We start from the raw sequence: 57,671 nt of genomic DNA on the forward strand, positions 1-57,671 counted from the left end.
CGGTTCCCCCGTCTCGAAGCCATGCGCAGTTCCGGTGCATCCCTCTCCGCCGCCCGAGGCCACCCCTGTCAAGGTGCGGCACATCGTCGGCGTGGAGCGGTTCCGGCCCGGCGGCCCCGTCCCCGCTCCCTGATCTTCCTGACCGGCGCACCTGTTGTGCCGATCGTCGCCGCCGGCAACGGCTTCACCTGAGCGCCTGAGTCGGCCGCGCTTGAGCCGGACGCTGTAGTGCGCAGCCATCACATGGGGAACGAAAGCAGGCGCACCGCTCCGGTCGGCCAGCTCGCTCCGTCGTGCAGTGGGACCCACATGGTCCGCAGCGGCATGAGCACGGGTCCCTCGTGTTGCTCGACATGGACGTCCTGGTCCAGCGCTCGCCAGTCGAGCCGCTCGTAGAGGGGGACGAGTGGTTGTCGGCAGAAAAGGAGCCCATGCTGCGGCCCCAGCGTACGTGCATGGTCCAGTGCCGCTGTGATGACCAGCCGGGCGAGACCTTGACCCCGTAGGTCAGGCGCGACGGCCACTCCGCCGACGCCCACCACCTCGGTGCCGATACCGCCGATCGACATGGGCAGTCTGCGCAGGCCGGTGTGCGCCACGAGGCGGTCGCCCAGCCTGATGCCGAAATGCTCCTCCTTGGGCAGCCAGGTCAGGCCGGTGTGGGCGACGCCGAAGGGATCGGCCCCGTTGCCGAGGATTTCGCTCTGCTCGGTCTTCGTGTACCGCGTGAGCCGCACCGTGGTGGGTGGCGTGGGCGACGGATGATCAGCCATCCCAACATGATCCGCTGCTCGCCAGGCTCGGTGCCAGTCCTTCGAGGGCCGTGTGCAGGACCTCCCCGAACGCAGCCCACAGCGCGTCGGCCTCGGCGGTGGGTACTACCTGAGGGGGATGTTCCAGTTCCAGGGTGAAGCCCCCGCCCGGCTCGTCGGTCACGCCGAGCCACAGGTCGTACTTGGCGGTGTCGTTGCCGTGGATGCGTACGGAGCGCACCGGTGGCGTGCAGATCGCCGCGTCCTGCATGGCCAGGACGCACGAGAACAGCGGGGTGTGGTGGGCGGAGCGCTCCGGCCGCAGCAGGGCGAGGAGTTGGGGCAGGGGGGTCTTGGCCCGGCCGCGTACGAAGGTGACGGCGGGCGCCACGTCCTCGGTCGCGAACCTCGCGAAGGACCGCGCCGCGCCCGGACGCAGCGCGAGCGGCAGCGTGTTGACGAAGAAGCCGCACAGGCCGAGCGCCCCGAAGGTGTGCCGCGCCAGGAAGGGGCTGCCCAGGACGACGGTCGGGTCGCCGGTGTGCGCGTGGAGCGCGGTGGCGTGGACGGCGGTGAAGAACTCATAGGCGGTCAGGCCGAGTGCGCGGTGGGCGGCCCGGATCGCGGCGCAGGTGGCGGGGTCCGGTTCCCAGCGGATGCGCCGGGCGGCGCGGTCGCCTCCCGGCTCGCCGGCCGCCGGTGCCGCCAAGGTCACGGACGTCGCCGAAGCCGTGTCGGCCAGGAACTCGGCGAGTTCGGCCGCCTGACGGGCCGTCGCAGCGGAGCGTTCCGCTTGGGCCTGGGTGGTGTGTTCGCCGATGAGGTGGGCCTCCCGCGCGGAGCGCAGCCGGTCGCCGGACGAGGCGGGCGAGGGGCTCGTGAGGCAGTGAGCGAGGTCGTCGACGAAGGGCTGGAGCGAGAACCCGTCGAACACGATGTGGTGGACCGCCATGATGAGTACGGAACGCCCGTCGGGCCGAGCGTGGGCGAAATGGAGCAGCGGTCCCCGGTCGAGGTCGAAGTGCCGTGCTCCGAGCCGGGCGATGGCTTCCTCGGCCTCCGCGGCGCCGCAGCGGCCGATGTCCTCGAAGGGCAGTTCGTCGGGCGTGAGCGGCTCGTCGATGCGGCCCGTGCCGGTGAGGGGATCGGTGACGGTCATGCGCAGGGCGGGCTGGGCGGTGAGGACGGCGGCCAGGGCGTCCCTGATGCGGTGGGTGCCGGCCTCGGGCTCCAGCTCCATGGCGATGACGATGTTGTAGAGCTGCCGGGGACCGATCTGATGGGTGACCCAAAGCCCCTTCTGGGATGCGGTGAGGGGCAGCGTCGGGGCCGGTGGCCGCCACGCGTCCTCGGACCAGATGCTCATGCCTCGCCGCCCGGGACGGGTTGCGCGTCGAGAAGTTCCGCGAGCCAGTGCCGCAGGTCCCTCAGGGTGCTGTGGCGGCTGATCCGGGCGAAGTCGATCTCCACGTCGGGATCGAGGGGCAGCGCGGCGACGATGCGGACCACCTGACGGGATTCGACCCCGAGGTCGACCAGCGTGCGGCTGTCGTCGGTGACGTCGAGGTCGCGGCCCAGGTGGCGCACGAGGAGGTCGTCGAGAACGGGTGTGGCGTGGGCCATCGGTGACGGTTCCTTTCTCCGTGGGTCTCAGCGGGACGCCGCAGGCACCGGTGCCGGAACCTGTGGCGATGCGAGCAGGTCGAGCAGCCGGAGTCGGTCGGTCTTGCCGTTGGCGTTCAGCGGCATCCGGTCGAGTTCCACGACGGACTCGGGGCACATGTAGGAGGGCAGTGACTCGGCCGCCAGCGCGGTGAGTTCGGGACCGAGGCCGCTGTCTCCGGTGTACGCGGCCAGGAGGCTGCCGCCGCTGCGATCGGCGAGCACGACGACGGCTTCCGTGACTCCGGGGTGGGCGCGCAGCACGGCCTCGATCTCGCCGAGTTCGACGCGGAACCCACGGACCTTGACCTGGTGGTCGAGCCGCCCGAGATGGATCAGGGTGTCTCCTTCCCGGCGGACCCGGTCTCCGGTGCGGTACCAGAGGTCCGGGCCCTGTGCCTGCTCCGGTCCGGCCGCGCGCGCGGTGCCCTCGCCCGGCCGGCCGGGGACTTCGACGAACCGGCTGTGGTTGTCGGCCGGGTCGAGGTAGCCGGCGAAGCGCTGGGGGCCGCGCAGCAGCAGTTCCCCCTCGTCGGCCGGCGCGCCTTCGCCGTCGACGACCAGGTGCTCCAGCCCCGGGTAGACGCCCCCGATGGGAACGGTGCCGTTGCGGGTGTGCGGCCAGGCCTCCCGGTCGGTGGGAAGCTGGTACGCGGCACAGGTGATGGTCACTTCCGTGGGGCCGTAGAGGTTGGTGACGGTGCTGTGCGGGGCGGCCTCCGCCCAGGCTTCCGCCTGTGGGCGGGTGAGCTGCTCGCCCGCGAAGAGGCTGTGCCGCAGGGTGGGCATGGATCCGGGGCGCAGGGCGCGGGTGCGCCGGGCCAGGGTGATCAGCGAGGGCACGGAGAACCAGTGGGTGAGGCCGCACTCCTCGACGTAGCGGACGGGGTTCAGGAGGGCGGTGCGGGGCGGGGGCAGGACGAGCGTCGCTCCGGCGGCCCAGGTGACGAAGAGGTCGTAGACGGAGAGGTCGAAGGTGAGGTCGAAGGTGTTGGACACCCGTGATCCCGGTCCCAGGTCCCGGGCGGGCACGGTGTGGGTGAGGTGCGCGCAGACGTGGGTGTTGCGGATGGGGACGCCCTTGGGCTCACCGGTGGAGCCGGAGGTGAACAACAGGTAGGCGGGTGCGTCGGGCTCGTCGGGGATCGGGGGGAGGTCCGGGGTGACGGACTCGCGCGGCGGGCCGGCCGTCAGACGCAGGGTCGGTGCGGCGCAGGCGGGGCCGTCCGTGCCGGTGACGACGAGGTCCGGGGCCGCGGCGGCGAGGATGCGTGCGGTGCGCCGGGCGGGGTGGGCGGGGTTGAGCGGGACGACGCAGGCTCCCAGTCGCAGGGCGCCCAGGTAGGCGACGTAGGCGTCGAGGCCGGGTGCGGCGTGCAGGGCGACAGTGGCGGGTGGGGTTCCGGTCGTGCGCAGCATGCGCTCCGCGGCGCGTTCGGCCAGGAAGCGCAGTTCCTCGTAGCCGATGGTGCGGTCGCCGCAGTCGACGGCGGCGAGGCTGCCGTGGCGGCGGCTGCTCGCGTCGAACCAGGAGTAGAGCGTCGGAGGTTTCATGGTCTCGTCCTCGGGCCGTATGGCGCTGTGAAGGCACACGTGAGGGGAATCCTGGAGGCATGGTGCTGGGCGCGCCAGCGCACCCCGTGCCACTCGCCGCTGCGCTGCCCGATCCCCACGGGAACGGTCCAGGGAGCTCCGGCCAGACCGGTGCCGAGGGCCTTGACGCACGCCTCCTGCGCGGTCCACAGCCAGGCGAACGCCGTCTCCCGGTCCCGGCCGGGCAGCGCGGACAGCCGGGCGGCGTCCCGGGGGGTGCAGCAGCGGCGCACCATCCGCGGCGACATCGGGCTCGGAACCTCGATGTCGACGCCCACCCCCCGGCCGAAGCCGACGGCGACCGCGGCCCAGCCACCCGAGTGGGAGAGGCTGATCCCGGTGGCGGGCCACTGCGGCAGATGGGGCTGACCGGTGTCGTGGGCCGCGATGACGGGGTTTCGCAGCCCGGGGGTCAGCGTGGCGAGCAGGGCTCGCAGCAGGCTGCGCGCCGCCAGGAACTCGGTGGCCCGGGTGTCGTCCATGGTGCGGGCGGCTGCCCGGTCGGCGGGGTGCGCCGGCAGGCTGCCCAGGACCCGGGCACAGGGGGCGGCCGCGCAGTGCACGCCCGGGGCGACGCTCCGGTGCGAGAACCCGTTCACCACCGGTCGCCCGCCGCTGCCCCCGCCGGCGCGGTGAGGTGACGCAGGACGAGGGCCCGCAGGGTACCCGCGTCCCGGAGGTTGTCGGCGGTGAGTTCGTCGGCGGGCACCTCGATACCGAGGGCGTTCTCGATGTGCTCCAGGATGTCGACCATCCGGAAGGAGTTGAACGCCGGTACGGAACTCAACGGCCGTCCGTCGGCCAGGTCACCGGGCGGCAGGCGCAGCACGGCGGTGAGGGCCTCCCGCACGGCCCGGCCGGCGCGTTCGCCGTGCGCGCCGGGCACCTCCCCGCCCGGACGCGGCGTGCGGACGGCGGCGCCGGGCGGTGCGGACAGCAGCAGGTCCGCGAACTCGTCCAGCAGGCCCGGTGGTTCACCCTTGCCGCGCTCCACGCGGCGTGAGGCGAGGTAGACGCGTTCGGACAACCGCTGCCACCGCTCCGCGTGTTCGCCGGCGTCCGGACCGCCGGTGTGCAGGGCGTGCAGCCGCCAGGCACGGACCTGAAGCCACACCTCCAGGTTGAGACGCTCGTAGGCGGCGGCGCGGTCGGGGTGGTCGCGGTAGGCGCCGGCATAGTGGTGAACGGCCGCGGGGTCGGGCGGTGCGTCGGCGGCGGGCTCGTCCGGGCCCAGCGGGACCGGCTCCAGGACGAACAGTTCGGCACCCGCCTCGGCGAGCAGTCCGGTGAGGCGCGGCAGCGGGACGGACCAGGTGCCGGGGCGCGCGCTGCCCCACGGGGTGTCGTTGTGGTAGGCGTCGAGGACGGCGGCCGACGCGGGACCGCACTCGATCAGGAACGAGTGCTCCATGTGGCGCTGCCGGTGGTACGGCACCCAGGGCAGATGGTAGGCGTCCGCGACGGCGTAATACGGACCGGGGCCGGGCGGCAGGGGATCGCCGGCGCGCGCGGAGTGCCGTTGCCGTACCCGCAGGCCCAGGTGGCGGTGTGCTTCGGCGAGCCGGTCCGCCGCGGTCGCCTCGACGGTGGGCAGCGGGGTCGTCGGCCGGGTCCGGAACCCGGGACGGGTGCCTAGCCGAAGGTGGGTACCGGGACCGTGGTGGTGGTCGGCGAGGAGGGCGAGCCCGGTCTGGAGACAGTCCAGCGCCGCCGCGGAGGCCTCGGGCAGCGGCCCGGTCCGGGGAGCGTCGCCGTGCGGCGGCACCGGCCGGACCCCGTACGGGTCGGGCGTCATGCGCGGCCACCCCCCAGGTCCCCGGCACCGACGGGCTCGGTGGCGCTGTCCTGCCACGCATGCCCCTGCCGGGCGAAACCGACGATCTCGGCCGCCATGTGGTGCAGGCGGGCCTGGAGCGCGGCGTCCACCAGGGTGCCGCCCGCGAACGGGCCGGTCGCCGAGTTGATCGCGACTCCGAGCGGTGTGGGCCAGCCGCGCAGCGCGTGGACGATGTCACGCAGGGCTCCCAGGGTCGCCATGGCCCCCTGCCACCCCTGTCCGACGGTGATGCAGCCGACCGCCCGTCCGGTGAGATAGGGCCGGGGTTCGTCGCGGAGTTCCTCGAGGTAGTCCAGGGCGTTCTTCACCAGGCCGGAGACCGAACCGTGGTAGGCGGGGCTGGCGAGGACGACGCCGTCGGCATCGGCGACTTCGGACAGCAGACGGAAGACCTGGGGCGGCCGGATGTCCGCGGTCGGGTCGAAGAGCGGCACGGCCAGGTCCGCTCCGGCGATCAGGCAGGTGTCGGCGCCCAGCCGCCGTGCCTCGTCCAGCACACAGCGCAGAGCCTGTTCGCCGGTGGATCCGGGCCGGGCCGAGCCGCCGAGGCCGACGATCCTCGGCCGGTGCTGGGGGAACGTCATCGCTTCTCCTCGTGGTCGTGGCTGGGCCGTCCGGAGCGCCGCACGGGCCGGTGGTGGTCCCGTTCGTGCAGCGGGGCCACCTGGACCCGGTCGTCCAGGACGGCGCCGATGGCCTGGACGCCGGCACTCAGGGCACGGACGCTGGTGAAGCAGGGCACGCCCTGAGGGGCGGCGGCAGCGCGTACGGCGATCGTCTCGTCGCGGTCGTCCGCCGGGCCGGGAGCGCTGAGCACCAGATCGAGCTGGCCCGCGCGCAGCAGCCGTACGACGGGGGGTTCGGGGTGTGCGGACCCGGGCAGGGCGGTGACGGGCACGCCCGCGCGGCGCAGCGCGCCGAACGTGTCGCCGCCGGCGAAGAGTTCGAAGCCGTAGGAGGTGAGCCTGCGGGCGGGCAGGATCAGGGACCGCAGGTCGTGGCCGGTGACGGAGAGGTAGGCCCGGCCCTTGGTGGGCAGTGAACCGTACAAGCCGATGAGGTACTTGGCGTAGGCGGCCCCGAACTCGGGCCCCGCCGCCGTCAGAGCGCCGCCGTGCCGGTCGCCGTCGCCGGGGGCCCGCACGAACACCCGCGCGTCGGCGCCCGTGGACGCCCGCGGCCCTTCCGCGTGCAGCAGCCCCTCGGCACGCAGCGTCGCGAGGTCGGCGCCCATCGCGATGCGGGCGCCGGCCTGCGCCAGGGGCACACGGGTGGCCGCCGTGGTGAAGGGCGCGGTGCGCGCGGTGCCGGGGACGACCTCCCTGACGTACAACACGTCACCGGCCGATGCGAAGCGGACACTCAGCGCGCCGCGTACACCCAGTGCCCGGGCGGCCCGCGCCGTCGCCTCGGCCAGCCGGGCGACGCTGCCGGAACCCAGGGAGACCGGGGGCAGCGCGCAGGCGGGGACATCACCGTGGCCGCCGTCGAGATACTCGAACACGCTTGCCAGGACGAGTTCCTGACCGTCGTACAGCGCGTCCACGCCCAGTTCGACGCAGGCCCGCAGAGCCCGCTCGACCAGGACCGGCCGGCCGGGGGAGGACCCGCGCAACAGGCTCGCGAGGGCGGTCGGGTCGGCGACGGTGCGCCGCGTCGCATGGCCGGGCCCGTGCGGGCGGGTCACGGTGACGGGGTAGCCGAGTTCACCGGCGGCGGCCAGGGCCTCGGGCAGGGACGCGGCGGCACGCCGGGCCGTCGTGCGCAGCCCGGCAGCGGTCAGGGCCCGGCCGAGCGCGTCCGCCTCGGTGACCAGGTGGGCGAGAGGGGCGGACAGGTCGGTCAACGGGGCGCCGCCGTCCTGAAGTTCGCGGGCCAGGGCCGCCACGTCGGGGCCGCCGAACTGGCCGAGCACTCCGGCGACGGTACCCGCCCGGCGTTCGGCCTCCACGGCCTCCAGTACGGCTTCGGCGGTCAACGGCTCCAGATAGCCGCGGTCGAAGGCGTCGCGGGCGGCCGACAGCGTCCGGGGGGTGGAGTCGATGAGGACGGGCGCCCAGCCGGCCGCGCGCAGGGCGAGGGCGGCCTGGCGGCAGGAGTGGTCCGCACCCCCGCCGGTCCAGATCCCCGGGCCCAGCACCAGCACCGCATCGCGACCACCGCCGGTGGTGCGGGGCCGTCCGCCGGTGTACACCGAGGTCCGGACCGCGTGGAGCGCCGGATGACCGGGGCGCAGGCCGATCGTGTGGCGTACCCCGCGCACCGTCTGCTCCGGCAGACCGCTCAGGGCGGCGATCCGGCGGTCCCCGAACCCCTGCCGCTTGGCTCGCAACAGGTCGTCCCGGGTGAGCGGGCGGGCGTGGCCGAGGTCCGTGGCGGTGCGGTGCAGGGCGGACAGCTCGTTCAGGAACCAGGGATGGATGCCGGTGGCCCGGGCGATGTCGGCTGGTTCGGCTCCGGAGCACAGGGCCCGCACGACTGCGGCGACGCGATCCGGGGACGGGACGCGCTGCGCGGCCGGCTGGGTGGTCGGGTCGTCGGCCGGCCGGGACCACGGCGGTTCGCCGTCGGCCGGAACCACCTGTTCCAGCGCCTTGTTGAAGGCGTCGCGGAAGGTGGCTCCCCTGGCGGTGACGGCCCCGGTGCCCCGGTCGGGGCGCGGCACGGTCACGGTGACCAGGTCCGGGCGCCGGGCGGGCGGCAGGCCGAGTTCGTCCACGGTCTCGCCGACGGCGAGGCGTGCGATCAGGCCGCCGATCGGCTGTCCGTCGGCCGTGGCCGCTCGCTGCACGGTCCATGGTGCGCCGGGCCGTGGCTCGACCAGGGCCGAGCGCCGTCCGTCGGGGCTGAGCGCGATCCGCAGGGTCAGCGCGGCGGCACCGGCCGTCAGGGCCCGCGCCGCGGCGCGGGCGAGGTCCGCCAGATGGCGGATCTGCCGGGCCGCGGGAGTCTGCGGCGGGGTGACCGTGAACAGGGCGTCCCCGCCCGCCGCGCCGACGCGTTCGGCGGTGCACAGGACGTGGGTGCCGCCGTGCCGGTCGCGCAGCACCTGGAGGTCGTACTCCCGCCATCCTCGTGCGGCGCTGTCCCGGTACGCCTCGGACTCGGCGCCGCACGCGCGCGCCGCCGCGCGCACGGCGCGCAGCCCCTCGGCGCCGCACGCGGCGACGTGGTCGGCGCCGATGAACTCGACGTCGTACTTCTCGCGCACCCCCGCCGAGCACAGGGCCTCCACCGTGTCGCGTGCGGCGGCTCCACCCAGGTCGGCGAGGACCGCGTCCGGCCGCTCGCGGGCGATGACCTGCTCCACGAACCGGGGCGTGAGAGGTTCGGCGTACGTGGTGTGGGCGGCGTCGACGGCGGCGGCGAGCGCCGCTGGATCGGAGCCCAGCAGGACGGTGCGCAGCCCCTGCCGCGTCAGGGTCCGGCAGGCCTCCACCGCCCCGGCCGCGAGGTCCGCCTCGCTCCCCGCGAGGACGAGGACGGACGTGAGGTCAGCGCGCCGGGGCATAGGAGCGGTCCACGTGCGGGGCGATGATCCGGTGGAAGTGCTCTTCGTCCACGTTCCCTCCCGAGAGGACGACACCGACGCGCAGACCGGCGGGGTCCGGACGCCGCGCGCGGACCGCGGCCAGGGCGCAGGCCCCGCTGGGCTCCACGACGAGGCGGCCGTGCCGCCACAGCTCGCCCATGCCCGCGGCGATCTCGTCGTCGTCCACGGTGACGACCGCGTCCAGCAGGCGGCGGTTGACCTCGAAGGTGAACCGGCCCGGCGTCCGGTGGCGCAGTCCGTCGGCCAGGGTGTCCGGGGTGGGCACGGACACCCGATGCCCGGCACGCAGGGACCGCGCGGTGTCGTCGCCGCCGCGCGGTTCGACGCCGATGACCTCGATGGCCGGGTACAGCGTCTTGGCCACGGTGGCGCAGCCCGCCGCGAGCCCGCCGCCGCCGACGGGGACGACGAGCCGGTCCAGGGGGCCGGTCGCGGCGAGCAGTTCGAGGGCGAGCGTGCCGTGACCGGCGGCCACCGCCGGGTCGTCGGAGGACGGCAGGATCTGCATGTCCTCCTCGGCGGCGATGGCGGCGGTGAGGGCGTCACGGTCGTCGTGTACCGGGTCGTAGAGGACGACCCGGGCGCCTTCCCGCCGTATCGCTTCGATCTTCAGGGCCGGCGCATCGGCGGGCAGGACGAGGACGGCGGGTACGGCGAGGGTGCGGGCGAGCGTCGCGACGGCCCGGCCGTGGTTTCCGGAGGAGGCCGCGACGACGCCCTTGCGTATCGCTTCGGGCGGCAGGGTCAGGAGCTTGTTCAGGGCACCGCGGATCTTGAACGCACCGGTGGCCTGGTGGAGTTCGGCCTTCAGGAAGATCTGCGCGCCGAGTTCCGTGTCGAGCTCGGGCAGGGTGAGTACGGGGGTGCGGACCACGCGTCCGCGGATCCGCTCAGCGGCTTGGTACACGTCATTGATCTGCATGGTCGTGTCCCTGAGAGGTGAGACGGCTGGGCGAACCGCTGTCCGCCACGGCTCGGACGGGGGATTCCCACACCGGTTCGGGCCCCCGCAGCAGCAGGCGGGGGAGGGCCCCGGCCACGGCGACCACGGCGGCGACGGCCCACCACGCCCAGGTGTGGCGCAGCAGGGCGGTGCCCAGCAGCACCGGGCCGACCAGGTCCTGGCCCACCCGGCCGAGGTTGTAGAAGGTCAGGTAGCGGCCGCGTGCCTGTGGCGGGGAGAGGGAGAAGGACAGCGGGGTGCTGGCGATGTGCAGGCACTCTCCCGCCGAGTGGACCACGATCGCCAGCAGCAGCAGCGCGGTGGCCCCGAGGGCGCTGGTGACGGTCCCGGAGGCCGAGTACACCAGGCAGGCCACGCCGATCGCCACACCGCCGAGCGCCGACGCGCCCGAGGCCGCCCGGTAGCTGGCGAAGCGGCGGTTCACCGGGACCTGGGCCAGCATGGCGAGGGCTCCGTTGAGGGCGAGGAGGGCGGTCAGCGCCCAGCGGGGCGCCTCGGTGTGCGAGGTGATCCACAGGGGCAGCACCAGCGTCAGGATGGTGTTATGGGTCAGCAGGGCCGCGTTGACGGCCGTGATCAGGAGGTAGGCGGGGCTGCGCAGGGGCGAGCGGACATCGGTCGTGCCGGGGCGCTCGGCGGTGTTCCGGCCGGTTCCGGTGGCCTGTTCGGCGCTCGACCGCATCCGCACGAGCAGGGCCGCGGCGGCGATGAAGGAGGCCGCGTTGGCCAGGACGCACGCCTGGTACAGGGACGGCGAGTCGAGCATGACCGGCGCGGTCGCGGCCATGGAGCCCAGCACGATGGCGGCGTTGCGTACGGAGAACACCGTGCCGAGGATGGTGGCCCGGTCGCGTTCGCCGAACAGGGCGCCCATCAGGCTCTGGTTGATGGCGGGGCTGGCCCGGTCGGCCGTGGAGACCAGGCAGGTGAGCAGGACGAACGCCCAGTACGGCTTGGCCAGCAGATACAGGCTGTAGCCGGCGGCGCGGACGAGGAAGAGCAGCATCAGTGCCCGGTGGGCGCCCAGCCGGTCGGCCAGGCGCCCGATCTGGGGGCTGATGAGCAGGGCACAGACGCTGCCCGCCGAGATACCGGCGCCGACGGAGGTGACGGAGAAGTGCCGTACCAAGGTGAAGAACAGGATGGACGTGGCGCTGTACAGACCCGTTCCGAAGGAGTCGACGCCGGCGGTCAGCAGCAGCAGCCGGGTCTCCCGCCTGCCCAGCATGAGGGTGTCCGCCAGCGTGCGCAGCCGGGAGGCCACGCGGTCGGTGGGCGGTCGGTTCGGCACGGTGTGCTCTCCTTCGCGGCGGGGGTGGGGAGCGGGGACGGGTCAGTGGTGCCGGCCGGCAAGGGTGCACAGCGGGGCGATTCCGGCGAGGATGCTCTCGGCCGGCAGGCCGAAGTCGATGAGGCACGCGACCTCGTCGACGCCAGTGGCGGCGAGCCGCTCGACCATGGCCGCGCAGCTGTCGGGGGAGCCGATCAGGGAGCCCTGGCTCAGATAGCGCTCGTAGGTGACGTCCAGGAGTTCCTCGATCAGGTCGTCCGGGATGTCCTCGTCGGGCAGTGAGAGGCCGCCGCTGATGGTGCCGCCGCCGCCCGCGGCCTGCCGTTCCAGGCCGACGGCGGAGCGCAGGTACTCGCGGAAGGGGGTGCGGGAGCGGGCGATCGCCGTCTCGGCGTCGGCGTCGAGGTGGGTGTGGAGCATCAGCGAGACGATGCCGTCCTCGGCGCGGTGACCGTGCTCGGCGCGGGCCTTGCGGTACACGTCGATCTTTTCCCGGAGCTGGTCCAGGTCCTGGCCGATGAGGTGGGTGAGGACATTGACGCCGAGCGCGCCCGCGTCCCGGAAGGTCTGGAGATTGCCCGACGAGGTCAGCCACACGGGCAGTTCCCGCTGGACGGGTACGGGGTGCAGCCGCACCGTGGTGGGCCGCTGTGCGCCGTTGGGCAGTTCGACCGTGGACCCGGCCCACAACGTCCTCACGGTCTGAAGCTGTTCGAGCATGACGTCGCGCCGGTTGTCGTAGGACGCGGGGCTCAGGACGAAGTCGTTGGTGTTCCAGCCCGCACCGAAGGAGATGGCGGCGCGCCCGCCGGACAGGTTGTCGACCACGGACCAGTCCTCGGCCACCCGGACGGTGTTGTGCAGGGGCGAGATGAGGCTTCCCGCCCGCAGTTGCACCCTGTTCGTCGCCATGGCGAGCGCGGCGCTGGTGAGCGCCGGATTGGGGAAGACACCGCCGAACGTGTCGAAGTGCCGTTCCGGGGTCCACACGGCGTCGAGTCCGCCGTCGTCGGCGAGCCGGGCGGCGTCCAGCATCGTGCGGTAGGTCTCGCGGGCGTCGCCGGTGGCGGAGGCGAAGAACATGATGCCGAAACGCATGGTGACTCCAGTTCCCGAGCCCTGCGACCGCTGGGCCGTTGCCATGTCAGGAGGCCCCCCCTACGGGGGACGTGCGGGCGGTGAACGCGAAGATGTGCCCGTGGGCCGGCAGGCTCTGCGGCAGCGCGCCGCGCTCCAGGGCCGCCGCGCCGGCGGCGATCTGCTCGTCCCCGGCGGCTTCGGGCAGGGGCCAGGCGATGCTCAGCACGTTCCGGCCGCGGCGCAGCAGGGCGGCGGGCACGGTGAGCGAGCTCTTCGTCCAGGTGCCGCCGAGCCCTTGCTCGGCGCAGGGCTTGCCGTTCACGGTGAGGGTGACGGTGGCCTCGCCCGTACGGGGCCGCGGCAGCCGCCAGTCGAGGGTGAGCGCGGTGTCCGCGGGATCGTCGACGACGAGGTGGAACTCGCTGGTCAGATCGCGGGCCAGGAGGTACGCCGCCCCGCTGCCGGTGGCCGCTCCCATGCGTTCGCCGAAGGTGGTGGCCTGCGCGTGGTCGGCCAGGAGGTCCACCGTGTCGCCGGCCTGCTCGGCGATCAGCAGCTTCTCGTACCGGTCCCGCACGTCCACACCCGCCGCGGTCAGGGCCTCCACCATGGCCTCGCGCAGCGTGTGGTCGGCGAGCTTGCCGGTCAGGCGGGTGTCGCCGGCCACGAGATAGCGGGCGAACTGCGGCAGGACGGCGGACCGTTCGTAACTGGCGCACATCCAGTGCGGCGCGGTGCGGGTCTGGTAGTCGAGGTAGTCCTCGATGCGGGGTGCGATGCCGGGGTCGAGCTCCAGCGCCCGGTCCAGGTGGTGGCGCAGCAGTTCGGCGGGCTGGCCGTAGTGGGAGTTGTGCACCGCGGCCAGGAGGTGCGCGGCGGCCGACTGGGCGGGGGCGGGTTCGCTCGCCGCGCGGACCAGGCCGGCCGGGGCGGGTGCCGTGCCGCCCAGCGGGGTGGCGGTGGCCGAGGCGGCAGCGGCGGCGGCCAGGGCGAGCCCCTCGAAGGAGAGGTGGCAGTAGTCGAGATGGAAGCGCCGGCCGGGCAGGGCGCCGTCGGCCGCCTCGCGGAAGAGCCGGGGCAGGTCGACGAGGTGGAAGCCGTGCTCCCGCGCCTTGCGGCGCATCTCGTCCTGTACGACGGCGAGGATGCGGGGGGAGTGGACGGTGAACAGGCCGACAGCGGCGTCCTTGGCCGCCACGAGGGCCTCTTCGCGGGTCGCCTCGTCACCGCACGCGGCGGCGGCGCGGGCGAGCAGGCGGCCGCTGACCGGGCTGGTGCCGCCGTCGAGCCGGGCCAGCTCCCGGGCCAGGCGCAGGGCCTCGTCGTGGTGGCCCGCCTCGAGCGCGTCGAGGGTACGGGTCCGCAGCCGCAGCCAGCGCGCCCCGGCGTCACCGGGCAGGGCGGGACACACCAGGGAGCGCTCGTCCTCCCAGTCGGCGAGGTTGAACTCGGGGACGACCAGGGTCACCGGTGCGCCGTAGCCGGCGGCGGTGGCCGCGAGCAGGTCGAGGAAACGGCCCGAACGCTCGACGACGTACTCCTGGAAGAGCCGTCCGGCGGCCGGGTAGCCGCCCTCGCGCAGGGCCTCGGCGAGCCGCTGCATCTGATCCGGGGTCAGGTCGATGTTGTTCCAGTTGTTGCCCGCGTACACGACCAGGGCGTCGGGCCGCAGGCCGGCCGATTCCAGGAGGATCCGCTCCAGATCGCCGAAGTTCGCGTTGGTGCGGGCCAGGTCCAGCACATCGACGTCGGCGAGCCCCGTGACCGAGCCGAGCATCTCGCCCAGGACACTGGCGAAGCTGAAGGCCGGGTCGTAGAAGTAGCCGCGCGCTGCGGACTCGCCGAGGACCACGGTCCGGCGGTGGCCGGGGGTGAGCGGCAGCCGGTCCAGGTCTGCCCAGTACCGCCACTCGTCGCGCCGGGCGGCGTCGCGGACGTACTCCTGCCCCTCGCGGCGCCACACACCGACGGTGTCCGGGTCCGCGGGGGGCGCCGGCGTGGGTGCGGGCCGGGCGGTGGGGCCGGCCGCGCCGAGTTTCTGGAGCAGTGCCAGGGCCAGGGTGCCGTTCTCGCCCGACAGCAGCTCGCTCAGGCGCCGGGTGTAGACGCGGTTCAGGTCATGAGTGCTCATGGGACTGCCTTCGCCTAGAGGAGGGTGTAGACGGAGTCGCTGACCGCCGACGCGCGCGGCGGGCGGGTTCCTTCGAACCAGGTGCGCCAGGCGGCGGGCAGGTTCTCCCGGTCGATCACGAAGTCCTCGAGCACCAGGCAGTCGATGGCCGAGCGCAGGAAGCACAGCAGCGCGTCCTGCGGGGTGCAGACGATCGGCTCGCCGCGCAGGTTGAACGAGGTGTTCAGGACGATGGGGCAGTCGGTCCGTGCCTCGAACGCCTTGATGAGGCGGTAGAAGCGTCCGTTGTCGGCCGCGGTGACCGTCTGCACCCGGGCGGAGCGGTCCACGTGGGTGATGGCCGGCAGGTCCAGGGGCGAGATCACCTCGCACGTCTCCAGCATGAACGGCGAGGGGTGGTCGAGCCGGAAGTGCTCGGCCGCCTTCTCGGCGAGCACGGCGGGCGCGAAGGGCCGGAAGGCCTCGCGCATCTTGACGGAGGCGTTGATGCGGTCCCGCATGTCGGAGCCGCGTGGGTCGGCGAGGATGGAGCGTCCGCCGAGCGCCCGTGGCCCGAACTCCATCCGGCCGTGGTACCACCCGATGACCTTCCCCGCGGCGAGCCGCTCGGCGACGGCGTCGAGGAGTTCGGGCTCGCGGCCGCGGAAGTCCAGGAAGCCGCGCGGGCCCGCCGCCTCCAGTGTCCGGGCCACCTCGGCGGCGGGAACCGGCGGGCTGAGCAGGGCCGAGCGCATCCGGGCCGGGGAGATCCGGCTGCCGGTGATCCGTTGGTGGGCCACCGCCGCCGCGCCGAGGCTGCCACCGGCGTCGCCCGCGGCCGGCTGCACGAAGACCTCCTTGAACGGCCCCTCTTCGACGACACGGCGCGTGGCCACCACGTTGAGCGCGACGCCGCCGGCCATGCACAGCCGGTCGCTGGGCACCAGGCGCCGGGCGCGGGCGGCGAGGGCGAGCAGGGTCTCCTCGGTGACCAGCTGGAGGCTGCGGGCGAGGTCGCAGTGGATCTGCTCGATCTGCGACTCCGGCTCCCTGGGCGGCACCTGGAGCAGGTCGGTGAGCCGCTCGGTGCCCATGCCGTCGGGGTTGCGGAAGTCGAAGTAGGACAGGTCGAGGGCGAAGGTGCCGTCGTCGGTGACCGTGATCAGCTGCCGTACCCGGTCGGCGAACCGGGGCTCTCCGTAGGGAGCCAGGCCCATCACCTTGTACTCGCCCTCGTTGACCTCGAATCCGAGGTGCCCGGTGATCGTGGAGTACAGCAGGCCGAGGGAGTGCGGGAAGCGGACCTCGTCGACCAGGTCGAGCCGGTCGCCGTCGCCGCGGCCCCACGTGGTGGTGGCCCACTCGCCGACCGCGTCGACGGTCAGGACGGCCGCGTCGGGAAAGCCGGAGTAGTAGTACGCGCTGGCCGCGTGGGAGAGATGGTGCTCGACTGTCTCCAGGCGGCCGTCGAAACCGAGGACCTCCCGGATGTCACGGCGGGGCCGGTCGGCGTCGAACCGGAAGAACGCCTCCGGACGGGTGTCGGGCACCTTCGGCAGCCCCATCCACAGCTGCCGGTCGAGCTTCTTGACCGGGTCCTCGTAGTACGCCACGCAGTCGACGTCCGAGATGGAGAGCCCGGCCTCGTCCAGGCAGTGCCGCAGTGCCCGGTACGGGATGCCGGGGTCCTGCTTGACGCGGGTGTAGCGCTCCTCGTGCGCCGCGTTGACCAGTTCGCCGCCGACGAGCACGGCGACGGCGGAGTCGTGGAAGTGCGCCGAGACGCCGACGACGACCGGGCCGTCCTTCCGGGCCCCCATCACCGGCCCCGCCGCGGCAGGTCGTACTCGTCGAGCAGCAGGTTGAACGTGATCACAGTCATCAACAGGTCTCTTTCGAAGGGGACGTTGATCCGGAATCCGGGCCGGGAGTACTCCTCGATGAGTCGCGCGACGGAGGCCGGGTCGAAGTAGCCGTCCGACTTGATCCGGTCGGGGTCGAGGAGCGACTCGACGAGTTCGTCCTGCTGACGCAGGAGGTACGGGCTTCCCGGGGCGGTGAAGCCGAACTTCTCGCGGTCCACGATCGATGCCGGGATCCAGTCGCGGGCGACCTCCTTGAGCAGGTACTTCTCCTCCAGACCCCGCACTTTGAGGTCGGGCGGCACGGTGGCCAGGAACTCCACGAGCTCGCGGTCGAGGAACGGGTGCCGGCTCTCCACGGAGTTGGCGAAGGCCATCCGGTCGCCGTGGTCGCCCAGGAGGTGGTCGGCGAGCCGCACCTTGAGGTCGATGTAGGAGCGGCGGTGCAGCGGGTGCAGTCCCACCAGGCGTTCCCGGTCGAGCAGCGGGTGGTCCAGGCAGTCGATGTCCGGGAAGTCCTCCAGCAGGCCGTGCGCGTACAGGCCGCGCTTGGTGGCGCGGAAGGCGACGTCGTCCCCCTCGTAGAAGAAGTTCTCGTCCCCCCATACCCGGGCCCGCAGCTCGGCCTCGCGCAACTCGTCCTGTCCGAAGCCGGTCACCCGGCCGCCGCGGACCTGGTCGAAGCGGTAGCCGATGTAGCCGCCGAAGAACTCGTCGGCTCCCTGCCCGGTCAGCACCACCTTGACGCCGTTGTCGTGGACGGTCTCCGACAGCGCCATGGCGGCGGCGTCGAAGGACTCCTTCAGGGGGCACTCGGTGTGCCGGATCACCTGGGGGAGCCGCTCGCTGATCTCGTCGCCGTGGATGAACCGTTCGTGGTGCTCGGTGCGCAGGGCACGACTCATCGTGCGCTGGTGGTCGGCCTCGGACAGCTCCCGCTCGGGGAAGGCCGCGGAGAACGACGGGATGTCGGCGTCCGGCATCAGCCGCCGCATGATGGCACCGACCAGCGACGAGTCGAGTCCGCCGCTCAGGTACAGGCCCACGCCCACGTCGGAGAGCAGGCGTTTCTCGACGGACCTGACGAGAAGTTCCTCCAGGCGTTCGGCGTAGTAGCGCTCGCCATGGCGGTCCGCGGGCTCGTCGGCGCGGGGATAGACGAGGTCCCAGTACCGCTGTTCCCGTGGCTGTTCGCCGACCCGGCACAGCACGGTGGTGCCCGGTGGGACGCTGCGGACGCCCCGGAACATGGTGCGCGGGCTGACCAGGCCGGGCAGGGTGAGGACCTGGTCCAGGCCTACGGGATCCACCTCCCGTTCCACTGCCGGGTGCTGGAGGATGGCCTTGATCTCGGAGGCGAACACGAGGGTGTCGCCGGTGCTGGTGTAGAACAGCGGGGTGACCCCGAAGTGGTCCCGGGCGCCGAGGAAGAGGCGCTCGCGGCGGTCGTAGAGCACGAGGGCGAACTGTCCGTCCAGCTTGCGGACGAAGTCGCTGCCGTACTCCTCGTAGAGGTGGGGGACGACCTCGGTGTCGCACGCGGTCTTGAAGACATGGCCCCGCGCCGTCAGTTGCCGCCTGAGGTCACGGTGGTTGTAGATCTCCCCGGTGGTCATGGCGACCACGTTGCCGTCCTCGCTGTACATCGGCTGCTGGCCGCCGGCCGGGTCGTTGATGGCCAGCCGGGCGAAGCCGAAAGCGACGTGTTCCTCCACATGGGAGCCGAAGAAATCAGGGCCGCGATGACGGATGGCGCTCTGCATGGAACCGAGTTCAGGGGCCTCGGCTTGAATCGCCTTCGCGCTGATGAAACCGCATAGACCGCACATTGGATAAACCGTTCCCCCATGGTCGATGACGTGAGTGCCACACGGCCGTAGCACCCCATGCAGGGGGCATGGTTGGCCCATGAAAACGCACTCGGGGACGCAGGAAACGTAACACTGAATCGGCGGACTGGTGGGGCCGGTCGAGCTCTTCTCCATCGTCTCTCGAGATGCCGATTTTCCCACTGGTTCGCGCTGTCCCAGCACACCGGCGTCCGGCGTTCGCTCGTGGCGCGCTGAAGGGACGCTCGAGAGGGCGGCGGACGACATTGACCGAGTACCGGGCCCAGCCGTTGGATGAGGACTCATGAGCCCGATTCCGCAAGTTCCATCAATGCGTTCCGGGGGATTCCGTCACGAGCGACGCAAGGCGGTCCGTTTCCATGGCTGACCGCTTGTCGGAATCATCTGCGGAACGGTTGGAATTCAGTGCGGGCGAGGAGAATTCGCTGCGTCTGCTGAGTGATCTCGCGACCCGTGCCGCCACCCGCTGGCCGGACCGCACCGCCGTGGTCTCCGCGCACCGCACCGTCACGTTCGCCGAGCTGCGGGACGCCGCGGACGCCGCCGCCGGCGAACTACGGCGGGCCGGGATCGCACGCGGCGAGCGGGTGGTCGTCGCGGTCGAGGACCCGGCGAGCGTCCTCGCGCTGCTGCTCGCGACGGCCGCCACCGGAGCCGTGCACGTCCTGGCGGAACCGGAACTGCCCGGCTACGCCGCGACGCATCTCCTCACCGATGCCGCACCCTCCTGCGTGATCGCCGACGAGTCCTCCTCGCTCGCCGCCGCGGCACGCGCCGAGAAGCTGCCGGTGCGGCAGCTGCGGCCCTTCTCCCTTCCCGGCGGCCCGCCACATCCGCGGGTCCCCCCGGCCGCCCCGATCCCGTCCGACCCCGTGAGCATCCTGTACACGTCGGGGTCCACGGGCCGGCCCAAAGGTGTGGTCAGCACGCACGCCAACGTGCTGTTCTGCGTCCGGGCCATCGCCCGCCGGCTGCGCCTCACGCCCGACGACGTGATCGGCTGTGTGCTTCCGCTGACCTTCGACTACGGCCTCTACCAGCTCTATCTCGGCCTGTATTCGGGTGCCGCGGTCGCTCTCGGCCACGGTGTGGACGCCGGACCGGGCCTCGCGCGTTTCCTGCTGCGCCACGAGGTGACCGTGCTGCCCTCGGTGCCCGGACTCACCTGGTCCTTGTGCAGGCTGGCCGAGCGGCAGTCCCGGCGGCCGCCCCTGCGCATGCTCACCAACACGGGTGCGGCCCTGTCGCCCCAGCTGGCGGCCAGGGTGGGGGCGGCGTTCCCCGGGATCGACGTCGTCGCGATGTACGGGCTCACCGAGTGCAAGCGGGTCTCCATCCTGCTGCCCGAGGAATGGCAGGAGCGGCCCACGTCGGTGGGCCGCCCGCTCGACGACACCGAGGTCCTCGTCCTGTGCCCGCGCACCCAGCGGGTCCTGCCACCGGGCGAGGAGGGCGAACTGGTGGCGCGCGGGCCTCATCTGACCCGTGGTTACTGGCGCGATCCGGAGCTCACCGCGCAGCGGTTCCGGCGGGTCGGACCGGCCCAGGAGACCATGCTCTTCACCGGCGACCGCGGCCGCGTCGACGCCGACGGCTACGTGTACGTGAGCGGGCGCGACGACGACGTGTACAAGGAGAACGGTTTCCGGGTCAGCGCGGCCGAGATCGCCCTGGCGGCGGAGGACGTGCCGGGCGTGGAGAAGGCGCACTGTCTTCCCGGGCGCGAGGACCGTCCCGCGCGGCTCGCCGTGGTGAGCAGCCGCCCCATCGAGGAGATCCGGCGTGAACTGACCGAACGCATCGAGTGGTTCAAGGTCCCCGACGACATCCGGACGCTGGCCGCCCTCCCGCTCAAGCGCAACGGCAAGACCGACACCGCGGCCCTGGAGGCCCTGCTGACCGGGGGCACGGCATGACGGATCCCGGGCCGCTCGCCGAACTCGCGGAACGCTACGGCACGCCCCTGTACGTGTACGAGCTGTCCGAACTGCGTGCGGCACACGCCGCGTTGCGTCAGGCGCTGCCCGAAGAGGCCGGGCTCTACTACTCGCTCAAGGCCAACCCGCACCCCGAGCTGGTACGGGAGCTCACCGCCGCGGGCTGCCGGGCCGAGGTCTGCTCGGAGTCGGAGCTCGACGCGGCGCGGGCGGCCGGCCTGCCCGGTGGCGCCGTGCTGTGCACCGGCCCCGGGAAGACCACGGCCGAGCTGCGGCACGCCCTGGAGCACGGCGTGCGCCGCTTCTCGGTCGAGTCCCCGGTCGACCTGGCCCGCCTGGGCGCGGCCGCCCGCGCCGCGGGCACCCGGGCCGAGGCCCTGTTACGGCTCAACCCGGAAACGTATCCGGCGGGCGCGGGCCTGGCCATGGGCGGGGCCCCCACGCAGTTCGGCAGCGATGTCTCCTGGGTCCGGAGCTCTCCCGGCGCGTTCCGTGCCGAGGGCGTGGACCTGGTGGGGTACCACGTCTACACGGGCAGCAACGTCCAGGAACCCGACCAGCTGGCGCACTGGTTCGCCGCTGCGGCCGACGCCGTGGTCCGGGCGCAGGAATCCCTCCGCATCGACCTGCGCATGGTGGACCTGGGCGGCGGATTCGGCCACCCGTACCTCACGCCCGGCGCCCGTCCCGGCTTCGGCGCGCTCCGGCCGGCGCTGCGGGAACTGGTCAAGGACCGGCTCGACCCGCTCGCGGAGCGGCCCCTGGAGCTCGCCTTCGAGTCCGGCCGTTATCTGGTCGGCGCCGCGGGACGGTTCGTCGTCCGCGTCCAGGACGTGAAGGTCAGCAAGGGCCGCCGCATCGTGGTCGCCGACGGCGGCATCAACGCGCTCGGCGGCATGGCCGGGCTGCGGCGCATCCCGCCGATGGCGGCGGCCGCGGTGACACTCGCCACGGGGTCCGCCGAACCCGTCGACGAAGCCGTCCTGACCGGCCCCCTGTGCACCACCCTCGACGTCCTCAACGCCCGCCTCCCGCTGCCGGACGTGCGTCCCGGCGATCTGCTGAGCATCCCGAACTGCGGGGCGTACGGGATGACCGCGAGCCTGCTCGCCTTCCTCGGCCGCCGCCCGCCGGCCGAGGTCTTCCTCGACGCCGGCCGCGTCCGCGCCGCCACCGCTCTGCGGCTGAGCCACCACGACATCCACCTCAGGAGGCAACCATGAGCGCCGCCCGACAGGCTTTCCGTGACGTCCTGCTGGCCTATCTCACGTGCGAGGCGGAGAGCCTCGACCCCGAGATCCGGCTGCGCACCCTCGGCCTCAACTCGATGCGGGCCGTGGACCTGGTGCTCGATCTGGAGGACCGGTTCGGCTTCGCGTTTCCCGACGACCGTTTCACCGACGAGAACTTCGCCACCGAGGCGAGCCTGTGGTCGGCCGTCGAGCCGCTGCTCGGCGCGGGTGCCCGGTTGTGACGCCCGCTGACCTGGACGCGGTGGAGAAGGAACTCGCCGACCTCGCACGCGAGGTCGACGCCGACGGCGACCCGGAAGGCCGGGTGGTGTCGCTGCTGCGCACGCACCGGCTGCTGGGCCACCAAGTGCCGGAAGAGCTGGGCGGGTGGGGCGGGGACCTGACCGAACTGGTGGCGCTCGCCCACCGGATCGGCGGCGTCTGCCCGGGGGCCGGTGTGCTCTGGGTCATGCACTGCCAGCAGGTCGCCATCCTGCGCGACCACGCCCCGGAGCCGCTGCGCGGCCGGGTCCTGCGGGAGGTCGCCGAGCGGCAGCTGCTGCTGGGGTCGGTGACCACCGAGCCCCGCAAGGGCGGTCATGTGCTCACCGCGCACGCCGCCGCCCGCGCGGACGGTGACACCGTCGCCTTCCGGCGTGCCGCCCCGGTGGTCAGCGGCGGTGCGCACGCCGACGCATTCCTGCTGTCCCTGCGCCGCGCCCCCGACGCCGCCCCGGACGACGTGCTGCTCGTCTACGCCGACCGGAGCCAGTGCGGCGCCACCGTGCTGGGGCCGCTGGACCTGCTGGGGATGCGGGCCGCCGGGAACGTGGCGATGGAGTTCGAGGGCCGGGTGCCGGCCGGTCAGCTCATCGACCCCGCGGGAGGGTTCACCCGCGTCACGATGCGCACCCTGGCCCCGATCGGCCATCTCGGCTGGGCCGCCTGCTGGATCGGTGCCGCCCGCCGGGCGCTGCGCCAGGTGGTCGAGCTGCTGCGGGCCGGAACGCTCACGCGCACCGACTCCGCCTACCACGCGCTGGCCCGGGCACGTGCCCGGATCGACAGTGCCGAGGCGCTCGTCCTCGCCGCGCTCGGCGAGCACCGCCGGCTGACCGCGGGACCGGACCGGGACGGCGCCCGCCTCGACTCGCCCGCCTTCCAGATCCTGGTCAACAACGTCAAGATGACCGTCTCGCAGGAGACGTACGCCGCCGTCGACGCCCTCCTCGGGCTGGCCGGCCTGGCGTGGGGCTACCGGCGCGACGGCGGCACCGACCTGGAGCTGCTCTTCCGGGACCTGCGGGCGGCCCCGCTGATGTACGGCAACGACCGGCTCGCGGGCGCGAGCGGCCGCCTCGCGGTGATGGACCGCACCGCGCGGTCCTTCCCCGGCACCGGCCTGGACTCGCTGCCCCGCGGAGGCGGCGATGACTAGAGCAGCCGGCACGCGCACGGCGGTCCGTGGTGACCTGCTGTCCTGCTACACGGCCGCGGTCGCCGTGCTGATGGAGACCCGCGGCCTCTCCCACCGGGCGGTGCTCGGCGGGCAGTTGTTCCTCGCGGTGCGCCGCGAGGGCACCCGGTGCGAGGTCGTGCACCAGCACACGCCGCTCACCGGCGACGGCGACACGTTCACGCTGCCGCTGGTGCGGCGGGGCGCGGCGGACGCGGAGGAGGCGGGCCGCGCCATCGAGGCGGCCGCCCGCCGGGACGGAGCCGTGATCGTGACCGGCTCCACCGACCGGCTGCCGTGGCTGGCCGGGGCCGCACCGGCACCGCACTGGTTCGCCGTCACCTGCCGCGCCGAGCGGCTGGAGATCGACGATGTGTTCACCTGGAGCGACGACCAGGGTGACTTCGGCCCGTACCTGGCTACGGCCGACGCGCGCGATCTCGGCCCCCTCGCCGCCTGTCCCGCGCCGCCGGAACCGGCGCACCGCGCGAGGGAGCGCCTGGCCCTGGGCACCGGCGATCCCGGGCCGGCCGGGCGGGTGGACCTGCCCTACCAGTGGTTGGAGCCGGCCCCGGCGGCCGGACCTCGCGTGGAAAGCCGAGCGGACGTGACGCTGAGCCGGATGCTGCACCGTACCGCCGTGGCACCGGGTCTCGCCGAGTCCGGATGGCTGACCGCCGGGGCCGCGACGGCCGCGCTCGCGGATCTGCTGGAGGAGGCCGGGCGGAGTCCGGAAGTCCTCGCCGTGCAGAGCGACCTGTGGGTGGCGGCGCGCGGGCGTGCACTGTTCCGCGAGGTGCTGCGCGACGAGGCCACCGCTGTGCTGGGCCCCGCGGCGGCCGGGCTCGGGGACTGGGTGGAGGCGCAGGTACTGCCGCGCTGGACGGGAGTGGTCCGTGCGGTCCGCTACAACGCGCTCCGGGTGCGGCTCGGCCGGCCGCCGCAGCGGGGGATGGCGCGGGAGCTGCGCAGGCTGGGCGTCCTCGAGGATGAGTTGCTGGACCGGCTCAGGGGCTGCCTGGCCGCGGCGGCTCCCGACGGGGGCTATTCGACGAGTGGGAGATGACATCGTGTCGACGAAGAAGCGAGTATGCCTGATCGCGGCCAAGGAGCCGCTGCTGCGGCGCGCCGCCGCGCTGGGCCTGGAGGTCCTGTCGGTGCAGACACCGGAGGAGTTCCGCAAACTGCCGGCCGAGCTCACCGACGGGGTGACTACGCTGGCGCTGGACTACCACGACCGGGATCTGCTGGTCGAGTCCGTGCGGGCGCTGCACGCCGCGCGGCCGCTGGACGGTGTGTTCACCGTTTATGAGGAGGCCCTCCTGCCGGCCGCGCACCTGGTCGACGCGCTCGGCCTGCCCGGTTCGTCGTACGAGACCGTGAAGCTGCTGACGGACAAGTGGGCGATGCGCGAGCACCTGCGCGAGGCCGGGGTCGGCACCGTCGCGGCGGCGCTCGGCCGGGGCGAGGAGGATCTGACGGCATTCGGGGCCGAGCACGGCTATCCGTTCATCGCCAAGCCGGTGGCGGGTTCGGCGAGCCTCGGCGTCTTCCGGGTGGATTCCGCGCACGAGGTCCCCTCCGTGGCGGAGCGGTTGCGGGAGGTCGGGCTCGACCTGTTCCTGATGGAGGAGTTCCTCGACGGCCACGAGATCAGCGTGGACGGCATCAGCTTCCACGGGCGCTACGTCATGCTGGCCGTCTGTGACAAGATCACCGGCCCCGGTTTCATCGAACTCGGCCATTCGCTGCCGGCCGCCCTCGATGCCGAACAGAGCCGGTCCGTCTACGAGTTGGTCGCCGGGTTCCTGGACTGTGTCGGTCTGACCGAAGGGCTCTCGCACGTCGAGGTGAAGCTCACCAGCGCCGGACCGAAGATCGTCGAGGGGCACAACCGGCGTGGCGGCGACCGGCTGAACACCATGGCGGACGCCGTGTACGACATCGACCTGGAGGAGCTGGGTCTGGCCTGGGCCGCCGGTGCCGCCGAGGCGCTGCCCGCCGCGCCCGAGGCCCGGTGCGGCACCGCCGTGTGCTTCTTCACCGCCGAACGGGGCGTGGTGCGCGAGGTGCTGGGAGCCGAGGAGGCGCGGGCCCACCCCCAGGTCCTCGAACTGCACGTCAACTTCCCCGTCGGCACCAGCGTTCCCCGACTGCGCTGGTCCCTGGACCGGGCCGGGTACGTCGTGACCCGGGCCGACACGGCTCAGGAGGCCCTCTCACTCGCCCGGGACCTCACGTCGCGGATCCGGCTCGTGGTGGACCACGTGGAACCTGACCTCGCCGCCGACGACGCCCGGCACCGCGATCTGATCGGCGAACTCGACCAGGCGGCCCGCCTGGGATACCGGACGTCCTGAGCCGACTGCCCCGCCCTCCTGCCGGCCCGCACGAGACGACAGCGGAGTGACCATGTACGTGAGCACATCGACCCTGATGGACCTGGTGGACCGGCAGTGCGCCCGGACACCGGACGCGGTGGCCGTCGTCAGCGACGGTGAGACGCTGACGTACGGGCAGCTCGCGCAGCGCTCGGAGGCCCTCGCCGCGCGGTTGCGGGCGCTCGGCGCGGGACCCGACCGGGTGGTCGCCCTGGCCCTCCAGCGATCGGCCGCCCTGGCCGTGGCGGTTGTCGGCGTCATCAAATCGGGTGCCGCCTATCTGCCCCTCGCGCCGGAAGACCCACCGGACCGGCTGCGGCTGCTCGTCGAGGACTCGGCCGCGGTCGCGGTCCTCACGACACCCGAGCCGGCGGCGGGCGCCCCGCCGTGGGGGGTGCCCGTTCTCGACCCGGGCGAGCCGTCGGACGGCGCCACCGGTCCCGGTGGGCCCGAGCCGGTGGCGGCCACGGGCGACGACCTGGCGTACGTCATCTACACCTCGGGCTCCACCGGCCTGCCCAAGGGTGTGCTGACCGAGCACGCGGCCATCGTCAACCGGCTGGCGTGGATGCAGCGGACGCTGCCGATCGGACCGGGCGACACCGTCCTCCAGAAGACGCCGTACACCTTCGACGTGTCGGTGTGGGAGCTGTTCTGGCCGCTGATCACCGGCGCGCGGCTGGTGTTCGCCCGGCCGGGGGGCCATCGCGACCCGCGCTATCTGCTGGACACGATCCACCGGTACCAGGTGACGGTCACGCACTTCGTGCCGAGCATGCTGGAGGAGTTCCTCAAGGAACTGCCCAACCACAGGGCCGCGTCGCTGCGGCGGGTGCTGGTCAGCGGCGAGGAGCTCAAGCCACGGGTGCGGGACCGTTTCTTCGAAGTTCTGTCCACCACCGAACTGCACAACCTCTACGGCCCCACCGAAGCCGCCATCGACGTGACGCACTGGCAGTGCGCCCGGGGCGAGGACCCGGACCGGGTGCCCATCGGACGGGCCATCGACGGAGCCCGGCTGTACGTCCTCGACACGGAACTGCGCCGCGTTCCACAGGGGGAGGTGGGTGAGCTGTGCATCGGCGGGCCGGTCATCGCCCGCGGCTACCTCAACCGGCCCGAGGAGCAGCGGACCCGCTTCGTACCGGATCCGTACGCCACCGAGCCGGGCGCCCGGCTCTACCGCACCGGAGACCTGGCCTCGCAGCGCGCCGACGGTGTCATCGACTACCACGGGCGGATCGACAACCAGGTCAAACTGGGTGGCGTGCGCATCGAGGCGGGCGAGGTGGAGGCCGCCCTGGAGGCGCTCGAGGACGTCGAACAGGCCGTGGTGGACCTGCGCACCTGGCCCACCGGCAGGCCGGTGCTCGTCGGCTGGGTGACCGGACGGTTCGGCGCAGGGGGGCCGGCGGACGTCCGGGAACGGCTGCTGCGGACGCTGCCCGCGGCCTACGTGCCCGGTGTGCTGATTCCGCTGGAGGAGCTTCCCCTGAGCCGGCACGGCAAGGTGGACCGTGCGAAGCTGCCGTGGCCGCCGCCGGGGGAGGAGCCCGACGTGCCGGAGGAGCCGGAAACCTCTTCGTCCACCGGCGATCCGGAGTCGGCCCGCACGGTCGCCCAGGTGCACCGGGTCTGGCGGGAGCTGGTGGGCCGCGACCCGCGGCAGCAGCCCAACTTCCATGTGGCAGGCGGGGATTCGCTGCTCGCCGGCCAGCTGGTGGCCGCCGTGTGCCGGGAACTCGACATCGACCTGACCACGGCGGACTTCCTGGAGACCCCGCACGTCGACGGTCTGGTGCAGATGGTCGACAAGGCGCTCGCGTCCGGCAGGCACGAATCCGCCCGGGTACGGCCTGTGCCCCGGACCGGCCGGCTGCCGCTGTCGTCCGCGCAGCGCCGGATGTGGCTTCTGCACCGGGCCGATCCCCGGGACGTGGCGATGAACATCCACGGCGGGCTGCGGCTGACCGGACCGATCGACCGGGCCGGTGTGACCCGTGTCCTGACGCAACTGACCCTCCGTCACGAGGTACTGCGCACCACCTTCCCCGACTTCGACGGCCGGCCGGTCCCGGTGACCGGGGACGCCCCCCGGATCGAGGTGCCGCTTCAGGAGTGCCGGGGACTGAGCGCACCCGAGCGGGACCGGGCGGCGCTGGCGGCCTGCGCCGAGATCGGCGCCGCGCCGTTCGACCTCGCGGGCGGACCCCTCGTACGCGCCCGGCTGCTGTCGTTCGCCGACGACGACCACTTCCTGGCCCTCGGCCTGCACCACATCGTCACCGACGGCTGGTCCTGGTCGGTGCTCGCGCACGACTTCGTCCGCCTGTGGGCCGAGGGCGGCGACGCACTGCCCGCGCTGCCGGTGCAGTACCAGGACTACGCGGCGTGGGAGGCGGGACTGCCGGAGCGCGAGGAGGACGTGGCGTACTGGGGCGAGGTGCTGCGGGACCCGCCGCCGCCCCCGCGCCCGGCCGGGACTCGCGGCCGACCCCCGGAGCTGAGCGTCGCGGCGGGCGTCACCGAGGTGGTGTGGCCCGACGGGTTCACCGAACGGCTCCGCGCGTTCTGCGCCCGGCACGAGGTCACGGTCTTCACCGTGCTCCTCGCCGGGTACGCGCTGCTGCTGGGCAGGCTCGCCCAGCAGGAGGACGTCATCGTCGCCGCACCCGTGGCGGGCCGGACCAGTGTCGACGTCGAACCCCTCATCGGCTGCTTCATCAACACCCTGCCGCTGCGCCTGGAACTGGACGAGGACCAGACCTTCACGGAGCTGGTGGCCCGGGCCGGTGCCGCCGCGACCGCCGCGCAGGCCCACGGGCGGCTGCCCATCGAGCGGATGCCCCTGGCCGACGCCGACCGCGGCCCCGGCCGGTCCCCGCTGCTCCAGGCGCTCCTCGTCGTGCAGAACACACCGCCGTGGCACGCGCGGCACCTCGGCCACCGGGTCGAGGTCGTCGAGCAGCCGAGCCCGCGCACCCACTATCTGCTGAAGCTCGAAGTCCTCACCCCGGCACCGCCGATGCCGACCCGGCTGGTATACGCGGCGGACGCCCTGGACGCCGACCGGGCCGCGACGATCGCCGCACAGCTGGTCACCCTGCTCGACCAGGCACTGGCCGATCCGCACGGATACGTCTACGACTTCTCACTCCTCGACTCCCTGCGGCGCTGAGTCCGCCCCCTGCCGCAACCCACCCGGAGGAACTTGCCGTCATGACCTCGCACAGCAGCCAGGCGAGCCTGCTCACCGCCCCCGCGCCGGCCCCGCCGACCACGGCGCAGGCAGCGGCCCCCCTTCCGTTCACCGTCCCCGCACCGCTGACCGCACAGGTGGAGCGCCTCGCCGCCGAGGCACCCGACCTTCCCGCGGTGCGCCGGGGCACGCAGGAGTGGACCTACCGTGACCTCGCGGACTCGGCCCGCCGCATCGCCTCCGGACTGGTGGCGGCGGGGGTCGCGCCGGGCGAGACCGTCGCGGTGCACGGCGGGCGCAGTTTCCAGACGGTGGCCGCGCTCCTCGGCGTCATGCGCGCCCGGGCCGTCGTGCTGCTCCTGGACCCGGCCCACGCCGAGGACCGCACCCGGATCCTCCTCGAGGAGGCCGGCGCCCGCATCGTGGTGACCACCGACGGCACGGTGGACGCGCCGGCCCGGGAGGTACTGCGGTACGCGGAGCTGGCGGTCACCGAGCCCGCCGAACTCGCCGAGGTGGACGCGCAGGACCCGGCCTATGTGATCTTCACGTCCGGCACCACGGGACGCCCCAAGGGAGTGCTCGGCTGGCACGGCGCGCTCGCGCACTACGTGGACTGGGAACAGTCCCGCTACGGCTTCGGGCCGCACGACCGGGTCGCGCAGGTCGCCTCGTTCTCCTTCGACGCCGTACTGCGCGACGTGTTCCTCGCACTCGGCTGCGGGGCCACGCTGAGCCTGCCGCCGACGGACCGTCCCTTCGAGGACCCGGAGGGGCTGCTCGAATGGTTCGACGAAGAGGGCGTCACCATCGTCCACACCGTCCCCAGCGTGCTTGCCTCCTGGCTGCACGCCGCCCAGGACGCGGGCCCCTCGCTGCGCAGCATCCGGTTGCTGGGGCTGGCCGGGGAACCGCTCACCGGCGCCCTGGCGCGCCGCTGGCGCGCGCGGTTCCCCGAGTTCACCGGCTTGGTGCTCAACCTCTACGGAACCACCGAGGGCACGATCCTCCAGTCCTGCTACGAGGTGCCCGAGGAGACCGACGACGCGACCCTTCCGGTGGGTACGCCGATCGGTGAGACCCAACTGCTGGTGCTCAACCGCCGCGGCGCGCTGTGCGGCGTGGGCGAGCCCGGTGAAGTCGTCGTCCGCTCGCCGTTCCTGACCCGTGGCTATCTGGAACCGCCCGCCGAATCCGGGTTCGGTGCCAACCCCCTCCGCAGGGATCCGGCCGACCGGGTCTACCGCACCGGCGACGTGGGCCGCTGGGAGGCGGACGGCACCCTGTTCATCGCCGGTCGCCTCGACGACCAGGTCAAACTGCGCGGCGTACGGATACAGCCGTCCGAGGTGGCCGCCGTACTGGCCTCGCACCCGGCGGTACGGCAGGCCGCGGCCGTCGCGCGCACGGCCGAGAGCGGCGGCCCGGAGCTGGTCGGGTACGTGGTGCTCGGTCCGGACGCCCCCGAGGCCTGGCAGCAGGAGCTGCGGGACCTGGTGGCGGCCCGGGTGTCCACCGCCGCCGTGCCCGCTCACCTGGTCCCCCTTGACGCCCTGCCGCTGGCCGGGAACGGCAAGCTGGACCGGACCCGGCTGCCCGCTCCCTCCTCCGTCGCCGAAGGGCCCGCCGGGTCCGAGGAGCCGGTGACGGACCCCTTGGAGCAGAAGGTCGCCGCCGTCTGGGCGCGGATCCTCGGCCTCGTACCCTCGGCCGTACCGCGCCAGAGGCACTTCTTCGAACTGGGCGGCGACTCCCTGACGATGGTGCGCGTGCTCTCCCGGCTGCGCCGGGAGACCGGGGCGGACGTGGGCATGCAGGACTTCTTCCGGCATCCCACGGTCGCCGGGCTCGCCGCGGTGGCCCGTGACAGCGGGGCCGGGGCCGGGAGCGGCGACACGATCACCCGGCGCACCAGGAGCGGGCCGCTGCCGCTCTCCCAGGAGCAGGAGGGCCTGTGGTTCGTCCATCAGGTGACTCCCGACAGCTTCGCCTATCACATGGCCGGCGCCTTCGAGGTGGCACCGGGCACGACGGTGGAGGACGTCGAGCGTGCGCTGACCCGGCTGCTCCAGCGGCACGAGGCGCTGCGTACGGTCTTCCGGCCGGGCGAGAACGGCGATGGCCGGCCGGTGCAGATCGTGCTCGACACGACGGCCCCCGACCTGGCCGTGCTGCCCGCCGCCGAGGACCGCGCCGCCGCGCTGGCCACGCTCGCCACGGCCGGCGCACAGCCCTTCGACCTGGCCCAGGGGCCGCTGCTTCGCGCCCGGTTGGTGGCCGAGCCGCGGGGACTGCTGCTCGGGCTGACCGTGCACCACATCGTGTGCGACGGCTGGTCGTGGGAGGTGATGGCGAGCGAGCTGAACGCGGCCCTGGACGGCCGCGGCCCGGCCGCCCAGCCGCTGCCGCTGAGTTACGGCGACTACGCGGTGTGGCAGCACGAGCAGACGGACGAGACGCAGCTGGAGCGCCATCTGGCCTTCTGGAGCGGCAAGCTGGCCGACGCTCCCCAGCTCGACCTGCCGCTGAGCAGGCCCCGCCCGGCCCGGCTCACCCACCACGGCAAGGTGCAGCGCTTCACGATCGACGTGCCGCTCGCCGCGGAACTCGACCGGTTCTGCCACGAGCACGGCTTCACCCGCTACATGGCGCTGCTGACCGCCTTCGGGCTGCTGCTGTCCCGATCCGCCTACCAGGACGAGGTGGTGGTCGGCGTGGACAGCGCGGGCCGTGACCACTCCGAGCTGGAGCAGACGGTGGGCTTCTTCGTGCGCACCCACGCCGTGCGCATGGGCTTCGCGGACTCACCGGGGTTCCTGGAGGCGGTGCAGCGCGTGCACGACACCTTCCTGGAGGCGTACCCGCACCAGGACGTCCCCTTCTCCCGGATCGTGGAGGCACTGAACCCCGAGCGCGACCCGAGCCGCACCCCGCTGTTCCAGGTGCTGTTCCGCATGCCGCCGAGCGGGGTGCGCACCGAGCCGGCGACCGCGTTGCACCCGGTGGACCTCGAGGGCACCTTCGTGACCTCCAAGTTCGACCTGACCCTGATGGTGCGGGCCGAGGAGGGCGGCCTGGTCTGCGAACTGGAGTACAACACCGACCTGTTCGACGACGAGGTCGCCGAGGCACTCGGCACCCGGTACCGGGACCTGCTCGCCGAGTCCGTGCGCGCCCCCCGTACCCCGGAATCGGCCCTGCTCGTCCAGGCCGGGCGGGGAGACGGCCGAGGTGCCCTCGCCGAGACCGCGACCCCGCCCTCCGCGCACGGTCTGTTCGCCGAGGGCGCCCGGCGTACGCCCCGGTCGGTGGCGGTGCGCGAGGGTGAGCGGGACTGGACGTACGCCGAACTCGCCGACGCCGTCCAGGCGCTGGACGCGGCCCTCCCCGAGCGTGCCGTGGTCGCCGTGCTCGGGGGAAGGAACCTCGCCTCGGTGGCCGCGCTCGTCGCCGCCACGGACCGGGGCCGTGTGGCCGTCCCGGTCGATTCCTCGCTGCCCCCGGTGCGCCGGCGCCAGATGCTGGACCGGGCCGGGGTCCAGCTGGCCGTCGTGGTCGACGAACCGGACGCCGCACTGCCGGTGCCCACCCTGCACCTCGGGCCCGACGCCCGGTTCACGACCGCACCGCCGGACCTGTCGGCGGTCCCCGCGTGCCGGGTGCCCGACGACGCGGCGTACGTCTTCTTCACCTCCGGCACCACGGGCGAACCCAAGCCGGTCCTCGGGATGCGCGGCTCCCTCGACCACTTCGTGGACTGGGAGCGCCGGGAGTTCGCCGTCGGCGCCGACGACCGGGTGGCACAGCTGACCTCGTACTCCTTCGACGCGGTGCTGCGCGACGTGTTCCTGCCGCTGTCCTGCGGCGGCACGGTCGTGCTGCCCGCACCGGCCGTGCGCGACGACGCGCTGCGCCTGTTGCAGTGGCTGGAGAGCGAACGGATCACGGTGCTGCACACCACGCCCAGCGTGCTGGGCTCGCTGCTCGCCGTCGCCGCGGACGCCGACGGGGTCGGGTTGCGCGCGCTGCGCCTGGTCTGCCTTGCCGGTGAGCCGCTGCTCGACGCCACGGTGGCCGGCTTCCGCCGGCTGTTCGCCGACTGCGCGGCCAAGGTCGTGAACTTCTACGGGCCTACCGAGACCACCATGATCAAGAGCTGGTTCGAGGTGCCCACGCACCCCGTGCCCGGGGTGCAGCCGGTGGGCCGGCCGCTGCCCGGCACCCGGATCCGGCTGGTCGGCCGCGACGGACGGCCGTGTGCGCCCGGTGAGCGTGGCGAGATCGTCATCGACACCGCCTTCGGCACCCTCGGCTACCTCGCCCCGTCGCGGGAACCGGGACTGCTCGACGTCCTGCCGGGCATCCACGGCGTCCCCTACCGGACCGGGGACATCGGAGTGGAGCAGCCCGACGGGACGCTCGTCGCGCAGGGACGGCGCGACGGACTGCTCAAGATCCGCGGGGTGCGCGTGCACCCCGCGGAGATAGCGGCGGCGGCCCTGACACATCCGGACGTAGCCGCCTGCCACGTCGAGGCCGTCACCCAGGACGGCAGCACCCAGCTGATCGCCTTCCTCTGCCCGCGCGAGGGCACCGCCATCAGCGCCGAGGCCCTGCGCCTGCACCTGGCCGAACGCCTCGCCGCGCCGGTGGTGCCCGGGCTGCTGTTCACCGTGCCCGCGCTGCCGCTGCTGCCCAACGGCAAGGTGGACCGGCGGGCGTTGCTCGACCGGTCACGGCCCGCCGCCGGGCGCAGGCCGGCCCCGCCGAGCACACCGACCGAACAGGCGCTGGCGCAGATCTGGGGCGCGCTGCTGCGGCAGGACGAACTCGGCATCCACGACGACTTCTTCGAGATCGGCGGGCACTCCCTGCTCGCCACCGTCATGATCACCCGGGTCCGCAAGCAGCTGGGCGCCCAGCTGACACTGCGTCAGGTCCTCGAAATGCCCCGGATCGCCGAACTCGCCCGGGCCATCGACTCCGCCCGCGGCGAGGAGAAGCAGGAGGACGAGGGCCACTTGGTCCGGCTCTCCCACGGCTCGGGCACGCGCCCGCTGTTCTGCGTCCACGGCATCGGCGGGGACGTCCTGCCGTTCCGGGCGCTGGCCGAGGAACTGGGCGACGACGGGCCGGTCCTGGCGTTCCGCGCCCAGGGCACCGACCTCGGCGAGAAGCCGCGCAACGACATCCGCCAGATGGCCGCGGCCTACCTCTTCGAGATGCGCAAGGTCCAGCCCAGCGGGCCCTACCGCATCGCGGGCTGGTCGCTCGGCGGGCTGGTGGCCTACGAGATCGTCCGCCAGCTGTCCTTCGACGGGGAGCGCACCGAACTGCTGCTCCTGGTCGACACGTACGCGCCCGGGACGCGTGCCTACGACGGGTTCGACGGCGATGCCCGGGCCCGCGCCCGCTCCTTCACCGCCGAACTCGCCGGGACGGGATTCCCCGGCGACATCCCTGCCGCGGAGTCCCTGGTCCTGCCCGACGGATCGGCCGGCGGCCCCGACGACGAGCTGCGGCGGCGCTTCCGGATGTATCTGGCACACTCCACGGCCGCCGCCCGCTACCGGCCCAGCGCCCGCCGGCTCCAGGCCGACCGGTTCCTGCTGGTGCGGGCCACCGGGCAGGAGCGCCCGGAGGGCACCTCGGCGGCGCTCGGCTGGGAACGGTTCACCGGTGGCGAGGGACCGCTCGTCCTGCCGGTCGACGCCGACCACTACTCCGCGCTACGGCGGCCCGCGGTCGCCACCTTCGCCGGTCGTCTGCGGGAGGCCGGCACGCAGAGCTGACGGCACATCCCTGCCCCGACCGCCGTCGCACGACACGGAGGCAAGCGCATGACGGCAACCATCATCGCCCCCACCGAACTCCAGACGCCGTACGTCTACCGCCCTCACGTCCTCGAAGAGCCCGACTGGACCCGCTTTCCGGGATGGCGCGCCGTCACCGCACAGCAGTGGCGCTCCGCCCAGTGGCAGCGCAGCCACTGTGTCAAGAACGTCCGTGAACTCCGCAAGGTCTTCGGCGACCTGCTGCACGACAGCGTCTACGACGACCTCCAGGTCGACCAGGAGAAACAGGCGACGATGTCCCTGCTGGTCCCTCCGCAGATGCTCAACACGCTGATGGCGGGGGCGAGTCCGGCCGGCCCGGGATCGCTGACCGAGGCGTTCCGGGCCGATCCGGTCCGCCGCTACATGCTGCCCCTCGCCGCCGACCGGCGGCCGGACTGGCGGTCCCACCCGATGGCCACCCGCGACTCGCTGCACGAGTCCGAGATGTGGGCGGTGGAGGGCCTCACCCACCGCTACCCCAACAAAGTGCTGGTGGAGCTGGTGTCCACCTGCCCGCAGTACTGCGGGCACTGCACACGCATGGATCTGGTCGGCAACTCCACGCCCACCGTGGCCAAGACCAGGTTCCAGCTGCGCGCCCCGGACCGCACCGAGGCCATGCTCGGGTACCTGCGCCGCTCCCCGGGCATCCGGGACGTGGTGGTCTCCGGCGGCGACGTCGCCAACGTGCCCTGGCCGCGTCTCGAGGACTTCGTCGGCCGGCTCCTGGACATCGAACACATCCGCGACATCCGCCTGGCGTCCAAGGCGCTGGTCGGGCTGCCGCAGCACTGGCTCGCGCCGGAGGTGCTCGACGGCCTCGCCCGGCTCGCCGCCCGCGCCACCCGCCGCGGCGTCGCCATCGCGCTGCACACCCACGCCAACGCCGCCCAGTCCGTGACGCCGCTCGTGGCGGAGGCGAGCCGGGCCGTCCTGGCCACCGGGATCCGGGACGTACGCAATCAGGGCGTGCTGCTGGCCGGGGTCAACGACTCCGCCGAGGCGCTGCTCGACCTGTGCTTCGCACTGCTCGACGGAGCCGGGGTGATGCCGTACTACTTCTACCTCTGCGACATGATCCCGGAGAGCGAGCACTGGCGGATCCCGCTCAGCCGGGCCCAGGAACTGCAGAGCGCGCTCATGGGCCACCTGCCGGGCTTCGCGACGCCCCGTCTGGTGTGCGACGTCCCCTACCTCGGCAAACGGTGGGTCCATCAGGCCGCCGAGTACGACCGGGTCACCGGGGTGTCCCGCTGGGAGGCCAGCGCCACCGGTGCCCGTTTCGAGCCGTCCGGCACCGCGCGCACCTTCCACTACTACGACCCGCTGCACACGCTGCCGCCCGAGGGCCGCCAGTGGTGGGAACGGCACACCACCTGAAAGCCGCCCCGCCCCCCACGTCTCAAGGAGGCACCGATGGCACCCAGCAGACTCACGTACGCGGACCTGGCCCTGCCCGGGGAGGAACTGCACCGGGCATACGAACAGGCGCTGGCCACGCTGCGCACCGGTGTGGAGCACCCGCCCGGTGCCACCCGCGCACCACACCGCACCGAATGCTCCCCCCTCGACCGGCGGATCGCCGTCGGGCACTTCGTCGAGGCCCGCACCGACGAGGTGCACCACGCCGTGGCGGCGGCCCGCGCCGCCGGGCCCGCCTGGGCCGGGCGGCCCTGGCGGGAGCGCCTGGAGACACTGGAGTCGGCGGCCGAACGGCTCTCCGAGCAGGTCTACGACCTGGCCGCACTGCTCACCCTGGAGACAGGCAAGACCCGCCTGGAGGCCATCGGCGAGGCCGAGGAGGCGGCGGAGTTCTTCCGCTACTACAGCGGCCGGTGGCGGGCCGACGGCGGCTTCGAGCGGCCCATGGCGAGCGCGTCCCCTCGCGAACAGACCCGCAGTGTCCTGCGGCCGCACGGGGTGTGGGCCGTGATCGCGCCGTTCAACTTCCCGCTGGCGCTGATCGCGGGCCCGGCCGCCGCGGCCCTCGCCGCGGGGAACACCGTCGTCGTCAAGGCGTCCGAGCACGGATATCTGGCGGCGCTGCGGCTGCGGGAGACCGTGGTGGCGGCGGGTGTGCCCGCGGAGGCCCTCCAGGTACTGCTCGGCGCCGGACCCACGGTCGGCGCGGAACTCGTCGGCGCGGGTGCCGACGGCATCACCTTCACCGGCTCCTACGACGTCGGCACGGAGATCCTTCAGCGCACCGCGGCCGGGCCGTGGCCCCGCCCGGTCATCTGCGAGATGGGCGGCAAGAACACCGCGATCGTGACGCGGCACGCGGACATCGCGGACGCCGCCGAGGGCATCGTGCGCTCGGCCTTCGGTTTCGGCGGGCAGAAGTGCTCGTCGTGCTCCCGGGTGCTCGTCCAGCACGACGTCCACGACGAACTGGTCGCCGCGGTCCTCGATCGGACCGCACGGCTGAGCGTGGGCGACCCGCGCGAGCGCGCGACGGACTACGGGCCGGTCATCGACGAACGCGCGGCCAAGCGCTTCACCCGGGCGGTCGAGAGCGCCGCGGCCGCGGGGGCCGTGCTCACCGGCGGGTCCCGGCTGACGGGCGGGGTCCGCTCGCACGGGGTGTACCTGGAGCCGACCGTGGTCGCGGTGCCGCGCGACGAACCCCTCTGGCAGGAGGAGCTGTTCCTGCCGCTGCTCGCCGTCTCCCGTTTCGACACCCTCGACGAGGCCCTGGCCGAGACCAACGCCACCCGGTTCGGTCTGTCCGCCGGGCTCTTCTCCCGCGACGAACGGGAGATCGCCGCGTTCCTCGACGGCGTGCACTGCGGCGTGGTCTACGTCAACCGGCCCGGCGGCGCCACCACCGGGGCCTGGCCCGGCATGCAGCCGTTCGGCGGCTGGAAGGGCTCCGGCAGCACGGGCCGTGGCGGCGGCGGTGAGCACTACATCCAGCTCTACGTGCGGGAACAGAGCCGCACCCTCCACAGTCTGCGAGGTGTCCCCTCATGAACGATCAGGTCCGCCGGCTCGGTGACCACTCCGGGCCGGTGCTGCGCACCCCGCTGCCCGGACCGCGGGCCCGCCGGGTCGTGTCCGAGGACGAGCGGGTCACCAGCCCGTCCCTGCCCCGGGCCTACCCCTGCGTACCGGTGCGCGGCGAGGGCTGCCTCATCGAGGACGCCGACGGCAACATCCTGCTGGACTTCAACGCCGGCATCGCCACCAACTCCACCGGGCACGCCCATCCCCGCGTGGTCGCCGCAGTCCAGGAGCAGGCGGGCCGACTGCTGCACTACTGCTCCTCCGACTTCTACGTCCCCGTCTACGCCGAGCTGTGCGCACGGCTCGCGCAGCTCAGCCCGTTCGGCGAGGACGCCAGGGTGTTCCTGGGCAACTCCGGCACGGAGGCGGTGGAGGCGGCCCTGAAGCTCGCCCGACGCCACACCGGACGCCCGAACATCGTCTCCTTCCTCGGCTCCTTCCACGGCCGCACCTACGGGAGCGTGTCGGTGACGGGTTCGAAACACGCCTACCGCGACGGGTTCGGCCCCCTGCTGCCCGGCGTGTTCCACGCCCCGTACAACGACACCTTCACCCTCGCCGACGGCACCAGCAGCACGGTGCCCGACTACCTGGAGGACGTGGTCTTCGCACGGCTGACCTCGCCGGACCAGGTAGCCGCGATCCTCGTGGAGCCCGTCCTCGGCGAGGGCGGATACGTACCGGCCGACCCGGCCTGGCTGAGCGGGCTGCGGGAGCTGTGCGACCGGCACGGCATCCTGCTGATCGCCGACGAGGTGCAGACCGGCTGCGGGCGCACGGGCGCCTTCTGGGCCTGTGACCGGTTCGGCGTGACGCCGGACATCCTGCTGGCCGGCAAGGGCCTCGCGAGCGGACTGCCGCTGAGCGCGATGATCGCGCGGAGCTCGGTGATGGACTGGCCGGCCGGAGCGCACGGCTCCACGTTCGGAGGCAACCCCGTCAGCTGCGCGGCGGCCCTCGCGACGACGGACCTCGTCACCGAGTCGCTGGCCGAGAACGCCCTGAAACAGGGCGCCTTCCTGCTCGACCGGCTCGGCCGCCTCGCGGACGAGCCGCACGTGGAGAGCGTGACCGGTCTCGGCCTGATGATCGGCATCACCTTCACCTCCGCGCAGTTCGCCTCCCAGGTCGAGGCCGCCTGCTTCCGCCGCGGCCTGCTGGTCCTTCAGGCCGGTGACCGCACCGTCCGCGTCTCACCGCCACTGGTGCTGCGCGAGGACCAGGCAGCCACCGGTGCCGATCTGCTGGTCGAGACCGTCGCGGAATGCGCCGCGGTGGGGTGAGTGATCACCGCCATACTCAGCGGCACCGATGGAAATCGCGCGGTGCACCGATCATCCATGTGTCAAGGAGCTGATGATGCCCGCTCACCTCGCCCCGGCCGGGAGCCCAACGCAGAGCGCCGGGACGCCGCACGAACTCGGGCCGTTCGAAGGCACGCCGGCCGGGGCCGGGGAGCGCAGGCTGACCGTGCGCGTCCGCATCCCGTCCGCCACCGGCGCAGCGCTGCGCTCCGCGCTTTCGCAGGCCCTGGCCGCGGCACCCGTGCTGCGCGGCACCCGAGGCGAGGTGCGCGACGAGGGTGACGGGGCGTTGCTGACGCTCTCCTGCGACACCGGCGCGGCCGACGCCGCTGCCATCGGCCTGCTGTTCTCGGAGGTCGCCCGCCGTGTGGCCGGTACGGCCACGGAGGAGGACGGACCGTGCTTCCGGGACATCACCCAGCAGCCCGGGCCCGTGCCGCGCGGCGGGGATCCGGCGCAGGCGCAACGATTCTGGGCGGCCCGGCTGGCCGCGGCGCGCACCGATCTGCTCCGTCTCGCCGACGCGGTCCCCGGCACGGGCTGGGGCCCGCGCGTCCGTCAGCTCGACCGCCTCATGCCCGCCGGCCTCGCGTCGCGGCTCGAGCGACTGGCGGACGACGCCGGTTGCGACCCGCTCGACGTGGCGCAGTTGGCGCTCACCGTCGTCCTGCAACGAGTGGGCATGGCCCCCGAGTCGCTCGGCGCCGCCTGCGCCGCCCGCGACCTCATGGGCCTGCCGGACGTGATCGGCCCGCTGACCCAGGTGGTCCCCGCCGGGCCGGCGGTGGACACGGCCCGGGACGCGCGGACGGTCCTCGACCTGACCCGGGCCGACCGTGAGCAGCGGGCCGCGATGGTCTGCGGCCCGGCCTACGGCCCCGGGGACGAACGTCCCGAGCTGGTCCTCGACCGCGGCGGGATGCCACGCATGCCCCGGACCTGGGAGTTGCTGCACTGGTCGTACCCGGTCGGCGGGGAGATGACCCTGTCGCTGCGCCGGATCGGCACCGGCCTGTCCCTGCACGCCGAGTCCGCCACGCCGACGGAGGAGGACCGGTTCGGGGCCGTGCTCGACCTGTGGGCGGCCCTCCTCGAGGATCTGCTCACCCGGCCCGGCACCCCGCTGGCCGAACTCGCTCTGCTGCCCGGGGACCAGGCCGGGCGGCAAGCCGCGCTGCTCGCCGGCGACCCGGCCGAAGCCGTCGGGACGCCGGCGGCCCCGGACCTGGTGGCCCGCTTCAGGGAACACGTCGCATCCCGGCCCGACGCACCGGCCTGCCGGCAGTCCACGCGCACCTGGACGTACCGTCGGCTGAGCCGTCGTACCGCCGCCGTGGCCGCCCGGCTGGACGGGCTCACCGACGGCGCCGTGGTCGCGGTGCTGTCCGACGCCGAACCCGATCTGCTCGCGGCGCTGCTGGCGATCTCCTGGCATGGTGCCGCGTTCCTGCCGCTGTCCCCGCAGGAGCCCGCGACACGGCTGCGGGACGCGCTGGTCCGCTCCGGCGCGTCGATGCTGCTCACCGGCTCTTCCGCCCCGGCTGTGACAGCCCCCTCGGGTTGCCGCGTCCTCGCGCTGGACAGCGTGGGGGAGGACACCGCGGAAGAGCTCCCCGAGCCGCCGGCCAGGGACTCCTCGGCGCCTGCCTACCTGCTGCGGACCTCGGGTTCGACCGGCGTCCCGAAGCTGGTGGCCGTGGGCCGGGCCAGTCTGGACAACTACCTGTCCTGGGTCGCCCGCGACCTGCTGGCCGACGGCAGCGCCTTGCCCGTGATCTCCAGTCCCATCTTCGATGCGAGCTTCAAGCAGACGCTGGGCCCGCTGTACGCCGGAGGCTGCGTCCAGCTGCTGACGGCCCATCGGCTGGACCTCACGGCGGTCCGGGCGGAACTGAGCTACGCGGCCGACCCGGTCACGCTGAACTGCGTGCCGAGCTATTTCTCGGCCCTGCTGGCCGACGAGGAGGACGCCGGAGACGGTCCCACGATGCGCCTGAACCGACTGCTGCTCGGCGGAGAGCCGCTCTCCCCGGAACTCCTCCGCCGGATCTGGGTCCGCTATCCGTCGGTCGAGGTGTGGAACCTCTACGGCCCCACCGAGACCACGGCGACGGCCACGGCGGGCCCGATGACCCCGGCGGGTGACATCCATGTCGGAAGGCCGGTGGCCGGCGCCGCCATCGCCGTCACCGACGAGCACGGCGCGGTGCTGCCGAGCGGTGTCCTCGGTGAGGTGGTCATCGCAGGTCCCGGACTGGCCGACGGCTATCTGGGCGAACAGGCGGGGCCGTCCCCCTTCACCACGGTGCAGCTCGCGGGCCGCCTCATCCGCGTGTACCGGACCGGGGACCTCGGCTGGCTCGACGGCGACGGCAACCTCCGTGTGTCGGGGCGCCGGGACACGCAGATCAAGCTCAACGGGTGGCGGATCGACCTCCAGGAGATCGAGCAGGTCATCCGCCGGGCCCCAGGGGTGCGCGAGGCGGTCGTCCTGCTGGACGACCGGGCCGGCGAACCCTGCCTGCGCGCCTTCGTCACCGGCGCCGCCGCCGAAGCCGCAGCAGTCGAGCGGGTCCTGCGCGAGACGCTCCCGAGGCCGATGGTGCCCGCGTCGGTGACGGTGCTGCACCGCTTCGACACCACCGCCACGGGCAAGGTCGACCGCACCGCCCTCCTGGCCCGCGTCGGCAGCGGGGCGTGAGGGGCCTCGCCCCCTGCGCCACACCGGCGGCCCTCCGTGGCAGCGCCCCGCACGGCGGAGCCGCACACCTCAAAGGCCGGGCGGTGTGCCCAGGTCGGGAAGCCGAGCCGCCCCCACATCGAGGACGTCCGGCTCACAGGACGTCAGGGACCTGCCGGACAAGTCCGGTTCGGCGAGGGCCCGCCGGCGCATGGCCTCCACCAGCACGCTCGCCGGCCGCCCAGTGGACGCGCGGGAAGCGATCTCCTGCCTGGCCTGGGCGAGACGCGCGCTGCTCGTCGACCTTCCGCTCCGGTTCGGCGAGCGGTGCGGCCAGGCCGACGGACGGGTTGATCGCAACGAACCCCTCCTGATCGCCGTCGGCGGCCCGCAGCGGGGACTTCCTGGCCAGAACGCCGAGGGCGGATCGCACGGCGTCCTCGGCCAGGCCCGCCTGACCCGCGAGGGCACGGATGTGCTGTCCCTGGTCTGTGATCACGGTGAGGTGGACGCGGTTCGCCTGCTCGTCCAGACCCAGTGCGTCGAGCACGGCTTCCCGTTCCTCTCCTTCGGTCCGTTCGCTCGCCTCGCGTCAGCGGCCCGCTGATCCGTCCGGATGGCCGAGGGCGTGGCCGAGCAGGGCGGCGACGCGGGCGTCGGTGACGACGGAGTAGTGATCGGTGTCCGCGATGATCACCGGATCCACGGGGCGGCCGAGCAGTTCGGACCAGCCGAGGGTGGGGGTGGTTCCCTCGGGCCTGCGCTGGGCGCCGGCGACCAAGAGGAGCAGCCGGGTGTCCGGCAGCCGGAGTGTGACCGCCCGGTACCGGGCGGCGCACCCGCGGTGCGCGGTGAACAGGGCGAAGCGGCGGCGCAGTTCGGCGGTCGGCTCCGGGTCGCCGGCCCGCGGCGGCCGGAGCAGGGCCGTCTCGGTCTCCTCCCGGTCGGCGCCGGTGAGCCGGCCGACGTCCTCGGCGAAGGCGCGCAGATCCTCGCGGGCGGACGAACCGGCGTCTGAGTAGGCAGCACTGCCCGGCGCGTAACTGTCCAGGAGGACGAGGAGTTCGGTGCGCTCGCCGTCGAAGGAGAGCTGCCGGGCCATCTCGACGGCGACGGCACCGCCGAACGACCAGCCGCCGAGCCGGTACGGCCCGGAGGGCTGCGCGCGCCGCAGTTCGTGCAGGTACCCGGCGGCGAGCTGGCGCAGGTCCCGCGGTACTGGCCCGCCGTCCAGGCCGGGGGCGCGGAAGGCGTGCACGGGCTGCTGCCCCGCCGGGAGGGCCTGCACCAGGGGCTGGTAGCAGACGATGTCGCCGCCCATCGGATGCACGAGGAACAGGGGAGCCACCCCGGGCTGTCCCTCCCGCAGCAGGATGAGCGGGCCCTGGTGCTCCGCGGTGGCGTCGGTGCCGAGCCCGGCCAGCGTCAGGGCCAGCCGGTCGATCCTCGGCGCGGCCAGCAGGTGACGCAGCGACACGGCCACGCCGAACTCCTTGCGGATCCGGGTGATGAGGACGGTGGCGAGCAGGGAGTGTCCGCCGACGGCGAAGAAGTCGTCCGTCACCCCGATCTCTTCGGTGCCCAGGACACTGCGCCAGATGCGCAGCAGCCTGGCCTCCTGCGCCGTGCGGGGATCGACGCGCTCGGTCGTCGCACCCGCTTCGGCACCGGCTGTACGGCCGCCCAGCAGTGCGTCCCGGTCGGGCTTGCCGTTGGGCAGGAGCGGCAGCGCGTCGATGAAGAGGATCAGGGAGGGCAGCATCGCCGCCGGAAGCCGCTCGGCCGCGTGCCCGCGCAGAGCCTCGGTGCTCACATCCGCGTCCGGGACGCGCACGACGTACGCGACGAGCGACACCCGGTCGGAGTCCCGGTGCGGTTCCACGTGGCAGTCGGCCACCTGCGGATGCGTGGCGATCGCCGCCGCGACCTCGGCCGGGTCGACACGGATGCCCCGGAGCTTCACCATGGCGTCCCGGCGTCCCGTCAGCAGGATCCCGCCGTCCGGCCGGACCACCGCGGTGTCGCCCGTCCAGAAGAGCAGGTCGTCCGGCGCCGCGTCCCGGTGGAACGGGTTGGGCCTGAATCCCTGGGAGCCGCCGGAGAGATATTCGGCCCGGTACGGCGTCCGGATGACGACCTCGCCCCGTTCGTGCGGCAGGCAGGGCCGGCCGTCCCGGCCCAGTACCGCCACCTGGGTCCCGGGCAGCGGGCGGCCGACGGGCTGGGGCCCCTCCTGCGGCGGCTCCGGCACCCTCAGGAAGGTCTTGATCATCGTGGTCTCGGTGGGCCCGTAGAAGTTCACGATCTCGGCGCGGCAGCTGGGCAGGCGGGTCCGCAGCCGGGCCACCAGCTCCCCGGTCAGCGGTTCACCGGCCAGGCATATCAGCCGCAGCGCCGAGAGGTCGGGCCCGGCGGCATCGGCACCCAGCGCCAGCCAGGACGCCACCATGGACGGGGTGGTGTGCACGACGGAGACACGTTCGGCCGCCAGCCACTCCAGCAGGCGCAGCGCGTCCTCCCGCGCCGCCGCCGGGGGCAGACAGAGCGTCGCCCCAGCCGTCAGCGGCACGAAGACGTCCCGCAGGACGGCGTCGAAGGAATACGTCGTGAGCTGGGCGACGCGGTCGCCGGGCTGGACGCCGAACTCGGCCCGCTCCCAGGCCACGAAGTGGTCGAGCCCGCGGCGACGGCCCAGCACGGCCTTCGGTGTTCCGGTGCTTCCGGAGGTGAAGAACACATAGGCGGGCGCCGCGGGATCGGGCGATGCGCCGGTCCGCGGCGGTTCCGGCACGGCGCCGGGCACCGCGGTCCGTTCCGGGACGACTGTGAGCACGGGCAGCGCCGCGCCCTCGCACCACGACGGGCTGCTGTCGCGGCCCGCCGCGAGCACCACCGTGGCGCCGGCCAGCTCCGCCAGAGCGCGTTGCCGGGCCGGCGGCAGCTCTTCGTCGATGGGCACGGCGACCGCACCGGCCTGGACGACCGCGAGCAGGGCCGTGATCGAGTCCGGGTGCTTGCCGCCGACGATCGCCGTGACGTCACCCCGGCGCAGACGTGCCGCGGTGGCGGCCACCCGTGCCGCGAGGTCCCCGTAGCCGATGTGCCCGTCGACGAAGCGAAGGGCCGGGGAGCCGGGGGCCTCGGCCGCCTGCCGGGCGAACTCCGCCATCACCCCGGGCTGCGGCCGGGCGGGCAGGGCCGAGCCGAACGGGTGGACCGGACGGCCGGCCCGCTGTACTGCTTCCGGCCGGTCCGATGCCCGCAGGCCCGCGGAGAGCAGCCGGACCAGCCGCCCGCCCATCGCATCGACCAGCTCGGCGTCGAACACGTCCGTGTTGTACTCGAATTCGAGCTGCACACGCTCCGGTTCCGCCCGTGCCACGAGCGTCAGGTCGAACTTGGCGGCCGGGGCCAGGCTGACGTCCGCCGGGATCTCGGCGCTCGACATCTGACGCAGGACGCGCCGGGCATCCGGAGAACCGCTCGGCGGCATACGGAGCATCACCTGGAAGACCGGGGTCCGGCTCGGGTCACGTACCGGCCGGACCGCTTCGACCAGCCGGGAGAACGACAGATGCTGGTGCGGATGCGAGGCCAGCAGCAGCTCGCGGACCCGGCCGACGGCCTCGTCGAAGCTCGGCCCGCCGCCGAGGTCGAGGCGCAGCGCGTGGGTGCGGACGAAGAAGCCCACGGTCTCTTCCGTCTCGGCCCGGTCCCGTCCGGCACTGTCGGTGCCGAGGACCACCTGGTCCTGGTCCGCGGTGTGGGCGAGGACCAGCCCGAAGGCCGCGAGCAGCGCCATGTAGGCCGTCACCCCCCGGCTGCGGCAGTACTCGCTGAGCTCGGCCGCCAGGCCGTCCGGCACCGCTACCTGGCGCAGGGACCCGCGATGGGTCTGCACCGGCGGACGGGGGCGGCCGGCGGGCAGGTCGAGGACCGGCGGCGGAGCGCCGAGCTGCCGGCGCCAGTACGCGACCGCGGCCGCGCGCCGGGCCTCCTGACCGGGCCGGCGAGAGCGCACGGCGTGGTCCGCGTACTGTAGCCGGGGCTGCGCCAGGGCCGGCTCCCGCTCCTCCCGCGCGGCGCGGATCAGCTCGTCGAGCTCCCTGAGGACGATGTCCCACGACCATCCGTCGCAGGAGAGGTGATGGATCGTCAGGCCGAGGAACTGCTCGGCGGAATCCACAGCACTGCGGACCAGCCGGGCACGCAGCGGCCTGCCCTCGGTGAGCACGAACGGTTCGGCCCCCTCGGCCGTGAGGCGGGCCAGCGCCTCGCCGCGGCTCGCGGCCGGCGGCAGCACGTCGAGGTCCGCGGGGCCGGGGGGCAGCACACGCTGCACCGGCTGGTCCTGATCCACGACGAACGCGGTGCGCAGCGCCTCATGCCGTTCCACCAGGCGGTCCAGTGCGCCTCGCACATGCTCGGCGGGCACGTCGCCGGGGAGGGCCAGGACACCGGCCATGTTGTAGGCGCCGGCCTCCGGAGCGAGCTGTTCGAGGAACCAGACGCCCTCCTGCTCCGGGGTGAGCGGCACATGCGCACCGCCCTCCGCGGCGACGGCCGGCGGCGGGGGCGCCGCCTCCTCGGGCAGGTGATCGCCGGCGTCGATCAGAGCGGCGAGAGCGGCCACGGTGGGCGCCTCGAAGAGGTCACGCAGCTCCAGCGGGGCGCCGAAGTCGCGCCGGATCCGCGCCAGTACGCGCGCCATGAGCAAGGAGTGCCCGCCGAGGGCGAAGAAGTCCGCCGTGCGGTCCGGTGTCGGCACGCCGAGCACTTCCGCCCAGTAGGCGGCGATCGCCTGCTCGGTCCCGCCGCGCGGCGGACCCGCCTCCTCCTGCGCGTCGGTGGAACCCTCCTCGGCGGCGGGCAGGGCCTGCCTGTCGAGCCTGCCGTACGGGGTGAGGGGCAGGGCGGTGAGCGGCACGAAGTGCGCGGGCACCGCCGCGGTGGACAGCCGCTCTGCCACGGCCTGCCGGAGAAGCCTCGGGTCCGCCACCGTGTCCCGGGCGGGGACGACGTAGGCGACGAGGTGCGGCTCGCCGCTGTCGCCGCGCCGTGCCACGACCGAGGCGGAGGCGACCGACGGGTGCTGCCCGAGTACGGCGCCGACCTCGGCGGGCTGGACGCGCACCCCCTGGATCCTGAGCTGGTCGTCCCGGCGTCCCACGATCTGCACCCCGCCGTCCGGGAGGTACCGGCCCAGGTCTCCGGTGCGCTGCACCAGGTCGCCCTCGTCGTCCGGGCGGAAGGGGTTGGTCTCGAACGGCGCGGCCGGGCCGGAGTCCGGCCGGAGGCGCTGGCGGCACAGGTACGGGGAGCGGATGAGGACCTCGCCCAGCTCGCCGATGCCGCACAGCCTGCCGCGCCGGTTGACCACGAGCAGTTGCGTGCCGTCGATGCCGTGACCGACCGGCACGATCCCCTCATCCACCTCCCCGGGCACCGGGTACCAGGCCGTGGCCAGGGCGGACTCGGCGGTGCCGTACAGGTTCACCAGCCGTGCCGCCGAGCCGGGGAAGGCCCGGCGCCACCGCCGCACCAGCGTGCCCTGGAGCGGTTCGCCCCACAGGCAGAGCAGGCGGACCGCGGAGAGGTCCGCCGCGGCGTTCCGCTCGCACACGTCGAGCAGGGCGTCCAGGGCGCCGGGTGCCGCGTGCACGACGGTTACGCGGGAGGTGACGAGCCAGTCGAGCAGCGCGTCCAGGTCGTCGAGCGGCCGGTCGCTGGGCGGCAGGCACACGGTGCCCCCGCTGACGAGTGCGGGCAGCACGCCCCTGAGCAGGGCGTCGGCGGTGAACGCCGCCAGGTGTGCCACGCGTTCGCCCGGACCGCAGGGCAGGGCGCGCGCCTTCCACGCAACACGGTGGGCGAGGGCGTCGTGGCGGGCCGGCAGTCCGCGGAGACGGCCCGTGGCGCCACCGGAGGTGAGGATCAGACAGGCGTCGGCGTCGGGCTGTGGCGGTGCGGGGACCGCGACCTTCGCGCGGTCCCCGCTCTCCATCAGCTGCTCGTAGGTGACGGTGCGCCCCTGGAACTCCGGCTCGTCGCCGGTGGCCGCGTCCGCCCGCAGCAGGAGGGCCGGCTCCGACTCCGTCAGCAGGGCGGAGCGGCGCGCCGGCGGGAGTGCGGGGGCCGGCGGCAGGACGACGGCCCCCGCCCACAGGCCCGCGAGCAGCGCGGTCACGCCGGCCGGCGTGTGGCCGCCGTCGACCGCGACCACGTCGCCGGGACGGATCCCCGCGGCGCGCAGTCCGGCGGCTCCGCGCCGGACCCGTTCCAGCAGCTCCCCGTAGCTGAGTTCTTCCCCGTTCCGGGTCAGCGCCACCAGGTGCGGGGTGTCCCACGCCTGCCGCTCGAAGAGTTCCAGGACGGTGCACCGGGCCTCGGGGCGGAGCACGGCGCTCGGGTCGATGGGATGGGTGATCGTGGTCATCCGGCACTCCAGGTCAGACAGTGGCGGGGGCACTCAGGCGAGGGAGTAGTCCCAGACCGGACGGTCCGGAGCGGACAGCGCCTGGTCGGCGAGGGCCGCGAGTTGCCGTGCCATCGCCTCGCTCCGCGCCGGGCCGAACATCTCGGCGGGATGGACGAGCCGGGCCGCGAGATCGGCCTCGGCCGGGAACACCTCGAGCTTCAGTTCGTAGTGCGTCTGGCTGGGCTGCACCTGGACCACGCTGACCTCGCCGGCCTCGGCGGAGGACCGCCACGACGGGATGTTCTGCACCACCAGCAGGTTCTGGAAGAGCGGCAGGCTGCTCGCCTGCCGGTCCACACCGAGGTCGGCGACGATACGGTCGATGGGCACCCGGGCATGCCGGTGTCCGAGCAGGGTCGATTCCCGTGCCTGCCGCAGCACGTCCCGGAAGGTCGCGTCTTCGTCGAGTCGCAGCCGGTGCGGCACCGTGGTCACGAAGCAGCCCAGCATCGTGCGCGTCCAGTCCGGCGTCCGGTTGGCGCTGGGCGAGGCGACGACGAGGTCCTCCTGGTCGGCGAGCCTGGCCAGCCAGAGGCCGAAGACGGCCAGCAGCGCCATGTGTCCGGTGACCCGCTCGCGTCGGCAGAAGGCGCCGAGACGCTCGCTCATCCCCTCGCTCCAGGTGACGGGCTGGACGGCGGCCGGGGCGCTCAGCCGCTGGGGGCGCGGCCGGTCGGCCGGCAGGGCGATCCGCGGGGGTGCGTCCGCGAGCTGCCGGCGCCAGTGGGCGCGGGAAGCCTCCAGCTCCGCCCGGGCCCGTTCGTGCCGCGACTCCTCGTGCAGCCAGGCCGCGTGGTCGAGGAGCTGCGGCCGGCCGTCGGGAGCCGCCGACGGCAGTCCCCGCGCGATCCGCGCCCAGTCGTCCGCGAACTCCCGGGCGAGCAGGGACCAGGACCAGCCGTCGGTGGCGATGTGATGAAGCGTCAGGACCAGCAGATGATCGTCGGGGGCGAAACGGATCAGCCGCACCCTGACCGGTGGCCCGGCCGCGAGGTCGAAGGGTGCCGCCCCGGCCTCGGCCACCAGGCGCCGTACCGCCTCGTCCCGGTCCGCCGGGCCGAGACCCGGCAGCTCCTCGGCCTCGGGCAGCGGATCGTCGACGGGCGCCTCGACCACGGCCAGCGGGCTGCCGTCCCGCTCCGGATAACGGGTGCGCAGCACATCGTGCCGGGCGAGCAGCGCGGCGAGGCAGCGGCGCAGGTCCGCCGGTTCCGCGGCTCCGCGCAGGCGCAGTCCGGTGGGGACGTTCATCGCGGTGCTGGTGGGTTCCAGGCTCTGGAGGAACCACATCCGTTCCTGGACGGGCGCCGGCCGCAGGGGCCTGGAGGTGTCCACGCGCGGCAGTTCGTCCCGGCGGGAACCGGCACCCGCCTCCGCCACGGCCTGGCGCAGCCCTTCCAGGGTGGGCTCGCGGAAGAACCGGTCCAGCGGTATCTCGGCTCCCAGTTCGTCGCGTACGGCGGCCAGCAGGGCCAGCGCCTGGAGCGAGCTGCCGCTGGTGGCGAAGAAGTCCCGGTCGGGGGCCACGCCCTGCCCGAGCACCCGGTTCCACAGGGCGAGCAGCCGGTCGTCCGGTTCGGCGCCGGGCTCCCCGGCCGCCTCCCCCTGCGGTGGGGGCCAGGGCAGCGCGGCCCGGTCCGTCTTGCCGTGTGCGGTCAGCGGCAGGGAGTGCAGGGGCACGAGCACGGCCGGAACCAGCGCGGGGGGCAGGGTGCGGCGCAGCAGGGCGTTCCACCGCTCGGGCAGGCCGGCGTCCACCCGTTCGCCGGCCACCGGATAGCCGACGAGCAGAGCGGTGCCCGAGCCGCTGTGCCGCACCGCGGCGGCCGCCTGGGAGACGCCGGGCAGTCCGGCCAGCGCGGCCTCCACCTCGCCCAGCTCGATCCGCACGCCCCCGATCTTGACCTGGTCGTCCTGGCGTCCGTGGTACTCCAGTACTCCGTCGGGCCGGCGGCAGGTCAGGTCGCCCGTCCGGTACAGCCGGGCGCCGGGCTCGCCGCTGTACGGGTCGCGGGGGAAGCGGTCCGCGGTCAGGTCGGGCCGGTTCAGGTAGCCCCGGGCGACCTGGACGCCGCCGACGCACAGCTCACCGAGCTCGCCGTCCGGCACGCGGTGCAGCCGCTCGTCCAGCACATGCAGTTCGACGCCCGAGATCGGACGGCCGATGGGCACCGGCGCGTCGGCCGGGTCGTCCGGCCGGCACTGCCAGTGCGTCACGTCCACGGCGGCCTCCGTCGGCCCGTAGAGATTGTGCAGCTCGACGCCGGGCAGGGCGGCGAAGAAGGCGCATCGCAGCCCCGGTGTGAGCGCCTCGCCGCTACAGAGCACCCGGCGCAGCCGGGGACCCACGTCCACTTCGCTGAGCCGCAGCAGCTCGGCGAGCATGCTGGGCACGAAGTGCACCGTGGTCACGCCGTGGTCCCGGATCTGCCGGGCCAGGGCCCGGGGGTCGCGGTGTATTCCGGCAGCGGCCATGACCAGCGTGGCGCCGGTCATCATCGGCCAGAAGAACTCCCAGACCGACACGTCGAAGGTGTACGGGGTCTTCTGCAGCACGGTGTCGCCGGGCCCGAGCAGGAAGGCGTCCTGCATCCAGCCCAGCCGGTTGACGATGGCCCGGTGCTCGGTCAGCACGCCTTTCGGCCGCCCGGTGGAGCCGGAGGTGTACAGCAGGTAGGCGAGGTCGTGGCCGGCCGCGCCGTCCAGTCCGGTGTCGCCCACAGCCGGTGCCCCGGCCTGCCCCGGCGCTTCCGGACCGACCAGCGGCACACCCGACTCGGCGAGCATCGACCCGGCACCTCCCGGCTCGGTCACGACCGCGACCGGGTGGGCGTCGTCGAGCAGCATGCGCAGCCGGGCGGGCGGGTCGTCCAGGGACAGCGGGAGGTACGCGGCTCCGGAACGCACGACCGCGAGCACGGCGACGGCCAGGGACACGGACCGCTCCAGGCGCAGGGCGACGATGCGGTCCGGTCCGGCGCCGAGGGCCCGCAGCCGGCGGGCCAGCGACGCGGAGGCCCTCTCCAGCTCGGCATAGGTGAGCGTATGGTCCCCGTCCGCCACGGCCGGCAGTCCAGGGGTGCGCCGGCACTGCGCCACCACCAGATCGGCGAGGGAACGCGGACCGGTCACCGGGTCGGCGACGATTCCAGCGGCGAAAGGAGGTTGACGAAGCTCAGCGGTCATCAATAGTACCTCTCGAGGGAATTCCGCGGGTACGACCGGGTCGGCACAGGGGGCTCGTTCCGACACCCCGTTCTCGTCGCCATGGACAATGCCGGGAACCTAGCATCGAATTTCCGGACCAGTGGTTCCCGTCGAGCTCTTCTCGACCGTCTCTGGAGGCGCTTGATTCCCTCCACTCCTCCCCGCCTCGCAGATCCCGCGGGCAACAGCAGGCGCCGCACGGCCGACCAGCGGCTTTACCACTCACCGATCTGTACCACCACCGCCGGACGCTCGCGGCCCGCTACAGGAACGCTCGAGCGCGCGCCCCCCGAACATTGACCCATTACCGCACCCGGCCGTTGTATGAGCACTCATGAGCCGGATTACGCAAGTTCTTCGGATGGACTCCTCAGGAATTCGTCGCGCACCGTGCAAAGCGAACGTGTTCCATGGCTGACCGCTCAGCAGGAAGCCCGGGAAGTACGGGAAGTGCCGCCACGAAATTCCCGGAATGCGGTGCGATCCCTGCGCCCGTCCCCTGGCGGTTCTGGACGGTGTGCCCGTCGCACGGCACGGCGTTCGCCGGAGAGCACCCGGCCGACGGCGCGGACTACCTCCGCATCCTGGACGAGCACTGTTCCTGGGCGGAGAGACTGGGCGCCGACGCCATGCTCGTCTACGACTTCTGGCAGGCCCTCGATCCCTGGACGGCCGCCCAGGAGGTGCTGGCGCGCAGTCGTACCCTGGAACCGGTCGTGGCGGTCACCGCTCCGCTGTCTCAGCCGGCGATGGTGGCACGCCACGTGTCCTCGCTGTCCTATCTCCACGGCAGAGCCGTCCACCTCAATGTCGTCGCCGGGGCCCGAGGAGCAGACCTCACCCTCCTCGGCGCGGATACGACGCCCGCCGCCGAACGGCAGCGCCGCTGCGCCGAGTTCGCCGCCTGCGTGCGGGCGGTACTGTCCGGCCGCACGCACCGCTCTGCCCGGTACACCGTCGCCGCCCCGTCTCCCGGCCCGCTGCCGGGCGAGCAGCCACGTATCTACGCACCGGCCTCGACGTCCCCCGGGTTCGACGCTCTCGCACCCCTGTTGGACGCCTGCCTGCTGATGGCCAAGCCGTACGAGCAACTGGCCCGGGAAATCCGAGGGTTGGAGCAGCAGGGCGTGACCGGGGGAGTGGCGTTGATCGTCGGCATCGTGGCACGCGAAACGTCCCAGGAGGCGCGGGAAGCGGCCGTCGCCGACTACGGAGGCACCCGCCGGGACGCGCTGCTGCGCAAACTCTTCGCCGAGGGCCTGACGTCGACACAGCACCGGGCGACGCTCGACCTGGCGGAGGACGCCGACTGGCACGACGACTGCCTCTGGTACGGCGCCGGGCGCGTGGGTATCGACACACCCAAGCTGGTCGGCGACTACCGCGAGGTGGCCGACGCCCTGCTGCGTCTGGGGGACTTGGGCATGACCACGCTCGTGGTCGACCTGCCGGCCGACCTGGCGGAGTACGCCCACGTGGCCCGCGTGCTGGAAGTGGCCGGGAGCATCGCGGAAACGGGGCGACGTCGGCCTCAACGGGCCGGCGGCGTCCGGGCCGGCTGATCAGCCCGGCTCTCAGGACGTCGCCCGCCGCGGGAGCGAGAACGGCTCACGGACGTCCGCTCATCTGGTGACCGGCCAGGAAGGGGCGAAGAAGGCCGAGCAGGGCATCGGGGCGGTGCAGCGGGATGATGTGGCCGCAGTCTTCAAGGAGATGACCGGTGAGGTCGTCGGCGATCGGACGGAGCTGGCGTTCCAGCGCCGTACCGACAGGGTGCGAACCGATGGCCATCGCGGGCATCGTCAACCGTGTGGCGGCGACCGCCTGCTCGATCTGCGCGGCACTTTCGGGCAGGGCCCGGTAGTACGCGAACGCGCAGCGCAGGGCCTCACGTCCGGTGTAGGCGGCGACGAACGCGTCCCGCGCCGGCGCGGGCAAGCCGGAGCCGAGGGTGCCCGCATCGAGGAACCAGTCGATGTAGGCGGCCTCATTGCCCTCCAGCACGGTTTCCGCGAAGCCCGGAACGGCGTGGAAGCCGAACCACCACGGAGCGCCGCCGGCGAGGAAGTCCTCGGCGCCGGGCAGGCGGCCGACCAGGGCCTCCATGACGACGAGCCGCCGTACCAGACCGGGACGGCGCATCGCGAGGAGGAAGGCCGGCGGGGTGCCCGCGTCGATCCCCACCACGGCGGCCGAGCGCACCCCCAACGCCTCCAGCAGGGCCGCGGCGTCCTCGGCCAGGGTCAGCGCGTCGTATCCCGTCTGGGCCCGGGTGCTCGCGCCGAGCCCGCGCAGGTCCGGGGCGATGACTCGGTAACGGTCGGACAGGTCCGCCATGACGGGGCTCCACAGCTCCCAGGTGTGGGGGAAACCGTGCAGCAGCAGGACGTCCGGCCCCGATCCGGCCATGGCCACGTTCAACTCGATGTCGTTGACAGGAATGCGGCACAGCTCAGGCATGGAGAACTCCAGCGAATAGCAGGTAACCAATGGTGACCAGCAAACGCTAGGGAACTATCCTGGACGTTCCAAGACGGCACTTTTCCATCAGGTGGTGAGCTCCAGGTGACCACGCCGAAGCGGGGCGATCTGTTCAGCCCGCTGTGCCCGACCCGGCAGCTGCTCGACCGGATCGGCACCAAATGGACCTCGCTGACGGTGAAGGTCCTGGCCGAATCAGCCCCGGCCGAGGTGCGGTTCGCGGACCTGCGGCGCCGTATCCCGGGCATCTCGCAGAAAATGCTCTCCGCCACCCTCCAGAGCCTTGTCCGCGACGGCCTGGTCGCACGCCGGGTCGAACCAACGGTGCCACCCCGTGTGCACTACCAACTCACCGCGCTGGGCCACTCCCTGGACGGCCCGCTGGATGCCCTGCGTACGTGGGCGGAGCAACACATGGCAGCAATCGAACGCAACAACCGCCGCGCCGACGGACTGCCGCAGGAGTCCGAACACCCGGACGGCGCCGGCAGATGATGGGCACAGCCCGGTGCGCAGCCCGGTGCGCAGTCCGGCGGCAGCCTGTGGGAATCCGGCTTCAGGGAGTCGCTGCGGCGAGGAACCGCGCGGAAGCGGCGTCGAGTTCGTGGGTGGCGACATGGTCGGGCAGCACGGTCATCAGCAGGTTGATGTGAGTGCGCCCGCCTCCGCCGCGGCCGAGCCACCGCTGACCGGCGCATCGATCAGCGTGATACCCCTCTCGGCACACTGCTGTTCCAGCGCGACGACGGTATCGGTCAGTACCGTCGAATGAACGGCGATGCGGCTGCCGGCTTCCGTCGCCGGGATCAGCTGGTCGGTGATCTGGAAGACATCCGCGTCGTTGAACAAGCAAATGCCGACGTGCTCGCGCCGAGCGGCCGAGCTCCGCGACGCTGACAGCGGCGCTCGCACCCCTGACGGTGTAGGCCTCGAGCACTTCGGGCCGCCGCGCCCAGACCACCAACGGCAATTCGGCATCAATGCTGCGATGCGCCATCGGTCCGCCCTGGTCGCCGAGGCCGATGAAACCGATCGTCTCGGTCACGCTCAATTAGGCAGGGCCCCGTGCTGGCGGCCACTTCTGCCGGTGACTGGGATCTGTGGCGAAAGGATTGACGATGGGCGCGGTGTCACTGGTCGTCGGTAGCGTGAGGACCGTGATGGTGGGAACCGAAGACACCCGGCTGGTTGTCCTGCGCGGCAACAGCGCCTCGGGTAAGTCGTCCGTCGCGGTTGGCCTCCGTGAGAAGTTCGGCCGCGGCCTGGCCCTGGTCGGCCAGGACAACCTGCGCCGGGTCGTGCTCCACGAGCACGACCGGCCCGGGGCCGCGAACATCGGCTTGATCGACACCGTCGCCCGCTACGCCCTGGACGCCGGATACCACGTCGTCGTGGAAGGAATCCTCTACGCCGACCGCTACGGCGACATGCTCGCCCAGCTGCGCGCCCACCACCGGGGCCTGACCCACGGCTACTACCTGGATGTTCCGCTCGATGAAACCCTCGACCGGCACGCCACCAAGCCGATCGCCGACGACGTCAGCGAGACGCAGCTGCGCGATTGGTATCGGCCGTTCGATCTGCTGCCCGGCAAAGTCGAGACCGTCATCGGCGCCGACAGCACCCTCGCTGCGACCGTCGACCGCATCATGCTCGAGACCGGACTGAAGTCCGTGTTCGAGCGGCGGGAGAACGGGCGAAAGCGGGCTTAGTGAGTTGTGCCGGATCCTCCGGATTCTTCAGTCAGGCAGTCCTCGAACGAACTCGGCCACCAGCGTCGCCACCGCTTCCGGAGTCTCCAGGATCATGGGATGCGTGGCGTCGATCCGGTTGGCGCTGAGCGTCGGCCGGGTGCGGGAGAGCGCGGCCAATGACCGCTCCTCCCGTTATGGGCGGTCAGGCCTCTGGGCGGGTGCCGCGAGCGGCGCCCGCCGATGCGGCCACCACGCACAGCACCGCGATCCACTGCGACCAGTGCAACGACTCCTGGAGCACGATGAGGCCGATGAGGGCCGCCATCGCTGGTTCGAGGCTCATCAGGATGCCGAACACGCGCGGTGGGATCTCGCGCAGTGCTTCCAGATCCAGCGAGTACGGGATCACCGACGACAACAGTGCCACGCCGAGCCCCGCAACCAGGACCCACGGCTGAATCAGCGCCGTTCCGCTGTCCGCCACGCCGAACGGCACAACCACCAGTGCCGCGACGGCCATTCCCAGAGCCAGACCATTGCCTTCCGTGGTGTGGCGGCCCAGCGCCGCGCCGACCAGGATGTACAGGCCCCAGCACGTTCCTGCGGCGAGCGCGAAGAGAAAACCGACAAGGTTGAGGTCGCCGCGTCCCTCCATCAGCAGGACCACACCGCCAGCCGCGAGCACGGCCCAGAAAGCGTCCAGCCATCGCCTCGACCCGGCCAGGGCCACCGCCAGCGGCCCGAGGAACTCGATGGTCACCGCGATCCCCAGCGGGATCCGGGCCAGCGCCAGGTAGAAGCACAGGTTCATCAAGCCGAGAATCACGCCGTAGCTCAGCACTACTGTCCACGTGCGACGACTCATGCGCAGTGACGGCCGCCACAAAAGCATCAGCACCGCCGCCGCGAACAACAGCCGCAACGCGACCGTCCCGAAGCTGCCCACTGCGCTGAACAGGTGCTTGGCCAACGCCGAGCCGACCTGAACGCTGACGATGCCGAGCAGCACCAGTGCCGTTGGCGGAATCGCGCCGAAGGTACGTCCGGCCGGCGCGGTCACGGAGGATCGGGGGAACGGGCCGCGTTCAGGCCTGTCAACGTTCATGGTGACCACGCGTGGATTCTCGACGATCGGGCGCCGCGCGTCACATGATTTTGCACGTCCGCAGCCCTGACGTGTTCCGCGGAAGGGTGTCGGAGACGGCGTAGAAAGTACCGGTGGCATTCAGGGCCAGGCCTGAACGACTTCGGAGCAGGAGCTGAGGGCGCCGAGTTTCGACGGCACTCTGCCTTCCTCGCGGGCCTTCCTCGCGGGCCGACGGGGTCGTTCGCGTGTGAGGTAGGTTCGGCCCATGGCGTGCTTCACGGAATGCCCGGTGGCCAACTGAGCGGGTGGTGGACCTACCTGGAGGATCAGACCCGCCAGGAGGTCGACGCGAACGTGCTGTACGACCGCCCGCTGATGGCGGTGAAGGCCGTGTGGGAAGCGCTGCGCCCGCTGGGGGTGGGCCTGCGCGAGGCGGAACAGGTGGTCCACGCGCGCTACGAGGTCCTCGGCGATCGTGTGAGGCACGCGCAGCCCGATCCGCTCGACGTCTCCTCACTTGCGGCCCGTGCCGCCGCCCACCCGGGCCGGGTGGCCGCGGTCGAGGCTCTCTGGGACGGCGACACCGTCCACGACTGGTTCGTACTGCTGGTCGCGGTGCTGGAGAACCCGTCCGGCGAAGGCCACCTGGCGACCGTCTACCGCCGTCCTGGCGGGCCTGCTCCGGGGAGCGCCGCCGACAAGGCAGGACGGGCCTTGGCCCACCACCTCGGAGTGCCGTTCCACTTCGCCTCCCCGGACGTCCCTGACGACGAGGCCCCACGCTGGCGGACAGTCCGGCGTCTGTCCGAAGGCCCGTGATCGGGAGGGCCGGTGATCAAGGCCGGCCACCGGGTGCCTCCGTTCTCGTGAGCAGCGACCCCGGGCCGGGCTGCCCACGGCCGCCGCCGCCCGGCTTGCCGCCCGTCGCGAGCAGGTCGGCGAGACCATCGCCAAGGCCGCCACCCGCCGTACCGTCGTGCGCGTCGAACTCTCCGCCGTCCCGCTCGTCGATGCCACCGCGGTCGATCTCGCCGTCGCACTGACCTCCAGCCACCCCAAAGACACACGACGCCCTCCGCTGCCTCACCTGACACCGCCCGACGCGCAGGATGACGCGCCCCTCCCGTCCGGCGGTACT

The 57,671-nt window shown here is 73.1% G+C and carries 38 protein-coding genes and 1 pseudogene; 17 read left to right on the forward strand and 22 right to left on the reverse strand.

What is annotated here, in order from left to right; genetic code table 11:
- Positions 1 to 239: 239 nt before the first annotated feature.
- From ACWGJM_RS20025 to asnB, 14 genes are read right to left on the reverse strand one after another with little or no spacing between them, the layout of a single operon-like run.
- On the reverse strand, positions 240 to 773 hold the full coding sequence (locus ACWGJM_RS20025; protein ID WP_453413015.1) for a GNAT family N-acetyltransferase: 534 nt from the start codon (positions 771 to 773) through the stop codon (positions 240 to 242).
- Positions 766 to 2,118 (reverse strand): condensation domain-containing protein, encoded by a 1,353-nt coding sequence (locus tag ACWGJM_RS20030; RefSeq protein WP_453413016.1) that lies wholly within the window; start codon positions 2,116 to 2,118, stop codon positions 766 to 768. The genes ACWGJM_RS20025 and ACWGJM_RS20030 overlap by 8 nt, the downstream gene beginning before the upstream one ends.
- Positions 2,115 to 2,375: an acyl carrier protein gene (locus ACWGJM_RS20035; RefSeq protein WP_453413017.1), complete on the reverse strand. Its 261-nt coding sequence runs from the start codon at positions 2,373 to 2,375 to the stop codon at positions 2,115 to 2,117. Before ACWGJM_RS20035 ends, ACWGJM_RS20030 begins: the two co-directional genes overlap by 4 nt.
- 27 nt (positions 2,376 to 2,402) lie before the next feature.
- Positions 2,403 to 3,968, reverse strand: a complete 1,566-nt coding sequence (locus tag ACWGJM_RS20040) for an amino acid adenylation domain-containing protein (protein WP_453413018.1) — start codon at positions 3,966 to 3,968, stop codon at positions 2,403 to 2,405.
- The gene (locus tag ACWGJM_RS20045; RefSeq protein WP_453413019.1) at positions 3,965 to 4,606 is read right to left on the reverse strand and encodes a 4'-phosphopantetheinyl transferase family protein; all 642 of its coding nucleotides are present in this window, start codon (positions 4,604 to 4,606) and stop codon (positions 3,965 to 3,967) included. The genes ACWGJM_RS20040 and ACWGJM_RS20045 overlap by 4 nt, the downstream gene beginning before the upstream one ends.
- Positions 4,603 to 5,802, reverse strand: a complete 1,200-nt coding sequence (locus ACWGJM_RS20050; protein ID WP_453413020.1) for an acyl carrier protein — start codon at positions 5,800 to 5,802, stop codon at positions 4,603 to 4,605. Before ACWGJM_RS20050 ends, ACWGJM_RS20045 begins: the two co-directional genes overlap by 4 nt.
- Positions 5,799 to 6,428, reverse strand: a complete 630-nt coding sequence (locus ACWGJM_RS20055) for an NADPH-dependent FMN reductase (RefSeq protein WP_453413021.1) — start codon at positions 6,426 to 6,428, stop codon at positions 5,799 to 5,801. Before ACWGJM_RS20055 ends, ACWGJM_RS20050 begins: the two co-directional genes overlap by 4 nt.
- Positions 6,425 to 9,355 carry a carbamoyl phosphate synthase preATP-grasp domain-containing protein gene (locus tag ACWGJM_RS20060; RefSeq protein ID WP_453413022.1) on the reverse strand — a complete coding sequence of 977 codons (2,931 nt, stop codon included), beginning with the start codon at positions 9,353 to 9,355 and terminating at the stop codon, positions 6,425 to 6,427. Before ACWGJM_RS20060 ends, ACWGJM_RS20055 begins: the two co-directional genes overlap by 4 nt.
- Positions 9,339 to 10,319 carry a threonine ammonia-lyase gene (locus tag ACWGJM_RS20065; protein ID WP_453413023.1) on the reverse strand — a complete coding sequence of 327 codons (981 nt, stop codon included), beginning with the start codon at positions 10,317 to 10,319 and terminating at the stop codon, positions 9,339 to 9,341. Before ACWGJM_RS20065 ends, ACWGJM_RS20060 begins: the two co-directional genes overlap by 17 nt.
- Positions 10,306 to 11,652 (reverse strand): MFS transporter, encoded by a 1,347-nt coding sequence (locus tag ACWGJM_RS20070; RefSeq protein ID WP_453413024.1) that lies wholly within the window; start codon positions 11,650 to 11,652, stop codon positions 10,306 to 10,308. The genes ACWGJM_RS20065 and ACWGJM_RS20070 overlap by 14 nt, the downstream gene beginning before the upstream one ends.
- A gap of 42 nt (positions 11,653 to 11,694) precedes the next feature.
- Positions 11,695 to 12,750 carry a MupA/Atu3671 family FMN-dependent luciferase-like monooxygenase gene (locus tag ACWGJM_RS20075; protein WP_453413025.1) on the reverse strand — a complete coding sequence of 352 codons (1,056 nt, stop codon included), beginning with the start codon at positions 12,748 to 12,750 and terminating at the stop codon, positions 11,695 to 11,697.
- A gap of 46 nt (positions 12,751 to 12,796) precedes the next feature.
- On the reverse strand, positions 12,797 to 14,863 hold the full coding sequence (locus ACWGJM_RS20080) for an SGNH/GDSL hydrolase family protein (RefSeq protein WP_453413026.1): 2,067 nt from the start codon (positions 14,861 to 14,863) through the stop codon (positions 12,797 to 12,799).
- Positions 14,864 to 14,877: 14 nt separating this feature from the next.
- Positions 14,878 to 16,662: a carbamoyltransferase family protein gene (locus ACWGJM_RS20085; protein ID WP_453413027.1), complete on the reverse strand. Its 1,785-nt coding sequence runs from the start codon at positions 16,660 to 16,662 to the stop codon at positions 14,878 to 14,880.
- The gene (asnB, locus tag ACWGJM_RS20090; RefSeq protein ID WP_453413028.1) at positions 16,662 to 18,839 is read right to left on the reverse strand and encodes an asparagine synthase (glutamine-hydrolyzing); all 2,178 of its coding nucleotides are present in this window, start codon (positions 18,837 to 18,839) and stop codon (positions 16,662 to 16,664) included. The genes ACWGJM_RS20085 and asnB overlap by 1 nt, the downstream gene beginning before the upstream one ends.
- 74 nt (positions 18,840 to 18,913) lie before the next feature.
- On the opposite strand from asnB, the gene ACWGJM_RS20095 reads away from it, so the two are divergent.
- The 13 genes from ACWGJM_RS20095 to ACWGJM_RS20155 all read left to right on the forward strand — a co-directional run bounded on the left by ACWGJM_RS20095 (position 18,914) and on the right by ACWGJM_RS20155 (position 42,193).
- Entirely contained in the window at positions 18,914 to 20,470 is a 1,557-nt protein-coding gene (locus ACWGJM_RS20095) for a class I adenylate-forming enzyme family protein (RefSeq protein WP_453413029.1), read from the forward strand.
- On the forward strand, positions 20,467 to 21,714 hold the full coding sequence (locus ACWGJM_RS20100) for a type III PLP-dependent enzyme (RefSeq protein ID WP_453413030.1): 1,248 nt from the start codon (positions 20,467 to 20,469) through the stop codon (positions 21,712 to 21,714). Before ACWGJM_RS20095 ends, ACWGJM_RS20100 begins: the two co-directional genes overlap by 4 nt.
- Positions 21,711 to 21,965 (forward strand): acyl carrier protein, encoded by a 255-nt coding sequence (locus tag ACWGJM_RS20105; RefSeq protein ID WP_453413031.1) that lies wholly within the window; start codon positions 21,711 to 21,713, stop codon positions 21,963 to 21,965. The genes ACWGJM_RS20100 and ACWGJM_RS20105 overlap by 4 nt, the downstream gene beginning before the upstream one ends.
- A complete protein-coding gene (locus tag ACWGJM_RS20110) occupies positions 21,962 to 23,161 on the forward strand; it encodes an acyl-CoA dehydrogenase family protein (protein ID WP_453413032.1) in 1,200 nt (399 codons plus the stop codon). The genes ACWGJM_RS20105 and ACWGJM_RS20110 overlap by 4 nt, the downstream gene beginning before the upstream one ends.
- Positions 23,154 to 24,245: a hypothetical protein gene (locus tag ACWGJM_RS20115; protein WP_453413033.1), complete on the forward strand. Its 1,092-nt coding sequence runs from the start codon at positions 23,154 to 23,156 to the stop codon at positions 24,243 to 24,245. The genes ACWGJM_RS20110 and ACWGJM_RS20115 overlap by 8 nt, the downstream gene beginning before the upstream one ends.
- A 4-nt stretch (positions 24,246 to 24,249) precedes the next feature.
- On the forward strand, positions 24,250 to 25,539 hold the full coding sequence (locus ACWGJM_RS20120) for an ATP-grasp domain-containing protein (protein WP_453413034.1): 1,290 nt from the start codon (positions 24,250 to 24,252) through the stop codon (positions 25,537 to 25,539).
- Positions 25,540 to 25,597: 58 nt separating this feature from the next.
- Positions 25,598 to 28,738 carry an amino acid adenylation domain-containing protein gene (locus ACWGJM_RS20125; RefSeq protein WP_453413035.1) on the forward strand — a complete coding sequence of 1,047 codons (3,141 nt, stop codon included), beginning with the start codon at positions 25,598 to 25,600 and terminating at the stop codon, positions 28,736 to 28,738.
- A gap of 41 nt (positions 28,739 to 28,779) precedes the next feature.
- Positions 28,780 to 34,551 (forward strand): amino acid adenylation domain-containing protein, encoded by a 5,772-nt coding sequence (locus tag ACWGJM_RS20130; protein ID WP_453413036.1) that lies wholly within the window; start codon positions 28,780 to 28,782, stop codon positions 34,549 to 34,551.
- A gap of 48 nt (positions 34,552 to 34,599) precedes the next feature.
- Positions 34,600 to 35,976, forward strand: coding sequence for a KamA family radical SAM protein (locus ACWGJM_RS20135; protein WP_453413037.1), 1,377 nt, complete (start codon positions 34,600 to 34,602; stop codon positions 35,974 to 35,976).
- Positions 35,977 to 36,012: 36 nt separating this feature from the next.
- Positions 36,013 to 37,569 carry an aldehyde dehydrogenase family protein gene (locus ACWGJM_RS20140; protein WP_453413038.1) on the forward strand — a complete coding sequence of 519 codons (1,557 nt, stop codon included), beginning with the start codon at positions 36,013 to 36,015 and terminating at the stop codon, positions 37,567 to 37,569.
- Positions 37,566 to 38,885, forward strand: coding sequence for an aminotransferase class III-fold pyridoxal phosphate-dependent enzyme (locus tag ACWGJM_RS20145; RefSeq protein WP_453413039.1), 1,320 nt, complete (start codon positions 37,566 to 37,568; stop codon positions 38,883 to 38,885). The genes ACWGJM_RS20140 and ACWGJM_RS20145 overlap by 4 nt, the downstream gene beginning before the upstream one ends.
- Positions 38,886 to 38,958: 73 nt before the next feature.
- Positions 38,959 to 41,607: an AMP-binding protein gene (locus ACWGJM_RS20150; protein WP_453413040.1), complete on the forward strand. Its 2,649-nt coding sequence runs from the start codon at positions 38,959 to 38,961 to the stop codon at positions 41,605 to 41,607.
- A gap of 190 nt (positions 41,608 to 41,797) precedes the next feature.
- The gene (locus ACWGJM_RS20155; RefSeq protein ID WP_453413041.1) at positions 41,798 to 42,193 is read left to right on the forward strand and encodes a hypothetical protein; all 396 of its coding nucleotides are present in this window, start codon (positions 41,798 to 41,800) and stop codon (positions 42,191 to 42,193) included.
- Here the strand turns inward: ACWGJM_RS20155 and ACWGJM_RS20160 are convergent.
- Positions 42,179 to 48,022 carry an AMP-binding protein gene (locus tag ACWGJM_RS20160; RefSeq protein ID WP_453413042.1) on the reverse strand — a complete coding sequence of 1,948 codons (5,844 nt, stop codon included), beginning with the start codon at positions 48,020 to 48,022 and terminating at the stop codon, positions 42,179 to 42,181. The two genes, ACWGJM_RS20155 and ACWGJM_RS20160, sit on opposite strands and share 15 nt — an antisense overlap.
- Positions 48,023 to 48,055: 33 nt before the next feature.
- The gene (locus tag ACWGJM_RS20165; protein WP_453413043.1) at positions 48,056 to 51,250 is read right to left on the reverse strand and encodes an amino acid adenylation domain-containing protein; all 3,195 of its coding nucleotides are present in this window, start codon (positions 51,248 to 51,250) and stop codon (positions 48,056 to 48,058) included.
- Positions 51,251 to 51,786: 536 nt separating this feature from the next.
- On the opposite strand from ACWGJM_RS20165, the gene ACWGJM_RS20170 reads away from it, so the two are divergent.
- On the forward strand, positions 51,787 to 52,833 hold the full coding sequence (locus ACWGJM_RS20170) for a hypothetical protein (RefSeq protein ID WP_453413044.1): 1,047 nt from the start codon (positions 51,787 to 51,789) through the stop codon (positions 52,831 to 52,833).
- A gap of 46 nt (positions 52,834 to 52,879) precedes the next feature.
- On the opposite strand, the gene ACWGJM_RS20175 is transcribed toward ACWGJM_RS20170, so the two are convergent.
- The gene (locus ACWGJM_RS20175; RefSeq protein ID WP_453413045.1) at positions 52,880 to 53,731 is read right to left on the reverse strand and encodes an alpha/beta fold hydrolase; all 852 of its coding nucleotides are present in this window, start codon (positions 53,729 to 53,731) and stop codon (positions 52,880 to 52,882) included.
- Positions 53,732 to 53,836: 105 nt separating this feature from the next.
- Here ACWGJM_RS20175 and ACWGJM_RS20180 point away from each other — a divergent pair, with 105 nt between their 5' ends.
- Positions 53,837 to 54,247 (forward strand): winged helix-turn-helix transcriptional regulator, encoded by a 411-nt coding sequence (locus ACWGJM_RS20180; RefSeq protein ID WP_453413046.1) that lies wholly within the window; start codon positions 53,837 to 53,839, stop codon positions 54,245 to 54,247.
- Positions 54,248 to 54,388: 141 nt separating this feature from the next.
- Here ACWGJM_RS20180 and ACWGJM_RS20185 read toward each other — a convergent pair whose 3' ends face one another.
- Positions 54,389 to 54,664, reverse strand: a complete 276-nt coding sequence (locus ACWGJM_RS20185) for an NAD(P)-binding domain-containing protein (protein ID WP_453413047.1) — start codon at positions 54,662 to 54,664, stop codon at positions 54,389 to 54,391.
- Positions 54,630 to 54,797, reverse strand: a pseudogene (locus tag ACWGJM_RS20190) (NAD(P)-binding domain-containing protein); the annotation flags it as partial. The gene ACWGJM_RS20185 and the pseudogene ACWGJM_RS20190, both read right to left, overlap by 35 nt.
- A gap of 115 nt (positions 54,798 to 54,912) precedes the next feature.
- Here ACWGJM_RS20190 and ACWGJM_RS20195 point away from each other — a divergent pair.
- Complete coding sequence (locus ACWGJM_RS20195) at positions 54,913 to 55,464, forward strand: AAA family ATPase (protein ID WP_453413048.1); 552 nt, start codon at positions 54,913 to 54,915, stop codon at positions 55,462 to 55,464.
- Between the two features lie 27 nt (positions 55,465 to 55,491).
- On the opposite strand, the gene ACWGJM_RS20200 is transcribed toward ACWGJM_RS20195, so the two are convergent.
- Together ACWGJM_RS20200 and ACWGJM_RS20205 are read right to left on the reverse strand one after the other, a co-directional pair.
- Positions 55,492 to 55,623 (reverse strand): hypothetical protein, encoded by a 132-nt coding sequence (locus ACWGJM_RS20200; RefSeq protein WP_453413049.1) that lies wholly within the window; start codon positions 55,621 to 55,623, stop codon positions 55,492 to 55,494.
- A 25-nt stretch (positions 55,624 to 55,648) separates the two neighbouring features.
- On the reverse strand, positions 55,649 to 56,551 hold the full coding sequence (locus ACWGJM_RS20205; protein WP_453413182.1) for an EamA family transporter: 903 nt from the start codon (positions 56,549 to 56,551) through the stop codon (positions 55,649 to 55,651).
- Positions 56,552 to 56,815: 264 nt separating this feature from the next.
- Between ACWGJM_RS20205 and ACWGJM_RS20210 the strand changes: the two genes are divergently transcribed.
- Positions 56,816 to 57,352 (forward strand): hypothetical protein, encoded by a 537-nt coding sequence (locus tag ACWGJM_RS20210; RefSeq protein WP_453413050.1) that lies wholly within the window; start codon positions 56,816 to 56,818, stop codon positions 57,350 to 57,352.
- A gap of 16 nt (positions 57,353 to 57,368) precedes the next feature.
- On the opposite strand, the gene ACWGJM_RS20215 is transcribed toward ACWGJM_RS20210, so the two are convergent.
- On the reverse strand, positions 57,369 to 57,587 hold the full coding sequence (locus ACWGJM_RS20215) for a hypothetical protein (protein WP_453413051.1): 219 nt from the start codon (positions 57,585 to 57,587) through the stop codon (positions 57,369 to 57,371).
- Between the last annotated feature and the right edge of the window lie 84 nt (positions 57,588 to 57,671).

The sequence above is a fragment of the Streptomyces sp. NPDC054834 genome (assembly GCF_053611185.1).

Excerpts from the sequence above, each read along its gene's own strand:
- ACWGJM_RS20160 (WP_453413042.1), bottom strand. The coding sequence starts at position 48,022 with ATGACCACGATCACCCATCCCATCGACCCGAGCGCCGTGCTCCGCCCC.
- ACWGJM_RS20055 (WP_453413021.1), bottom strand. The coding sequence starts at position 6,428 with ATGACGTTCCCCCAGCACCGGCCGAGGATCGTCGGCCTCGGCGGCTCG.
- ACWGJM_RS20140 (WP_453413038.1), top strand. The coding sequence starts at position 36,013 with ATGGCACCCAGCAGACTCACGTACGCGGACCTGGCCCTGCCCGGGGAG.
- ACWGJM_RS20150 (WP_453413040.1), top strand. The coding sequence starts at position 38,959 with ATGATGCCCGCTCACCTCGCCCCGGCCGGGAGCCCAACGCAGAGCGCC.
- ACWGJM_RS20100 (WP_453413030.1), top strand. The coding sequence starts at position 20,467 with ATGACGGATCCCGGGCCGCTCGCCGAACTCGCGGAACGCTACGGCACG.
- ACWGJM_RS20165 (WP_453413043.1), bottom strand. The coding sequence starts at position 51,250 with ATGACCGCTGAGCTTCGTCAACCTCCTTTCGCCGCTGGAATCGTCGCC.
- ACWGJM_RS20130 (WP_453413036.1), top strand. The coding sequence starts at position 28,780 with ATGACCTCGCACAGCAGCCAGGCGAGCCTGCTCACCGCCCCCGCGCCG.
- ACWGJM_RS20115 (WP_453413033.1), top strand. The coding sequence starts at position 23,154 with ATGACTAGAGCAGCCGGCACGCGCACGGCGGTCCGTGGTGACCTGCTG.
- ACWGJM_RS20145 (WP_453413039.1), top strand. The coding sequence starts at position 37,566 with ATGAACGATCAGGTCCGCCGGCTCGGTGACCACTCCGGGCCGGTGCTG.
- ACWGJM_RS20065 (WP_453413023.1), bottom strand. The coding sequence starts at position 10,319 with ATGCAGATCAATGACGTGTACCAAGCCGCTGAGCGGATCCGCGGACGC.
- ACWGJM_RS20155 (WP_453413041.1), top strand. The coding sequence starts at position 41,798 with ATGGCCTCCACCAGCACGCTCGCCGGCCGCCCAGTGGACGCGCGGGAA.
- ACWGJM_RS20025 (WP_453413015.1), bottom strand. The coding sequence starts at position 773 with ATGGCTGATCATCCGTCGCCCACGCCACCCACCACGGTGCGGCTCACG.
- ACWGJM_RS20030 (WP_453413016.1), bottom strand. The coding sequence starts at position 2,118 with ATGAGCATCTGGTCCGAGGACGCGTGGCGGCCACCGGCCCCGACGCTG.
- ACWGJM_RS20050 (WP_453413020.1), bottom strand. The coding sequence starts at position 5,802 with ATGACGCCCGACCCGTACGGGGTCCGGCCGGTGCCGCCGCACGGCGAC.
- ACWGJM_RS20060 (WP_453413022.1), bottom strand. The coding sequence starts at position 9,355 with ATGCCCCGGCGCGCTGACCTCACGTCCGTCCTCGTCCTCGCGGGGAGC.
- ACWGJM_RS20095 (WP_453413029.1), top strand. The coding sequence starts at position 18,914 with ATGGCTGACCGCTTGTCGGAATCATCTGCGGAACGGTTGGAATTCAGT.
- ACWGJM_RS20085 (WP_453413027.1), bottom strand. The coding sequence starts at position 16,662 with ATGGGGGCCCGGAAGGACGGCCCGGTCGTCGTCGGCGTCTCGGCGCAC.
- ACWGJM_RS20035 (WP_453413017.1), bottom strand. The coding sequence starts at position 2,375 with ATGGCCCACGCCACACCCGTTCTCGACGACCTCCTCGTGCGCCACCTG.
- ACWGJM_RS20135 (WP_453413037.1), top strand. The coding sequence starts at position 34,600 with ATGACGGCAACCATCATCGCCCCCACCGAACTCCAGACGCCGTACGTC.
- ACWGJM_RS20175 (WP_453413045.1), bottom strand. The coding sequence starts at position 53,731 with ATGCCTGAGCTGTGCCGCATTCCTGTCAACGACATCGAGTTGAACGTG.
- ACWGJM_RS20075 (WP_453413025.1), bottom strand. The coding sequence starts at position 12,750 with ATGCGTTTCGGCATCATGTTCTTCGCCTCCGCCACCGGCGACGCCCGC.
- ACWGJM_RS20205 (WP_453413182.1), bottom strand. The coding sequence starts at position 56,551 with ATGAACGTTGACAGGCCTGAACGCGGCCCGTTCCCCCGATCCTCCGTG.
- ACWGJM_RS20040 (WP_453413018.1), bottom strand. The coding sequence starts at position 3,968 with ATGAAACCTCCGACGCTCTACTCCTGGTTCGACGCGAGCAGCCGCCGC.
- ACWGJM_RS20195 (WP_453413048.1), top strand. The coding sequence starts at position 54,913 with ATGGTGGGAACCGAAGACACCCGGCTGGTTGTCCTGCGCGGCAACAGC.
- ACWGJM_RS20105 (WP_453413031.1), top strand. The coding sequence starts at position 21,711 with ATGAGCGCCGCCCGACAGGCTTTCCGTGACGTCCTGCTGGCCTATCTC.
- ACWGJM_RS20210 (WP_453413050.1), top strand. The coding sequence starts at position 56,816 with ATGCCCGGTGGCCAACTGAGCGGGTGGTGGACCTACCTGGAGGATCAG.
- ACWGJM_RS20080 (WP_453413026.1), bottom strand. The coding sequence starts at position 14,863 with ATGAGCACTCATGACCTGAACCGCGTCTACACCCGGCGCCTGAGCGAG.
- asnB (WP_453413028.1), bottom strand. The coding sequence starts at position 18,839 with ATGAGTCCTCATCCAACGGCTGGGCCCGGTACTCGGTCAATGTCGTCC.